This window comes from Halomonas fontilapidosi (genome assembly GCF_014192285.1).
GTDB lineage: Bacteria > Pseudomonadota > Gammaproteobacteria > Pseudomonadales > Halomonadaceae > Halomonas > Halomonas fontilapidosi.
Map to the genome: position 1 here is coordinate 1 of NZ_JACHXQ010000014.1, position 54773 is coordinate 54773.

Consider the following 54773-nt stretch of genomic DNA (forward strand, 5'->3'; position numbering starts at 1 on the left):
GAAGGCTTAGCCGTTCTTCGTGAACCGCCGTGGTACGGAACCGTATGCCTGGTGGTGTGGGAGGGCGCCGGGGGCAACCCCGGCCCCTACCCGATTTCTGCCCTTCCAGCGGGCAGTGCGGTACGTTTCCTCCAACGCTTGTAGCTTGCAGGCTACAATGAAGCTCCAGCAGGCCAAGGCATTTCTGGCTGAGCACAGGAGGAGGGCTCGGAGATGAAGCGCCACGATGACGCCGTAATCGAGATGCTGCGTGATGACCCTGACATGGCGCTCGACTACCTGCGCACCGCCTTGGACGAGCTGGACGAGGAGGGCGGCGAGTCTGCCTTCCTGATGGCGCTGCGCCATGTGGTGGAAGCCCAGGGCGGCATGGCTGCGGTGGCCGAGCGTGCCAAGGTGTCACGCGAGAGCCTGTACCGGGCACTGTCGCCTAAGGGGAACCCGACCTTGCGCACCATGACCGCTGTCATCAAGGCGACCGGCATCCACTTCCATGATCTGACGCATCACGCTTCGTGAAGTGACCGACAAGCGTGGTAGGAAGTGGCATCCCATATCGCCCAAGCGCATTCTGAGTATTGGGACAGGAATTGGGACTTTCCTTTCTGGTTGCTGCAACATGCTGATTCCCTTGGTCACGCAGCGTATTACCCATCCCCTTCCAGCATGTCGGTCTCGGCCACGAATTGAAATCCACGCTTGGGATAGGTACGCAGGAATCGTTGATGAACATGATCGTCGCGCAGGGCCCAGCGAACCGCACGGATTCGCGTGTTAATAGCAGCGTCAGAGACGACACGCCCCTGCCAGATCTCGTCGATCAGTTCATCTTCGGAGACGATACGGTCTCGGTTATTAAGAAGATAGCTCAACAGGCTCAAGACCTGCGGCTCAAGCGGGCAGGGTGGCCGGAATCGAGCAGTCTGGACGCGCCCGGGTCGAACACAAAACTCTCGAATCGGTAGATCATGCGTCACACCTGAATTCACCGGAAAATTCACGAAAAAAACATAAAAATTCATACGGTCTTCAAGCGGCATGTCCTCCTCCGGCATACCCTTAGATTGTAGTCCGAAGTGAGGACGCCTGAAGAGTTTTCCGCTCCTTGAGTTCAGGCTACATGCAATTAACATAATGAATGATAAGGAGATGTAGTTATGAAAATAAAGATATCTCTTGTCGGAATACCTGCTGTCGTCATCCTAGCAAGCACTTCGTTCAGCGCGGCAGCAGAAACCGAGATGGAAGAAGCGCTTGACAAGGGCGCCCGGCAACTCACATCAGACGAAATCGCGGAGCGTTTTGTCGGCAAGACGGGGACCTGGGTATCTGCATCCGGGGACAGGAAGATCGCGATTCACTACAGCGAGGATAACGTCCTCACAGGCAAGTTGCTCGGAGGAGACTGGTCCGGCACGGGTTACTATGGTGTAACCAACGATGACAGTATCTGTGTTTCCTGGGATCCGACGGACGAGGGACGACTGCGGTGCCTGGATGTTCTTGTGGTTGATGGTGTCGTCACGAAGTTCAATGCGGGCGACGGTAGCCTGAACGGCTCCTACCAGAAATTCGAGGATGGCAATACGCTCTGAGCAGTCGCCTGCGTCGGCTTCTCTTCAGCAGGCTGTCCCAAGATGGCCTGCTGTTCGTCATCCAGTCATCCGATCGCTGCGGTCACGTGCTCAACGGCTTAGTGACGGATAAGGCACTCGGCCATTAGGGCTCGCACAAAATAGCCACGATCCTGGGCCGATGCCTGTCACGCTTGTTGGTGACGGTCGACTGGTTCCACATCGTGCAGACCTTCACCAAGGCGCTGGACGAGGTTCGCAAGAAGAGCGCCGTGAGAAGGGACATCCCCAAAGCCCTCCGGTGGGCGGTCTTGAAGAACCTGGATAACGGCACCCTGACGGCCAACTAGATCGCCGCGCTCCCGGACCACCTGTCAGGTCATCTAAGCTCGGCTCGGATCATCATCGGCGTCAGGCCGCCTGGACCAATGGGTGTGGGAAGTACACTGCATCCTGGTCGGGATGCCGCATAGAGTGCCAGGCGCCCAGCATGGGCGCCTACTGGTTAGTGATCACGCCTGCAGTCGTGCGACGGTTTCTTGGGTGCTCCACAGGGCATTGGCCATGTAGCGGAAATTGGTCAGGGCGGCGAGGTAGCCGTCACCTTCCGGGAGCTTGGCGGCGGCCGTGGCATCGCGCACTACCACTACCTCGAAGCCCTGTTCCAGAAGCTCGCGCATATGGGCCTCGACACACAGGTTGGCCGACATGCCGGCCAGGATCACTTGGTCGACACGCTGTTTCCTCAGTTGCAGCACCAGGTCGTTCTGCTCGGGACCGTAGATCTTGTGGGGGGAGGTGATGATGGTCTTGCCATCCTCGATGAACTCGCGGTACTCGGGCATGAAGTCCGCTCCGCTGCCGCGCTCGAGTGCTGCCAGGGGATCCGGGCGATCGAACATGCCGATATTGTGCATCAGCCTTTCCAGTGGGCCATTGAACTGCCAGCGATGGTCATGCGGATAGTAGTAGTGGGGCGAGACGGCCACGGTGATGCCTTGTTGCTTGGCGGCAGCGAAGAGACGTCGAATGTTCTCGACGGTCCCGTGTTCCTGGACGCTCTCGCCGACCACTTCCCAGGTAACGCCGTCAGGGCTCAGGAAGTCTATCTGGGGGTCGGTCACTACCAGTGCGGCTCGTGCGAGATCGAGCTCAAAGTCGCCAGCCGGCAGGGCAGCTTTCTCGGGCGGGGCGTAGGGATCGCCGGCATGGTTATCAGCGGCGGCACCGTTGGGCAGGCCACCCAGAGTGGCGGCGGTGATACCCGCCAGTCCCCCGGCGAGCAGGCGGCGGCGGTCCTTGTCGACGGCATGGAAGGTCGGCTCGGTGGCCGTGGAATGAGCCTTGTGATCGCACATGGTGTGTTCCTCTCAAGTGTGGACGGTACGATGTCAGGTTAGCGCCATGCCTGTGCGATATTGTTCGCAAAGGGTGCCATTTCATCCGTTTCCGTCCGGGGCTTGCATGCTCGACCAGCTGCTCAAGCGCATGACCATCGAGGTGAGATCCTTCGCCGTCTGCGAGGTGCGTCGCGGCTGGCCTCTGGAGACGCCCCCGCTGGGAAGCGTCTCACTGCATTACGTGCTGCGTGGAGAAGGCCGCCTGCTCGATGGCTCACATCGGCCGTTGTCGCTGGCTCCGGGCAGCCTGGTGATCTGTCCACCGCACCAGCGATTGACTGTCAGCGAGACGGCCGGTGATCCGTTCCAGCTGCCACACTGCGAGCCTGCCAGTGGCACCCTCGAGTGGCTGCGCAGCCAGTGTGACGACCGGCTGCCCGGGGTGTTGATCCTTTGCGGGATGCTCGATGTCGGGACGCCCGAGCTGGCTGGCTCACCGTTCGACCGGCTGCAGGCGCCGGTACGAATCGCCTCGGGCGACGCGGCCATCTCGCCGCTGTTCGAGTCGCTGTTCGTGGAACTATCCACCCAGGCGCTGGGCAGCCAGGCGATGATCGACGCGCTGATGAAGCAGTGCCTGGTGCTGCTGCTTCGGGAGCTCGAGACCGGCACGACACATCCCGCCTGGCTGCTGGCGCTGCAGGACCCGGCACTGGGAGCGGCCGTCTCAGCCATGACAGAGGACCTCGGGCGGCGCATCGGCATCGAGGAACTGGCAGCACTCAGCCACATGAGTCGCACGACCTTCATCGCCCGCTTCAAGCGGGCCTACGGGGATACGCCCCTGCGCTTCCTCGCCGAGCGGCGCCTGAGGCTGGCGCGTGACCTGCTGGCGACGTCATCGCTGCCGGTCAAGCAGGTGGCCCTGCGCTGTGCCTACCGGAGCCGGAGCCAGTTCAGCGCTGCCTTCAAGTCGCGCTTCGGGAAAGACCCCGAGCACTACCGGCAGGAGCAGCGTGACGATACCCACTGAGCTGCCGCTTGCCGGCTACTTCCCAGGTGGCTCGTCATCTAGGTGCAGCCAGCGGGCCAGCCGGGAGTGGCGGCGTCGGCTCAGGTACCAGGGCAGCAGGGTCATCGCGGTGAGGATAGCGACAGCGGCCGTGATCGAGAGCAGCGGGTGCAGCTCGAAGGCGCGTCCGAGGCTGACGAACACCAGGGTCATGGGCAGCATGCCGACCACCGTACCCAGCGCGAAGCGCCCCGCGGTGATGGCGGTGACCCCGGCGGCGTAGCTGACCAGCGCAAACGAGAAGATGGGCACCAGGCGCGTGACCAGCACGGTCAGGAACAGCAAGCGCTGCGAGCCCTGGATACCGAACAGCGGGTTGCTCGGCAGCCGGGCGCGCAGGGCATCCCGCCCCAGCAGCCGGGCCAGGGTGAAGGCGATCATGGCCCCGGTCATGGCGCCGATGATCGACAGCAGCACCCCCGGGACCAGGCCGAAGGCCAACCCGGCCGCGGCGGTCACCGGCAGGGTGGGAATCGGGCCCACCACCACCGCCAACATCATTAACAGCAGGAGCAGCAGGGGCCCCAGATTGCCTTGGCTGTTGAACCATACGGCGATGCCGGAGGGGGAGAAGCTCATGGGCAGACCCAGCCCCTGAAGCAGCCACCAGATGCCGGCCATGATGGCCGTCACGGTGGCGAGGAGCCCGGCCCTGAAGGCCCAGACAGCGGGGGTGGTCACGGTGTCGGTATCCTTGGTCGTAGCGTCTGCTTATTTGCCCATGGGGAAAGCTCGGGCAGCGCTGAAGCGGGACGGCTACTCAGGGGGCTATGGGTGAAACAAGCAGGCTGCAGCTAGTATCGTGGATCAGCGCCAGTAAAAGGCGAGATAGACAGCCCACCATGAGGGATACCTTCGTTTCTGGCGAACGTCTACCTCCCTTATATGCTGGATGAGTGGTTTGAGAATGAAGTCAAGCCATGCCTTCGAGGGCGTGCATTCGAGGTGACGTTCGCCGGTGATGCTGTGCTGGCATTCAGCAACGAACCGATGCCCGAAAGTGCTGAAGGTACTGTCTAAGCGCTTCGCGTCTTTCGATCTCGACCTGTGTCAGACCAAGACCCGGCTGATACGGTTGATCTCTCCCGGTGTGAAGGGTTGACACCGCATTCGGTTGCCAACTTGACTGGCTACTGCACCACTAGCTTACCTGTCATGCCCGCCTCTGCATGACCCGGCACTTCGCAGCGGAAGGCATAGGTGCCGGCTTCATCGAATGTGAATTCCACAGTCTCCGTTTTGCCCGGAGTGATGGTATCCGTCATCACCTCCAGTTCAGGAATATGCAGGTTATGTCCCATGATGCCCGCATTCTCGAAGACAAGGATGACCTCAGCACCTACCGGTATCTCGAGTTCAGTGGGCTCGAACTGGAACCCCTGCTGGGCAGTGATCGAGATCTCGACGGTCTCCGACTGGCTGGCCATGCCAGTAGAACCTGCCACCATCGTAACCAAGGCAAGCACTATGCTGGCCATACGTCCTTTCGCGGTATCGATCAGCAGACGTGGCATCTCGGCTTTCCTCCTGGTTGTGTAACTCGTCGTACGTTTCGCACCCCATCACATCAATATCAGGTAACCGGCTGGCCATCTTTGGCTGTTGCCCATTGCAGCCGGTGGAACCCGGGAGCAGGATCGCAAGAACGCTCAAGCCCGGCGGTTGCCGTCGAACCGCCGGGTCAGGTCATCAATCGACTAGCTGCTGCCGAGTTCCCATTCCACGATGCGATCTTCCTCGAACATCATATGGATGAAGGGCTGCTTCTCGCCATTAGGGAGCTCGAAGGAGGTGTTCACCGGCTCGAAGACCGGCCCCTCGGGCGTCGGCTTTATCGGCATGACAATCAGATGGGTGTGATGCTCCTGCTCGGGGATGTGGCGCTCGCTGGGTTCGAGAGGGATCTCTTCATCTAGGGCCAGCGAGTAATCACGCTTGCGCACGACTTCGGTGGTCATCAGGTGAGCCACCTTGGTGTCAACCTTTTCGTCGTTGACATAGAGGTCAACGACGCCCCACCAGGCCCCACGAGTATACTCCTTGGGCATCAGCGGCGAACCGGTGCCCGTGGTGCCATGCAGGTAGCCATCGATGAACACGCCACCCTGGGTTTCGTAGCCGGGAAAGGGGGGCTGGACCACATGATCAAATTCCAGCCGGTACTGGTTGCCGGCCGGATCGTGGAATTCGCTTTCCAGTTTCACCTCATCGGGTGTATTCCCCGGCTTGCCGGGCTGGTCCTCGCCCACGCGATCGAGAAGGGTAGTCCTGAAATGGCCGCTCTTCTCCGGGGGCAGCGGCCTGGCCTTGTCACTGAAAGGAGTGGGTTGCGAGAACACCGTATACTCGGTTCCCGCTTGGTTGGTCTTGCGCGCCGCTTCAGGCGCCGCGACCAAGATCGGCAACTCTTGCAGAAGCTCACGAATCGGTGGCTTGTCCACCTCGGCCAGGATCGGCTCCAAGGTACGTTTGGGATCGTCCGGGGTGCCGAACACCTCTTCGCTCAGTTCTCTGGGTCCAGGCAGAATCCAGTAGACGGTCTTGCCGGCTTCCTGCTCGATCACCGCTTTGTTGATCAAGGGGCCACTCTTCTCCACCTCCGCGGCCGAGGCGCCCATGGTGGAGAGCAATGCCGCGAGACACACCGTTGACTTCATACCTGTGCTACGCATTCTCGCCTTCTCCCGGTCGCTTCAGCGACCTTCGATCGGGTGAGTGAATCGCTTGCTCGCCGGCACCTGAAGGGTACACTCCCTACCGCATGCCTGACGAACCGTTCTCAGTGTAGTCGCGGCCAGAACACTTTCCTTACAGAAGCGTTCTTCTTCTGGCGACAATTACGGGCATGGCGGTGTACTGACGCGGCTCATGGCTTTCTGACACCTTCTTTCCGGGAATTTCTTCCCCTCACCTGCTAGCTTGCGGGGAGTGCACCAGCATCCTTTGGAGCCAAGGGATCCACTCGATGGGCCATCGGCATCAACACGATCACGCCTCGCTGTCCCCCTGGCGAATCAGTCCACCCTTCCTGCTGTCGGCGGGATTTTTGGTCTTGATCATCGCTGGAACGCTGCTTCTCAAGTTGCCAATTGCCGCGAAGTCTCCCCTTCCATGGAGCGATGCCCTCTTCGCGGCGACCTCCGCGGTCACCGTCACCGGTCTGGTCGTCACCCCAACCGGGCTCACCTTCAGTGTTTTGGGCGAAGTGGTGATTCTCGTTTTAATGCAGGTCGGTGGCCTGGGGCTAATGACATTCGCGGTGCTGGCCTTTCTCTCCCTCGGCGGCCGCATAAATGGGCGACCCTCCCTGGTAGCGAATCGCGCCGGCAATGAAACCCATCCGCAGGACGTTCTGCGCACCGCCAAAGCGGTGGTCAAATTGGCACTCACTCTGGAAGGCATTGCCCTGGTTCCCCTGGCGCTGGTCTGGGTCCCGGAACATGGTTGGGTACAGGGGCTCTGGTGGGCGCTGTTCCATAGTGTCTCCGCCTTCAACAATGCCGGCTTCACCCTTTCACCCGACAGCCTGATGGCCTATGCCGGAAATCCCGTCATCAATACGGTGATCCCCGCGCTCTATATCAGTGGAGGCGTAGGCTTTATCGTCATCTCTGGGTTACTTGGCTATCGACCTGGCCGCCGACTCGATATCAACGTCAAGGTCGTGCTCGCCGGCACCCTTGTCTTAAGCCTTGCGGGCACCGTCATGATCTACCTGCTGGAGTCGGAAAACCCTGCCACGCTGGCCAGACTGCCCGATCTGGTCGATCGGCTCTGGGCCTCATGGCTGCAGGCCACGACACCGCGCACCGCAGGTTTCAACAGCCTCGACATCGCTGCACTGACCCAGGAAACCAGCCTCGTGCTGATATTGCTGATGTTCGTCGGTGCAGGGGCTAATGGCACCGGCAGCGGCATCAAGGTGGCGACGCTGTTCGTCCTCCTCGCCGCCACCTGGACCTATATCCGGCGTCGTCGGGTGCCCACACTGTTTTCCCACGTCATCGATACCACCACCTTGCTCAAGGCGCTGTCGGTCACGGTGATGGCCGTCATCGGCATCTTCATGGGAACCCTGGCCCTGTCCATCAGCGAAGACGCCGATCTACTGACGGTAGCATTCGAAGCTACCTCCGCCTTGGGTACCGTCGGTCTGTCGCGAGGCCTGACGCCGGAGCTTTCCGGCTGGGGTCAGGCGATCATCATGACGATGATGTTCGTGGGGCGCGTGTGTCCGCTCATGGTGGCCCATATGGTCGGCTCCGCTTTTGATGCCTCGCAGAAGGATGAGTTGCAGATCGGCTAGAGTCGCCCCCACCTTGTTACTTGCCATCGCCATCCATCTAAGTGGAATCTCTGGGTAGGGTGTCCATCCGCGAAACCCTACAATTCCGCATATGACGCAGCCAGCATCTGGAGCCAGTAAACACAGCGGTGTGCTGATCGCTAACGTCAGAAACGCAGAATCATGACCTTGAGTTCATGGCGCTGGTTTAGGCTGCCACAGGCTCCGCTAGGTAGTGCGGGGCATGAGGGCTACGTCATCCTGTTCGTAATCGATTAGCGCCGGCTGCGCGATGTGGAGCAGCTCTTCTAGGCCGGGCCGACCTTTTTGGGTATCCGGATTAAGTGGTGTATCTGGTGTTTTCTAACACCGGCACACGCTTCGTTCTCTGCGTATTTCTGGTTGGTAGGAACGATGGAATTGCCTCAAAGCCGCTGTCGCTTCAGGTCACGAGGAGGATTCACGAAGGGCTGAAGCAACATGCGGTCCAGCCGTAGGTCATGCGCGTCTCTGAAGTCCTCGATGCCGATCGTCATGCCGAGGTGTCCGGCGGCCGGCTGATCTCAGTAAGTACCGAACAGTCGATTCCACCAAGGCAGGTTGAAGCCGAAGTTGCTATCGGTTTCCTGGCGGACAATGGAGTGGTGGACACGATGCATGTCGGGTGTCACCACGACCAGGCGAAGCCAGCGGTCAAGTCTGGCGGGTAGTCGGACATTGCCGTGGTTGAACATCGAGGTGGCGTTGAGCAGGATCTCGAAGAGCAGTACCGCCAATGCCGGTGCCCCAGCAGAGTCACCAAGGCGAGCTTGATGCCCTTCGAGATCAGGATCTCAAAGGGATGGAAGCGTAACCCCGTGGTGACATCGAACTCCAGATCCGCATGGTGCATGCGAGGCAATCGCCACAGCCAGGGTACGCCATGAAAGAGGCGATGCTGGAAGTAGATCGCCACGTCCAGTATTACCACGCAGACGACCACGGCCAGCCATATCGGGACCGATACCAGATTGAAGAGGCCCCAGTCCTACTCGGCGGCAACCAGGGCAGCCCCCACGGCGGCGAGCGGAAAGAACAGACGTACCGCCAAGGTATCGAGGACCACGATGGCTAGGTTGCTTGGCCAGCGCTGACGACGATGAACAGCGGGCGGCAGATGCGCAGCGGATAGCCCTCGAACTCCTCGAACCCCACCACTCGCACCCCCTCCGCCAAATCTGCGTCGACAAAACCGCCGCCCCGGGGCGAGGTTGCAGCCCCGGGACAGCTGCTAACGCCGACATAGAGGGCGGCATGGGACCAAGTGGACTGCGTCAGGTACTTGATCACCGTGCTGATCCTCGAAGAGCCCTCAACCAGCAGGACATCACCGGGCTCGAGGCATGACCGGACGCCCTCGTCGAGTGGTAACTGAGGGCAGAGCCAGGGTCTGGGGCAGGTGAGCCAGCATCCCAGCCCATAACCGCAGCGTTCAAGCAGGTTTGACATCGAGGGATCCCTCCAGCAACTCAGGAGGCGGATGAGGCCAGGGCCATGGCCAGGTAGGCGAGGCTCGCCAGCAGCAGCAGTGTTGCCAGCGGGATGAGCCAGGGGGTTATTGATGCCAAGGCCCCGGCCAGCGGCAAACCCAGCCAGATCAGTACCAGCGGCGCGCAGCAGGCGCCTCCCGCCAACAGGGCCGGTAGGCCCGACAGAAAGGTGCTGCCCGAAGCTTGCCACCCACAGGCACGAGACACACGGCGTAGCCTCCATGCCAGTACCAGGTTGGTACCCAGCAACAGGCCCAGCCCCAATGCAAACAAGGTATTGACCGGGCTGAAGGTCCATACCAGGGGACCGGCCTCGATCAGCCCGACCGGTTCGAAATAGAAGGGGCTACGTGTCTCCCAGACACGCTCCCAAGCTGGGAAGGTCGCCTGCAGGACGCCGCTACCCCCGCCTCCCAGATCTCCGGTCAACCAGAGATAGAGCCCGCCATAGCCCAGTGCCATGGCCCCGACTAGGCCCTGGCCCAGCGGCCAATGACACAGACTCTGCCACAGGGCGCGAAGGGGGGTCACGGCCTCTGCTCCTCACCCTGGTAAAGCAGGGTATCAGGATAGAAGGCCTTCCAGGCAAACCACATGGCCTCGAAGGCATTGACGGCAGAAAGACCTTCAGTGCCGCCGCCACTAACGCCTTGCAGACCGAACTGCAGATCCTCGACACGGATCTCGCTTCGCTGGGGGTTATGAAAGACCCAGCCGGTATCCAGGACGGCATCGTGGATCACTGAATAATGCGTGCCCCCCAAGGCCAGATCGATCACTGCCTCGTCACGCAAGGCAGGTATGGTCACGGCAGCCGCGCCTGCCGCGGTACGAAACCCGAGCACGGTGGCCTTGGGCGGTAGGCGTTGGCTTTCCGCCATCACCGGGAACAGACGGGAACTCTCCGGCAGGTAGTAGCCGCTGATCGGGTTATAGCTTCCGTAAGGATCGCGTCGATAGTTGCGCACATACCCCGTCTCGGGGGAGAGGGCGCGGGTTTCGGGGTAGCGTGCCTTCCAGGCCCCCCAGGTGGTCCAGATGACCCGAATCTCCTCGAGACCCTGTCCCGCCAGGGGGCCATCGATGGCCACGCCGAGCATCTGAGGCCATTCGCTGTCCGTGTCGCGGTCATACATGACCAGGTTGCTGTTCACCAGCCGGCCGGACACGCCCAGTTCGGCATCCCCGCGATGAAAGCCCAGTGCGGTCCCCGTCAGGGGGCAGTAGGTGATGCTGACGGGCTTGCCCTGGAGCTCATCGTTGACGATCTCATGCCATACTAGAATTCTCTGGGGATAGGCACGCGCCTCGCCGTTCAGAAAGAGGCCGACGACCTTATCGTGATCATCGAGCATCGCATCCGCGGCGTCGGCCGAGTGAAAGCGGGGCTGGTCGATGGAGGGAATGCCATCCTTTCCCGGGCCACCCGAACGCACCGCCTGGCGAAATGCCTCAAGAGTATGGGCCACGGGGACCTCGGGAGGGTCGACGGTGGGCACCTCCGCCACGGCCGGTGACGCGGGGATCATTAACGCAGTCAGTGTCAACAGGATACTATACGCCCCTTTCATCGCTCCCCCCTCCGCCTTAAGGACTCCTCGACCAACTCCACCAACCTAACGGTGGCCCTGCGCTTCTGTCGTATCGTCGGAAGACGCCTTACAGGACCGGCAGCCACCGACATCTTGTAAGGCCGAGGCGGATGATCCGACCCAAGGCATCACTGCAGCGGTCTGCGCCTCAGAAGGATCATCGGCATGCCGGAAACGCTGAGGTTCAGCGTCATCATCCCGATCCTGGATGAAGCGGCCACCATCGATAAGCTGCTGTCCCGACTTCACGAACTCGGGGTCGAGGGCATGCAGATCAGTGGTCGTGGATGGGGGCAGCCTCGACGATAGAGTGGCCCGGGCGGGTTCGCTGACGATCACTATTGATGCCAGAGGGCGTGCCCGGGCCACATCGATGGTCTCGCACTGATGGGCGACGGCGACAATGCAGGAGCGGATGCAACGGCCTGGTTCACGCATCTGGCTTTTTCCGCGAGTGCTGAGCCGCCCGACTGTCCCTGAACGAGAACGGCAATACCCGACCGGTGGCCGGGTATCGCCACTCACCAGCTACAGCGACGACGTGCTTCCCAGCTGACCGGGCCTGGGCGTTGTCTGGCGGCATCCAGGGAGAGCCGGTCCTCTTCCCGAAAGGCCATCACTGCAAGACTCGCGGCGAAGATGATCAGGGAGGGGTAGAACAAGGCATTGGTACCCTCCAGGTACCATCCCCAGGGATCAATGACCGAGGCACTGACGGCCACCAGCGACGCACCGTTCAGTAGCAGCTGCAGCGGGTAGGTCCAGCGGCGTGCCAGGCCGATGACCACCAGCAGGCCGACCAGCATCTGGCCGAGACCCGCCATTGGCAGCAGGACCTCGGTCGAGAGAAATCCGAAATAGAAGTTGTCGGCAATGGCCTGGCTGTGGCCGGTATTGACGATTTTGTTCACCCCCCAGACCAGCAACAACCCGCCCAGCGACACCCGTAACAACAGCAGGCTTAGTGTCTTGCTCATCTCTTCTCCTCGACATTCTCGGGTGGATTCGGTGCGTCCAACATTGGTTATCAATGCAGCGCCGATTTTTGGTCTTTGAGGCAGGCATGTCCTTACAACAGGAGGCCGCACCTACCAGGCAAACAGCACGTCGCCATAGCTCCAGGTCAGGGTGCCGACCACGATGGAGAGGTAGCAGATGAAGGGAAGGGCACGCCAGAAGTACGAGACCAGCCTGGCTGGACGGCAGGAGGCGGTCAGCCATGAATGGGTACTTAACTCGAGACAGCGCAACAGATGCTTGCGGTGGTACTCGATGCCGATGGAGAACAGTACCATCAAGGCGCCGGAACGCTGGAACCATTGTCCATCACCGGTCATCAGGCTGGCATAGGCGGAAAGCAGGACCGGCACCACTGCCATCATCAACAGCAGCGCCTCTATCAGCGTCGCCTCCTGGGAGGGCAGCGACGGCGGTAAGGGCTCGCGGGACATGTCGATCTCCGAATGCACGGATTCGGAATCTCCGGGGCTACTCCGATTCCTCGGTGGCACGTTCCGCAATGGCCGCGAAGAGGGTATCGAGCTCGCGGCCCACCATTGCCAGCTCTTCTCCGGCCGCGTCCACGTAGGGGTCGAGCAGATGGGGCGGGGTCTTCCAGGAGAGCGTGGCGCCGTCGTCGTCGTTTTCGGTGGCATAGAAGCGCATGGGGGCCTCGATCATCCCCGGGACGCTGAGCCGCAGAATCCGGGTGGCATAGTCATTGCGAAACACGCCGACGACCCGGTTGCCGGGGATGGTGACCCCGGCTGGCGGCCGCCTCGATGGGTCCCGCCTCGCTGACCACGAGCATGCCCTCGGCCTCGACCGCCTCCCGCAGGGCCGACAGCATGTCGTCGTAGGCAAGCGAGGTGGGCATGACCTGCCAGCACTGGTCGGGCCAACGAGGTTCAGCGCTCACGGGCACCGCCACGAGCAGTACCAGCAGCTAGGTCGCCAGTCTCATGCGCATCATCAGGCACTCCTTCGCGAGAGGGGCGTCGGCTCCGCCTGTACCCGCTGCCAGTGGCTTGCGCAATGTGGTCGCAGTTTGGTCGCAGATGACAGCGAATCTGTGTGGTGTGTGTAAACAGTGTAAACTTTCAACCGATTGATTTATCTACAAATGCCCGTAGCAAGCGCGGCCTTGTATTAACGAAAAACGGATTCAAAATCCGCCGGGTGCAAGCCCTTGTCGGTTCGAGTCCGACCGCCGGTACCAGCCTGACGCCAGATCTGAAACAGCCGCCTTCGGGCGGCTGTTTGCGTTTCTGTCGTCTTCCTCCGCTTTATTGGCTGTCTTCCCCTCATGCCGTGCTTTCCGCCAGCGCCCTTGGCGCTTGCTCTTTCGGGGCCGGTATCCCAATAGCTGGTTTCTGCCATGCAGTGGAGTCTGTCGCCGAACTGGTTTGGGGCCACGCTGCCCGGCAGATAGGGGCGAAGGGATGGTCGACTGGGTGGTTCAGACTAGATTGACGATCACCAGTGCCAGGGTGCCGCCGGTCAAGGCATAGCCCAGCAGGGCCATCAAGCCGTCTTTGGCGAGCAACGCCAGGGCGAAGAGTGTCAGGGCCAGGCCAGCGCCATTGGCGGTAAAGGGCACGACCTCCATAGGCGGCATGGCCAAGGCGATCAGCAGGCAAGTCAGGGCCACGGGCAGATGAGCCGGTGGCTGTGTGAGTCGAACGAGCCGCTGCTTGAGCAGATAGTCGATCCAGCGGGCCGGGCGCTTCATCCACTCGGTGGCCTTTACGAAACGCGCCCGCGAGACCCGGCGCTCCAGCAGCCAGCCGGGCAGCCAGATGTAGTCCCGGCCAACCAGCAGCTGGACGGAGGAGAAGATCACCAGGGCCGCCATCAGGGTGGGCACGCCGGGAATATCGCCGATCAGCGGCGCCAGGGTGACTAGGCCGGCGATCAACAGGAAGGGCGCGAATGAACGGCGCCCCACGCTGTCGAGGATGGCTCCCAGGCTGACGCTATCCTGGCGCCGGCCGGCCTGCTGGACCCTTTCCAGCAGGCCGGTCATGTCGGTCGGGGTTTCCTGCCCGGGGGAGTCGCAGGCGTTATCGGCCATGTTGTCCGCGGGTCCACAGAAGCAGGGCGCCGAGCAGCAGCAGCGCCGGCCCCACGAAGGCGACCGGGCTCGAAGCCCACCAGCCGACGATGGGCAGGATGGCGCCGAGGATCAACAGGGCGATGGCGAGGGTGCGGACCGTCATAAGCAGTGTCTCAAGTGAGATGTGACGATAGTGTAGCGTCGCGGTCCGGGGCCCTGCAGCCCTTCGGCGCTGTTACCTCGGCACAGGATGGCGTAGGATATTTGAAACACAGTCCTTTGCCCGTCCGCGGGTAGAGGGCTGTTTTCGTTGGTTCCTCCGGAAACGTGCAATCAGCGTTGACGGTGCCCAGGAGGTCTCATGGCGACGCGCCCACCCATCATCATCAATCGACTCGATGCCGAGCGGCTGCAGCGGCTCATCGATGAGGCCGACGAGCATGACGTGGCCGTGGTCCGCTCCCTTGAAGAGGAACTGGCGCGCGGCGAGGTCGTCGACCCGCAGGAGATTCCCGAGGACGTGGTCAGCATGTGCAGCCAGGTGCAGTTCACCGACCTGGCGCGTAACCGGCAGATCATCCGCACCCTGGTCTATCCCCATGCGCTGGCCACCACCGAAGACGGTGTCTCGGTGATGGCGCCCGTCGGTGCGGCCTTGATCGGCCTGCGTATCGGCGACACTATCGATTGGCCGCTACCGGGAGGCCGCGAGGCGCGGCTGCGCATTGATGCCATCCTCTGGCAGCCCGAGAGGGAAGGCCAGTTCCACCGCTGAATCCTGGCCAACCCCGATTACTGGAGGTCTCCGCATGCCCCTCTCGCTATGGTTCTCATTGGCCGCTGTCTGTGCCATGGGAGCGATGTCACCCGGCCCCAGCCTGGCCCTGGTCCTTCGTCATACCCTGGGCGGCGGCCGCCTGCCGGGGGTCGCAGCGGCCCTCGCCCATGCCCTGGGCGTGGGCTTCTATGCGCTGCTCACGGTCTGGGGGCTCGGGGCGCTGATCGTGCGCTTCCCGCTGCTGTTCCAGGCCATTACCTGGGGCGGCGCGGCCTATCTGGCGTGGTTGGGCATCAAGGCCCTGCGCGCCGGGCGGGCTGGCGCCCTGGACGCCGAGGCCATGGTCACCAGTCGGCGCCAGGCGGCGCGCGAGGGCATGCTGGTGGCGCTGGGTAACCCCAAGCTGATCCTCTTTTTCATCGCCCTGCTCAGTCAGTTCGTGACCCCGGACATGAGCCTCGCAGCCAAGGCGCTGGTCGTCCTCACGGCGATGATCATCGACGGCGGCTGGTACGTGCTGGTGGCGGTGGGGCTATCCCACTCGCGGGTGCTGCCCTGGCTGCAGGCCCGGGCCCACTGGCTCAACCGCATCACCGGCGTGCTGCTGCTGGCCCTGGCGCTGCGGGTGGTGGCCGGGCCCATCGCCTGAGCGATTGCGTTGACGTGTGTCATGCTCCTGTTCCGGTGACTTAGGTGTATTGCTGATACGCTGAAGTACACTGCCCGGGCGGGAACCCGCAAGATGAATGATCTGACGATGCAGGCGCAACGTCTCACTGTGGTGCTCGAGGAGGATCCGGAGGCCGCCGCCACCTTGTCGCTGCAGCTGCGCACGCTCGGCATGGAGTCTCGCTACTGCCGGCATGGCCAGCACCTGATCGGCGAGGTCATGGCGCGTCGTCCCCAACTGGTGATCATGGCGCTGGAGTTTGGCCAGCAGGATGGCATCTCCATGCTGCGCCGGCTCGCCGAATGTGGCTATGGCGGTCGCGTGCTGCTGCTCAGCGGCGTCGAGCGCAAGATCGTGCGCATCGCCGAGCGGCTCGGCCAGGCGCTGGGGTTGCAGATGCTGGCGTCCCTCGACAAGCCGATGCGGCTCATCGAACTGCGCGAGCGCCTCGAAGCGCTGTCCTCGGGCCATGCGCCGCTCGACGATCCCGCTGCTCCGCCTCCCTGTCGTATCGAGGAGCTGGACCGCGCCTTTGCACGCCAGGAGATCACCCTCCATTACCAGCCCCAGTTCGAGCTGGCCAGTGGCCGGCTGAGCGGCGTGGAGGCGCTGGTGCGCTGGGCCCATCCCGAGGCGGGTCTGCTGGTGCCCGGCCGTTTCCTGCCACTGCTGACGCCCGACCAGAACCGTCACCTGACCCGCCGCGTGCTGCAGCTGGCGCTGGAGGATGCCGCCCGCTGGCGTCGCGCCGGCCTCTGCCTGTCGCTGTCGGTCAACGTGACCGCCGATGACCTGATGTGCCCCGAGCTGCTCTCGCTGATCAGCGAGGAACGCTGCTCGGCGGGCGACACCCCGGTGGTGCTGGAGATCACCGAGACCGCCGCCATGGAAGACGAGCTGCTTGGCAGTGAGGTCGCGGCCCGCCTGCACCTGGCGGGTCTGGAGGTCTCGGTAGATGACTTCGGGGTGGGCTTCTCATCCCTGGCCCGCCTGCAGCTGCTGCCGATCAGTGAATTGAAGGTCGATCGCAGCTTCGTCAGCCAGCTGCTCGAGGATGCCCAGGACGCCGCGATCGTCGAGGCGGTGGCGCTGCTGGGACGCCGGCTGGGCATCCGGGTGGTGGCCGAGGGCGTCGAGGACCTCGCCTGCCTGGCGCGCCTCGAGCGCTACGGTTGCACGCATGTGCAGGGCTTTGGCCTGGCGCGGCCCATGCCCGCCTCGGATATCCTGGCACTGGCCGGCGCTCAGTCGCCGATGCGTGCCAGCAGCGTTGCCAGCGGCGCATCGCCGGGCAGCACCCCGTAGGCGGGGCCGGCCTCGTCACCCAGCCGCGAGCGGCAGAAGGTCTCGGCCACCTCCGGCGGGGCATGGCGCAGCAGCAGGGCAGCCTGGAGGCACTGGGCCAGCCGCTGGGTGAGCCAGCGCGCGCGTGGCTCCAGCGCCTCGGGTGGCGCGGCCAGTTCCGCGTCCAACTGGGCGAGGGCGCTGTCGAGCTCGGCCTGCTGGCCACGCAGCGCAGTGAATTCGGCCTGCAGCGCCGCCAGTGATTCGGGGTGGCGGTCAAGCACCCGCAGCAGGTCCAGGCAGATCACGTTGCCCGAGCCCTCCCAGATCGAATTGACCGGCGCTTCGCGATAGAGCCGCGCCAACGGCGCCTCCTCCACATAGCCGATCCCGCCCAGGCACTCCATCGCTTCTGCCATGAAGGCCGGCGTGCGCTTGTTGTGCCAGTACTTGGCCAGCGTTGGCAGCAGCCGCGACAGGGCTCGCTCCTGGTCATCGCCACGGGCACCGCCATCGAAGGCCCGAGCGGTGCGCATCACCAGTGCCAGGCCGGCCTCCACCTCCAGCGCCATGTCGGCCAGCAGCACCCGCATCAGCGGCTGCTCGGCCAGCGCCCGGCCGAAGGCGTGACGCTCCCGGACATGCTGCCAGGCCTCCGTCAGGGCCTGACGCATCATGCCCACCGGCGCCGTGGCGGCATCCAGTCGCGTCTGCTGGACCATCTCCAGGATGCTTGCGATACCCCGGCCCGGCTCGCCCACCGGCTCGGCCAGGGCGCCGTGGTACTCGATCTCCGCCGAGGCATTGGCGCGATTGCCGCACTTCTCCTTGAGGCGCTGCAGTTCAATGGCGTTGCGCTCGCCCTCCGCGGTGACGCGCGGCACCAGGAAACAGGTGAGGCCCTCAGCGGTGCGCGCCAGGGTCAGGAAGGCGTCGGACATGGGCGCGCTGCAGAACCATTTATGGCCGGTCAGCCGCCAGCCATCCGCCGTGCACTCGGCACGGGTGGTATTGGCGCGCACGTCGCTGCCGCCCTGCTTCTCGGTCATTGCCATACCGAAGGTCAGCCCGGTTTTCTCCTGGGCGGGCAGCACGCGCGGGTCATAGTCCCAGGACAGCAGTCCCGGCGCCCACTGGGCTTCGACGGCACGCGTCTGGCGCAGCACCGGCAGGGCGGCATGGGTCATGGTGACTGGGCAGCAGAAGCCGGGCTCGGCCTGGGTCAGCAGGTACAGGGCGGCGACATGCGCCTGGTGGCCGCCGCCTCCCTCCTCCTGCCAGGCCACCGCGTGCCAGCCATCGTCGAAGGCCAGGTGCATCAGCTCATGATAGGCGGGGTGGTAGGTCACCTCATCAAGCCGCCGACCGTGACGGTCGAAGAGGCGCAGTTCGGGCGGGTGACGGTTGGCCGCCTCGCCGAGCTCTTGGACACGGACGCTGCCGACCTCGCGTCCCAGCGGGGCGAGACGCCTGGCGACCCAGTCCGGCGCCTCGCGGGCCAGGGCTTCCAGCAGCGGGATATCCTCGCCGAGCCGGTCGTGGTCCTCGGGCGGCGAGGGCTGGTTGGTCACTTCGTGGGTGGCCAATTGAGGGCGGGGAGCGGGGTCGGTCATGGTCGAGCTCCACGGATGACATCTGTCATGAGCATGGATGTCACCCCGTGAGCGGTCAACGCGCGGCGTGACGCTGCCGCCGTGACTGGGTAGGCTGAAGGCATTCTCCCGGGAGCCTCTCATGACCGCCGATGCGACCTTGCCCGACTCGTTGCCCGAGCCGCACATCGCCGATGAACAGATCCAGCTGGTGGATGCCCGTAATCGCCCCTGCGGCAGCGCTCGCCGGGCTGCCATGCGCCGCTTCCGGTTCTGGCATCGGGCGACCTATGTGGTGGTGCGCAACCGTCGTGACGAGATCTGCGTGCAGCGTCGCACCCTGACCAAGGAGGTCTTTCCGGGCGGGTTGGACCTCGCCGCCGGCGGCGTGGTGGGGGCCGGCGAGGCGGTGCATGTGGCGGCCCGTCGCGAGCTGGCCGAGGAGCTCGGCATCCGGGGCGTGCCGCTGCGCCAGGTGGGCGAGTTCGTCCATGACGCGGGCGGCAACCATATCTTCGGCAGCCTCTTCCTGGTCGACCACGATGGCCCGCTGACGCTGCAGGCCGAGGAAGTGGCCGAGGCCTTCTGGCTGCCCCCCGCCGAGGCGCTGGCGCTCGACGGCGTGACCCCGGATACCCGCCAGGCGCTTCAGGTCCTGCTGGCCGGTGGCGCGCTGGAGACCGGACGATGAACCGGCCGGAGCGGCTTTCCGAGCTGGACGCGGTGCTTGCCGCCCTGGAAGGGGTCGTGCTCGGCAAGAGCCGGGAGGTGCGCCTGGCGCTCTGCTGTCTGCTGGCCCGCGGCCACCTGCTGATCGAGGATCTTCCGGGGCTCGGCAAGACCACCCTGGCCCAGGCACTGGCGCGGGTTACCGGACTGGACATGCAGCGCCTGCAGTTCACCAGTGATCTGCTGCCTGCCGACGTGCTCGGGGTCTCGGTGTTCGACCCGCATGAGGCGCGCTTCCGCTTCCATCCCGGGCCGGTCTTTCATGGCCTGGTGCTGGCCGACGAGATCAACCGGGCCACGCCCAAGACCCAGAGTGCGTTACTCGAGGCGATGGAGGAGGGTCGCGTGACCGTGGAGGGCGAGACCCGGGCCTTGCCCGAGCCTTTCTTCGTGATCGCCACTCAGAATCCCCAGGAGCAGGCCGGCACCTTCCCCCTGCCGGAGTCGCAGCTCGACCGCTTCCTGATGCGTCTCTCGCTGGGCTATCCCGATCCCCGGGCCGAGCGCGAGATCCTGCGCGGCCAGGCTGGACGCGTGAAGCTCGAGGCGTTGATGTCGCTGCTCGATGCCGAGCGCCTGCGCGGCTGGCAGGCGCGGCTGGACAAGGTCCATGTGGCCGACGCCCTGCTCGACTACGTGCAGGCCCTGGCCGCGGCCAGCCGCGAGCATCCCGAGCTGGCCTGGGGGCTCTCCACCCGCGGGGTGCTGGCTTTGCTCCAGGCGGCCCGGGGCTGGGCGCTGCTCGAGGGGCGCGACCATGTGCTGCCGGAGGATGTCCAGGCGGTATGGATACCCGTGACGGGCCACCGACTGAGCAGTGGCCCCCGGGAGGAGGGTGAGGCGCTTGCCCGCCACCTGCTGACCCGCGTGGCGGTGATGGGGTGAGCGTGGCCACCGTGGCGCCAAGCGGTCCCCGCCGTCATGGACGATTGCGCCATTGGTGGCTGCGTCGCCTGGCCGCCTCAATCGAAACCCCGCTGCCTCAGCGTCGGCTGTTCCTGATCCCCACCCGCTTCGGTCTGGGCTGGGCGGTGCTGGTGGTGGTGCTGCTGCTGTTTGGCATCAACTACCAGAACAGCCTGGCCTACGGGCTGGCCTTCTGGCTTTTCAGCGTCGGTGTGGTAGCGCTGCTGCGCGGCTGGCTCAACCTGCTTGGCGTCATTCCGGGGCTGCGCCTGCCCCGCGAGGCGTTCGCCGGCGGCGAGACGCGGCTGGGGGTGGTGCTGAAGGCGCGCCGCGAGCGTACGGCCCTCGAGCTGCAATGCGACGGCGCCCGGGGACGGGTGGATATCGTCGACGGCCAAGGTGACACCGAACTGGCCTTGCCGACGCCCCGGCGGGGTGTCCAGGTGCTGCCGTGGCTGCGCCTCGAGACGCGCTGGCCGCTGGGGCTGGTCCGGGTGGTGGCCTGGGTTCGACACGATGCCGAGCTGCTGGTCTGGCCCCAGCCGCGCGAGGAGGACGAGCCCGCGGTGCACCACGGCGGGGTGGGCCTGGAAGCCAGCGACTTCGCGGGACTGCGCCGCTTTCAGCCCGGCGATAGCCCCGGGCGGGTGGCCTGGAAACAGTGGAGCCGCACTGGCGTGCTCGCCACCAAGGTGTTCAGCGTGCCACCGCGACAGCAGCTGTGGCTGGATTACGATGCCTGCCGCGGCGACCCGGAGCGGCGCCTCTCGGTGCTCTGCGCCCGGGTGTTGGCCCATCATCGTGCCGGCGACCGCTATGGCCTCAGGCTGCCTGGCGTCACCCTGGCCCAGGGCGAGGGGGAAGCCCAGCGTCGCCGGGCGCTGGATGCCCTGGCGCGCTTCCCGGCCACGGGTGACAAGGGGGACCGATGAGCGTGCGATCTGCCCGGCTGGCTGTGCCGGCGGTGCTGGCGGATGGCCGGGGGCTGAGCGGGGGCATGTTGCGCCAGCTGTTCATCGGGCAGTGCCTGGTGCTGGCCCTGCACCTGGCCTGGATGCCGGCCTGGCTGGCGGGACTGGCCCTGGTGGTGGCCGGCTATCGGTTCGTGCAGCTACGCCGCGGCCTGCCGCGTGCCGGCATTCTGCTGCGGCTGGCCGCCGTGGGCGGCCTGGTGCTGGCGCTCTGGCTGCAGTTCGGCACCCTGGGCAGCATGGATGGGCTGGTGGGCCTGCTGCTCGGCGTCTACCTGCTCAAGCTGCTCGAGACCCATGATCGGCGCGATGCCCGGGTGGTGGTGGTGATCGGTCTGGTGACGACGGCCGTGGCCTTCCTCCACGACCAGGGGATTCCCATGGCCGCGGGCGCCCTGCTGGCGGTCGCCTGGCTGCTGCAGTCGCTGGTGTGGCTCTCCGGTGCCTCCGGCCGTCGCCAGGCCTGGCGGGAGACGGCCTGGCTGCTGGTGCTCTCGGCCCCGTTGATGGCGCTGCTGTTCGTGAGTTTTCCTCGGCTGGGGCCGCTATGGAGCATGCCCCAGATGGACCGGGCCGCTACCGGCCTGACCGATACCATCTCGCCGGGCGACATCGCCGAACTCTCGCGCAGTGATGCACGGGCCTTCCGGGCCCGCTTCGAGGGCCGTGAGCCGACGCCCGACGAGCGCTACTGGCGGGTCTACACCCTCTCGCACTTCGACGGCACCCGCTGGTCGCGGGTCACCCCCGACCAGCTGGCGGCAACCCTCGGGCGTCCGGTCGATGCCTTTGTCGAGGTGGGCACTCGTTCCCCCTGGCAGTCGCATGAGGGCGAGCATTTCAACGCCGAGCTGTTGCTGGAGCCCGACAGCCGCCCCTGGCGGCCCTCGCTGGGTACGCCGCTGGAAAGCGACAGCCGCCAGCGGTACCTGGCCGATGGCACCCTGGAGGGGCTGACCCCGCTGAGCTCACGCAGCCTGCTGAAGCTTGCCAGCAGCGCAGCACCGCCGGCCAATCAGGACCCCGCCGGGGCGCGCTGGAACCGCCTGCTGCCCGACGACACCAACCCGCGCACCCGGGCACTGGCCGAGCGCCTGTGGCGGGAAAACGGTGGCGACCCGGACGCCTACCTCGCGGCGATGATGGCGCGTTTCGGCGAGGCCCCGTATCGCTATACGCTCTCGCCGCCGCGGCTTTTCGGCGACCATCGTGTCGATGATTTCCTGTTCGACAGCCAGGCCGGCTACTGCACCTATTACGCCTCGGCGGCCGCCGTGATGGCGCGGATGGCCGGTATTCCGGCGCGGGTGGTCGCGGGGTTCCTGGGTGGCGAGCGGCACCCGGACGGCCACTTCACGGTCAGAGACTATGACGCCCATGCCTGGGTCGAGGTGTGGCGCAACGGTGCCTGGCGGCGCCTGGATCCTACCGCGGTCATTGCGCCGGAGCGCATTGAACAGGGCCCTCAAGCGGTCGATGACGGCGCGGAAGCGTTCCTGGCGGACGCTCGCTTCTCTCCGCTGCACATGCGCGAGGTGGGCTGGGCGAACCGCCTGCGTCTGGAGTGGGAACGCCTGGAGTACCGCTGGCAGCGTGGCGTGATCGGTTACCAGCGTGAATCGCGTCGTTCGCTGATGGCGCAGCTGGTCAGCGGATGGCGCGCGACCTGGGCCTGGCTGGAAGCTCGGCTGCCTGGCAGTGGCGTGATGGCGACCGCACTGGGCCTGATGGTCGTGCTGGTGGCGACGGCGGGCCTCGCCTGGCTGGCCCGACATGGCTGCCAATACCGCCGGCGACGGCGCGACGTGCGATGGCTGGTAGGCCGTCTTCAGGCCCGGCTGGCGCGCCGGGGTCTTGGGGCCCGTCCGGGCGAGTCGCCTGCTGCCCACCTGCGGCGCGTTGCCCCCTGGGCCGGACCGGCGGGGCGGGCCCTCAACGACTGCGCACAGGACCTCGAGCGGCTGGCCTATGCCCCCCTCGAGGAACGGGAACGCCACCAGCGTCGACGGCGGCTGGCGGAGCGAGTCGCCGAGGTGCGCCGGCGCCTGCCTCGGCAACGGCATGGGTCAGGCGGGGCTGGTGCGTGAAAGGCCGGCGTGTCATCGTAACGGGCAAGAGAGCGAGACTGATCCATGTCCATCCATGATTACGATTGCCGCACTCATAGCGGCGAGCCCTTCAACCTCCGCGCCCTGCGTGGCCAGGTGCTGCTGATCGTCAATGTGGCCAGCCAGTGCGGCTTCACCGCCCAACTGCGCGACCTCGAGCACCTCTACTGCGGCTATCGCGACCGAGGCTTCACGGTGCTGGGTTTTCCCTGCAACCAGTTCGCCCGCCAGACGCCGGAGTCGGCACTGGATTTCTGCCGTTTCGCCGAGCAAACGTACGGTGTCTCCTTCCCGCTCATGGAGAAGGTCAAGGTCAACGGCAGTGGGGCGCATCCGCTGTTCGTCGAGCTCAAGCGCCAGGCGCCGGGTGTGCTGGGGACCAGCATGATCAAGTGGAACTTCACCAAGTTCCTGATCGGCCGGGATGGCCGGGTCATTCGCCGGTTCTCGCCCCGTGATGACGAGGTGGCGCTGCGCGAGGCGCTGGAGAAGGCCCTGGACGAGTCCTGACGGTCAGGGCACTTCGCCGCGTTCGACCAGTACCCGTCCCATCAGCTCGTTCCAGCGATGGCGAGTCATCATGGTGGTCAATCCCGAGAACAGTGCCCAGCTCTTGCGCCGCCAGCCGTTGAGCCGCAGGTTGTGGGCCACCAACTGCTTCATCAGCTTGTAGTCGTCGAACGAGCGCCATTCGCCGGCCACCGACATCTGGTGGCGGGAGAGCACCGGGGCTAGCTCCAGGCGGAAGACCCACTCCAGCTCACGCACGCTCAGGTCATGGCGCTGAATGACGTTGACCATGTGTGCGTAGTCGGTTTCACGAGGCTCGCGTTCCAGCCACAGCGGGGCCAGGGCCAGCCACAGCTCGCCGCGCTCGTCGACCAGCGTCTGTGCATCCATCGTTACGCTCCTGCCACACTCGTTGCCCGGGAGGAGCATCCTGCACCAGCCATGCGGTGGCCTCAAGGGCGGACAGCCGCCGACGGGGCCGCTATCATGTTGCCCACTGGCTGAATTTTTTGCATTTTCCGGCTCATTCATTCCCACGCGGACGGGCACCGTTGCCCTATCCGCCGGACAACAACGAGGTCTGACGTGATCATCAAGCCCAAGGTACGCGGTTTCATCTGCACCACCACTCATCCCGTTGGCTGCGAGAAGAACGTGCTCGAGCAGATCGAGGCGACCCGCGCCCGCGGCCTCGACAAGGCCAACGGGCCCAAGAAGGTGCTGGTGATCGGTGCTTCCAGCGGCTATGGCCTGGCGGCGCGTATCACCGCGGCGTTTGGCTACGGCGCGGACACCCTGGGCGTGTTCTTCGAGAAACCGGGTACCGAGAAGAAGCCCGGCACCGCCGGCTGGTACAATAGCGCCGCCTTCGACCGTTTCGCCAAGTCCGAGGGGCTCTACAGCAAGTCGATCAACGGTGACGCCTTCTCCCACGAGGCCCGTGAAAAGGCCATCGAGCTCATCCAGCAGGACCTGGGTCAGGTCGACCTGGTGATCTACTCGCTGGCCTCACCGGTTCGCAAGATGCCCGACAGCGGCGAACTCAAGCGCTCCAGCCTCAAGCCGATCGGCGAGACCTATCGCGCCACTGCCATTGACACCAACAAGGACGCCATCTTCGAAGCCGAGGTCGAGCCCGCGACCGAACAGGAGATCGAGGACACCAAGGCGGTGATGGGTGGTGAGGACTGGGAGCTGTGGATCGATGCCCTGGACCGCGCCGGCGTGCTGGCCCAGGGCGCGCGCAGCGTGGCCTTCAGCTATATCGGCACCGAGATCACCTGGCCGATCTACTGGCACGGCGCCCTGGGCAAGGCCAAGGAGGATCTCGACCGCGCCGCCGGCGAGATCGACAAGCGCCTTTCCAGCAGCGGCGGCGGTGCCAATGTGGCGGTGCTAAAGTCGGTAGTGACCCAGGCCAGCGCGGCCATCCCGGTGATGCCGCTGTATATCGCCATGGTCTACAAGGTAATGAAGGAGAAGGGCCTGCACGAGGGCACCATCGACCAGCTCAACCGCCTGTTCAGCGAATGCCTGTATGCTCGTCAAGAACAGGACAACGACTGCCGCATCGACGACGCCGGCCGTCTGCGTCTGGATGACCGCGAACTACGCGATGACGTCCAGCAGGCCTGCAAGGAGCTCTGGCCCCGGGTGACCACCGAGAATCTCTTCGAGATCACCGACTATGCCGGGTACAAGCACGATTTTCTCAAGCTTTTCGGCTTCGAGCGCGATGACGTCGATTACGATGCCGATGTGAACCCGGTAGCGGACTTCGATGTCGTGAACTTGTAGGACCCGCATTTCGGTCGTTGCTCGAGCATGCGGAATGCTAATCTCAGCCAGTGGAGTGTTGCCATGGATACCCGAGAAAACAAGACGCCGGAAGAGGAACTCCAGCATTTCAAGGAAGTCAGCCAGCCCGAGGATTTCGAGCATCCCGAGCCGGATGCGGAGCAGCCAGAGGCGAAAGAGTCTTCCCACGGGCTTCACCGCGTGTTGCCTATCGTTATCGTCGTGATCGGGGTCCTGGCAGTGGCCATGCTGCTGCTGAGTGGCAACGCCGACTAGCCCGCCGTTGCCCTGCCCGTGCGGCGGGGCTGTGGTTCCATCCGGCCTTGGGTAAGATGGTGGCTTCGCCCAGCATCTCCGGCACCAACCCCAAGGCCAGCCCTGCATGTCCGAATCTCCTGTCCCCCTTCGTCCGGCGTCAGCGACGCGGCATGTCGGCATGGTGGTCCTGCCCGGTTTCTCGCTGCTGGCTCAGGCCTGTGCCACCGAGCCCCTGGCGGTGGCCAATCGTCTCGAGGGTCGGACTCTCTACCGGCTCACCACCTTCGCCAGCACCGCCGGGCCGGTGGCGAGCGCCTCCCAGCAGGCACTGATGCCCCAGGCCGGGATCAGCGAGGTGGATGAGCCGCTTGATCTGTTGCTGGTGTGCGCCCCGGGTCCGCTGTCCGGCTGCGTTCCCGAACGGCTGATCGAGTGGCTTCGGCGGCTGGCCGGGGCAGGCGTGGTGCTGGGCGGTATCGGCGGGGGCACGGAGGTACTGGCCCGTGCCGGGGTGCTGGACGGCTACCGGGCGACGCTGCCTTGGCAGCGCTTCAGTGCCTTCTCCGAGGCGTTTCCTCGCGTGAGGCTTTCCCGTCAGCTCTTCGAGATCGATCGTGACCGGCTGACCTGTGGCGGCGGCACTGCCGCCATGGACATGATGATGACCCTGGTCAGCAGTCAGCAAGGTCCCCGGCTGGCTGAGCGGATCTCAGAGCACTTTGTGCTGGAGCGTATCCGCATGGGTGACGAGCCTCAGCAGGTGCCGCTGCGCTCCCGCCTCGGCCATGCCCCGGAGAGCCTGGCCGAGGCGGTGGCCTTGATGGAGGCCAATATCGAGGAGCCGCTGACCACCCACGAACTGGCCGAGCATCTGGGCATCTCGCGTCGTCAGCTCGAACGGCTGTTCAAGAAGTACCTGCAGACAGTGCCCAGCCGCTACTACCTGGACCTGCGCCTGCAGCGCTCGCGTCAGCTGCTGCGCGACAGCGACCGTCCCGCCGGCGAGATCGCCCTGCAGACCGGCTTCTCCTCGGCGGCGCACTTCTCCACCGCCTATCGCAATCACTTCGGCATTACCCCTCGTGAGGAGCGGCTGAGGTAGCGGATACCGTGTTGCCCTTGCGCGCCAGCAGGGCGCGAAAAAGCGAGCCCATCATCACCGGCGTGTCCTGCTCGATGACGAAACCGGCCGATGACAGCAATGGTCGGGCCTGGCGGGTGATGTCGGTGGCGATGGCCGAGGTCAGGGCATTCAGCCCGCGGCGGACCAGGCCGGCCGGATGCTCGTCGGTCTGGAACTTGTCCATCACGCACAGCTGCCCCTCCGGCTTCAGCACTCGCCGCGCCTCGGCAAGCCCCTTTTCGGGGTCGGGCATCACCGCGAGGATCAGGTGCATGACCACCACGTCGAAATGCGCGTCGGGGTAGTCGAGGCACTCGGCATCCATGACCTCGGCCTGGACGTCCCGGCCCTGCGCCTCGGCGCGCTGCGCGAGGCGCCTGACCATGCCCGGGGAGAGGTCGGTAGCATGCAGCTCGATGTCGCGCGGTAGCCACGGCAGGTCGAGCCCGGTGCCGGCGCCGACCAGCAGCACCCGCATGCCGGGGTGCCAGGTCACCTGGCCCAGGGCCAGGCGACGGGCGCGGCGAAAGGCGCGGTCGGCCACCAGGTCATAGACGGGCGCGTAGAGCCCATAGCGAATCCGGTTCCAGGCCGTGGTGTTGAACATCTCGGGCTCCTTGTCGGCGGTGGCTTTTCAGCCTCCTCCTCCCAGCCTATCCCATTCCGCGTCTGCCATCCCGCCGCCCGCGGGCAGCACGGCCACTGCCTTATACACAACTCACCGTCCCATTGCTGAAAGCTTCCTTCGGCCGTGCTCCCTATACTCGAGTGTTAGTTGACCTGAAGATAGTTGATCCGTCATTCCAAGAAGGGAGAGCGACATGAGCCAGGCCCCGACCCGCGCCGACTTCGACCAGTATATGGTGCCCAACTACGCCCCTCAGAGGGCGATCCCGGTGCGCGGCGAGGGGAGCCGCCTGTGGGACCAGGAGGGTCGCGAGTACATCGACTTCGCCGGTGGTATCGCCGTGAACGGCCTGGGGCACTGCCATCCGGTGCTGGTCGAGGCCCTCACCACCCAGGCAAACAAGCTCTGGCACCTTGCCAATGTCTACACCAACGAGCCGGCGCTGGCCCTGGCGCGCAGCCTGGTCGAGCGTACCTTTGCCGACAAGGTCTATCTCTGCTCCTCCGGTGGCGAGGCCAACGAGGCGGCCCTCAAGTTGGCGCGGCGCTGGGCCCATGACCACCATGGCGAGCACAAGCACCGTATCGTCTCCTTCTCGCAGTCGTTCCATGGCCGCACCTTCTTCACCGTCAGCGTCGGTGGACAGCCCAAGTACTCGCAGGGCTTTGGCCCGGTCCCCGGCGGCATCGTTCATGGCCAGTTCAACGACCTGGACAGCGTGCGCAACCTGATCGACGACGACACCTGTGCGGTGATGGTCGAGCCGATGCAGGGGGAGGGCGGCGTCATCCCCGCGGATCCCGCCTTCCTTCAGGGACTACGCGACCTGTGTGACGCCTTCGACGCCCTGCTGATCTTTGATGAGGTGCAGACCGGTGCCGGACGCACCGGCTCGCTCTACGCCTACCAGCAGTACGGCGTGACCCCGGATATCCTGACCAGCGCCAAGGCGCTGGGTGGCGGCTTCCCGGTGGGTGCCATGCTGACCACCGACCGCGTGGCCCCGGCCATGGCTATCGGCACACACGGCTCGACCTATGGCGGCAATCCCTTGGCGTCGGCCGTGGCCCTGGCCGCCGTGGGGTTCATCGATACCCCGGAGGTGCTTGAGGGCGTCAAGCGGCGTCACGATCTTTTCCGTGAGCATCTCGAGACGATCAACCGCCAGCATGGCGTGTTCAAGGAGATCCGCGGCATGGGGCTGCTGATCGGGGCCGAGATGGCGCCAGAATACGAGGGGCGGGCCAAGGATATCCTGCCGCTGGCCCTCGAGGAGGGACTGATGGCGCTCATCGCCGGGCCCAACGTGTTGCGCATGGCGCCCTCGCTGGTGATCCCCGAGGCCGATATCGCCGAGGGCATGGCGCGTCTCGAGCGGGCGGTGGCACGGCTGGTGGCGGGCCAGTGAGCCCCGGTGCTGCAATGCGTAAGGATTCATCCTCCTGCGGAGACCCTGCCATGCTGGTCGTACGCCCCGTCCGCTCGGCGGACCTGCCGGCCCTGGAGCGGTTGGCTGGCAGCGCGACGCCGCGGCTGACCAACCTGCCGGCCCATCGCGATCGCCTGGAAGAGCGAATCGCCCGCTCCCAGCATGCCTTCGCCGCCGAGGTCGAGGCGCCCGGCGACGAGCACTATACCTTCGTGCTCGAGGACCTGGCGCGCGGCGAGGTGGTGGGTACCGCCACCATCCGTGCCCAGGCCGGCGCCCGCGAGGCCTACTATACCTATCGCCAGGAGACGCTGATCCACGCCTCCCAGCAGCTTGACGTGCGTCGCGAGGTGCCGACCCTATCGCTCTCTCACGAGGTCTCCGAGGCGACCCTGCTCTGCGCCCTGTCGCTGGATGCCCGCTACAAGGGCACCAGTGCCGAGAGCCTGCTGCGCCGGGCGCGGCTGATGTTCATTGCCCAGTACCCGGAGCGCTTCGCCGCGATCCTGGCCATGGCCTTTCCCGGCTACCTGGACGAGCAGGGCGAGTCGCCGTTCTGGAACAGCGTTGGACGCCACTTCTTCGTGCGCGACTACCAGGAGATCAACTACCTGGCCGGGGTGCGCTCCAAGAGCTTCATCGCCGAGGTGATGCCGCAGTTCCCTCTTTACCTGGCGCTGCTCACGCCCCAGGCCCGAGCCGCGATCGGCCGCGAGTATCCCGATCACGAGGCGGCCTTGAGCGAGATGCTGGCCGAGGGCTTCCTGCGCTCGCGCCACGTCGACATCTTCGATGCCGGTCCGGTGATCAAGGGCGAGCGGGAGCGCTTGCAAAGCTTTCGCCACGCTGCCTGGCACCCGGTGCGCATCCGTCCTGCCCACGCGCTGCCCGATGCCGAGCCGGCCATGGTCGCCAATCAGCGTCTCGACGATTTCCGCTGTGTGGTGGCGCGCTATGCCTTGTCGCCCACCGGCCAATTGATGCTCTGTCCGGCGCATGCCGAACGACTGGGCGTTGAGGAGGGGAGGGCCGTGCTGGCCGCGCCGCTGACGCTACCCGGCGGGGAAGAACTCGATCCGGGCTACGACGAGGGAGAGTTGTGATGCGTATTCGACCGATCGCCGAGGGCGACCTGGACGAGCTGCAGGCCCTGGCCCGGGAGACCGGCGTGGGCTTCACGTCGCTGCCCGACAACCGCGACTTCCTGGCGTCCAAGATCGCCTCGACGGTGGCGGCCTTCGAGGAGCGCACGCCCCATGACCAGCGGCTCTACTTCTTCGTGCTGGAGGATGAGGCGAACGGGCGGCTGGCCGGCTGTTGCGCCATCGAGGGGCAAGTGGGGCGCGAGATCCCCTTCTATCACTATCGGCTGGGCACCCTGGCACACTCCTCGGTGCAGCTCGACCTGCACCGCACCATCGATACGCTCTTCCTGAGCTCCGACCACACCGGCGACGCCGAGGTGGCCTCGCTGTTCCTGCGTCCCGAGTACCGCGGCGCGGACCGCCGCCATCAGCGTAACGGCGCGCTGCTGTCGATGATGCGCTGGCTGTTCCTGGCCGAGTTTCGCGACCGCTTCCCCGACAAGGTGCTCGCCGAGATGCGCGGCGTCTTCGACGAGCAAGGCAGGAGCCCTTTCTGGGAATGCCTGGGCAGCCACTTCTTCCCGCTCGACTTCGATGAGGCCGACAAGCTGACCGGGCTCGGCCAGAAGAGCTTCATCGGTGAGCTGATGCCCAAGTTCCCGATCTACACCCCCTTCCTCAGCGAGGCGGCGCGAGCCTGCATCGGCCAGGTGCACGAGCACACCCGCCCGGCGCTGGCCATGCTCAAGAAGGAGGGCCTGCGCTGGGAAGGTTACATCGACATCTTCGACGGCGGCCCCACCGTGGAGGCCTACATCGACGACGTGCGCGGCGTGCGGCTGTCTCGGCGCTGCCGGGTGGCGGTCAAGGCCGGCACGCTCGACGGCTCGCCGCGGCCGCGCTGGCTGGCCGCCACCACCGGGATGGCCGGCTTCCGTGCCGCCTGGCTGGGACGCGGGCCCGATGCCGAGGGCGTGGTGACGCTCGACGAAGCCGAGGCGCGGCGGCTGGAGGTCGCCTCCGGCGACACCCTGCGCATACTGGACACCGAGGAGGAGGCGTGATGAACGCAAGACAACAGCTGCTGATCGATGGTGCCTGGCAGGCGGGCGAGGGTGAGACCTTCGCCAAGATCGATCCGGTGGCAGGCGAGCGTCTCTGGGCGGGCGCAGCCGCCACCGAGGCCCAAGTAGACGCCGCGATAGCGGCCGCCCGGCGCGCCTTCCCGGGCTGGGCGCGCACCGCCTTCGACGAGCGCCAGGCGCTGGTCGAGCGCTTCCGAGAAGTGCTGGAGCGGCACCGCGAGGCCCTGGCCACCGCCATCGCCCAGGAGACCGGCAAGCCGCTCTGGGAGGCCCGCACCGAGGTCGGTGCGATGATCGGCAAGGTGGCGATCTCGGTCCGCGCCTATCAGGAGCGCACCGGCGAGCGCAGCCGTGACCTGGGAGACGCCACCGCCGTGCTGCGCCATCGCCCGCACGGGGTGATGGCGGTCTATGGCCCCTACAACTTCCCCGGCCACCTGCCCAACGGGCATATCGTGCCGGCGCTGCTGGCCGGCAATACCGTGGTGTTCAAGCCCAGCGAGCAGACACCGCTGACCGCGGATATCACCCTGCAGTGCTGGCAGGAGGCGGGGCTGCCCGATGGCGTGATCAACCTGGTGCAGGGGGCCGCCGCCACCGGCCAGGCGCTATCAGCAAACCCCGGCATCGATGGCCTGCTGTTCACCGGCAGCGCCCGGGTCGGGGGCATCCTGCATCGTCAGTTCGCCGACCAGCTGGACAAGATCCTGGCCCTGGAGCTCGGCGGCAACAACCCGCTGGTGGTGAAGGACGTCCCCGATCAGGAGGCGGCCGTGCTGACCATCCTGCAGTCGGCTTTCCTCTCCGGTGGCCAGCGCTGCACCTGCGCCCGGCGGCTGATCGTGCCCGAGGGCCAGGTAGGGGATCACCTGCTGGATGCCCTCAGTGACGCCATCTCGCGGCTGCGGGTGGCCGGCCAGTTCAGCGAGCCCGCGCCCTTCTATGCCGGCCTGGTGAGCGTGGCGGCCGCCGATGGCCTGCTCAAGGCCCAGGACGACCTGGAGGCGCTGGGGGGCACGGTGCTCGCCCGCATGGCCCGCGTCGAGCCCGGCACCAGCCTGCTCAGCCCGGCGCTGATCGATGTCAGCGGGCTGGCGGTGCCCGACGAGGAGCACTTCGGCCCGCTGCTCAAGGTGCATCGCTACCGCGACTGGGACGAGGCACTGCGCCTGGCCAACGATACACGCTATGGCCTCTCCGCCGGGCTGATCGGCGGCGAGCGAGGCGACTGGGACGACTTCCTGCTGCGCATCCGCGCCGGCATCGTCAACTGGAACCGCCAGACCACCGGCGCCTCGGGCGACGCGCCCTTCGGCGGCATCGGCGAGAGCGGCAATCATCGCCCCAGTGCCTACTACGCCGCCGACTACTGTGCCTACCCGGTCGCTTCTATGGAGAGCGAGGCGCTGGTCTTGCCAGAGAACCTGCCGCCGGGGGTGACCCTATGAGCTTCAACATGATGCCAATCTCGCTCGAGGCGCTCCGAGCGCGCTCTTACAAGACCGCCGCCGACGACTGCGCCTATCCGGTCGCCTCCATGGAGAGCGAGGCACTGGTGCTGCCCGAGACGCTGCCGCCGGGGGTGACGCTATGAACCAGCCGACCCCGGACGTGCGCGAGGTCAACTTTTGTGAGGTCAACTTCGACGGCCTGGTCGGCCCGACCCACAACTATGCCGGCCTGGCGCTGGGCAACGTCGCCTCCATGACCCACGGTGGCCTGGAGGCCAATCCCCGGGAGGCCGCGCTGCAGGGCCTGGGCAAGATGAAGGCGCTGATGGAGGCCGGCTACGCCCAGGGCGTGCTGCCGCCTCAGCAGCGCCCTGACCTGGGGGCGCTTCGCCAGCTCGGCTTCTCCGGCAGTGATGAACGGGTGCTGGCCCGGGCGGCGGGCGAGGCCCCGCAGATCCTGCGCGCGGTCTGCTCGGCCTCGAGCATGTGGACCGCCAATGCCGCCACGGTGACGCCCTCAGCGGATGCGCCGGACGGCCGGGTGCACTTTACGCCGGCCAACCTGCAGTCGAGCTTCCACCGCTATCTGGAGCCGGACACCACCGCCCGGGTGCTGGCGGCGATCTTTCGTGACGAGGCGCGCTTCGCCCATCACCCGGTGCTGCCGGCGACCCCCGCCTTCTCCGACGAGGGCGCGGCCAACCATACCCGCCTTGCCGCCGACCACGGCGAGCCCGGGGTGCACCTCTTCGTCTATGGCCGCGCGGCCTTCGGCTGGGGGGCCGAGGAGGGCGTCGCGCCGCGGCGCTACCCGGCGCGCCAGACCCTGGAGGCGAGCCAGGCGATTGCCCGCCAGCATGGGCTCACGGAGACCCGGGTGGTGTTCGCCCAGCAGCACCCCGCGGCCATCGACGCCGGCGTCTTCCACAACGACGTGATCAGTGTGGGTAACGGCCCGGTGCTGCTCTACCACGAGCGGGCCTTCCTCGACGAGCAGGCCACCCTGGACGAGCTGAGGGCCAAGATGGCCGCGCCACTGGTCCCGATACGGGTCCCCGAGGAGGCGGTCAGCCTCGAGGACGCGGTGGCCTCCTACCTCTTCAATTCCCAGCTGCTCTCCAATCCGGACGGCACCATGACGCTGGTGGTGCCCGGGGAGTGCCAGGAACGCGAGAGCGTCTGGCGCACCATCCAGGATCTCCTGCTGGGCGGCCACAATCCCATCAGCGACGTCGTGGTCAAGGACGTCAAGCAGAGCATGCGCAACGGCGGAGGCCCCGCCTGCCTGCGGCTGCGGGTGGTGCTCTCGGCCGCCGAGCGCGCGGCGCTCTCCGGACGTGTCCTGCTCACCGAGGCCCTGCATGACAAGCTCACCGCCTGGGTCGAGCGTCACTACCGCGACCGTCTGGCCCCGGCCGATCTGGCCGACCCACAGCTGGCCGAGGAGACCCTGGCGGCGCTTGACGAGCTGACGGGGATCCTGGCCATCGGCGCTGTCTATCCCTTCCAGCGGGGGTAAGGCGTCCGGATATTCTGCGACTGAGGGCCGCTCGGCGAAGAGGTACGTCTATGCGCTATGCCCCCGTCCAGCCGACAATGGAGAGACGATGTGACGGACGTGGTGTATTGGCTGGATCTGGCGGGGGTGATCGTCTTCGCCCTTTCGGGCGTGATATTGGCCTGCCGCTCGCGGATGGACCCCTTCGGCATGCTGGTGCTGGCGGCGGTGACCGGGATCGGCGGTGGCACCCTGCGAGACCTGGTGCTGGGCGTTCGCCCGGTGTTCTGGGTGACGGATCCTAGCTATCTCTGGGTGATACTGGCCACCGTGGGCCTGTCGATCCTCGGCTTCCACTATATCCACCGCCTTTCGCGTGGGTTCCTGCCGGTGGCGGACGCCTTCGGCCTGGCCCTGTTCACGGTGATCGGCGCCCACAAGGCCCTGATGCTGGAGGCGCCCGGCGTAGTGGCGGTACTCATGGGGCTCCTGACCGGCGTGGCCGGCGGCATGATTCGCGATGTGCTGGCGCGCCGGGTGCCCATGGTGCTCAGGCAGGAGGTCTATGCCACCGCCTCGATTGCCGGTGGCGTGGTTTTCGTGGGCCTGGAGGCCCTCGCCGCGCCGTTGGCCGCCTCCATCGCCATGGGGCTGGTGGTTACCCTCGGGTTGCGGCTCTCGGCCATCCACTGGCACCTGTCCCTGCCGGTGTTCGCCTGGGTTGTCGTTCAGCCGCCATCAGCGCCCGTGGACACCAAGGACAACAAAACGGAGAAGGCGATACCCTCGGCGCGCGCCAAGGCCCGGGTCAAATTGATCCCGCCCGGACGCGCCAGACGACGGGGTAAGGGGAATTGAGCATGGCCCTGATGGACAGGAACCGCACGCCTGCCGTGCTCGTGACCTGGCTGATAGTGGTGCTTCTGTCGCTGGCCGGCTGTGCGGTCCAACAGCGGGACTTCGAGCAACGGGCGCAGGAACTGGACCATGCGGCAGTGGCCGAGGCGATCCGAGAGCGCTACGAGACGGCGCTGCCCGACCTGCCCCGAGGCAAGCAGCGCCACTATGCCCAGCGGCTCTACCGGATCACAGGAGACGCCCGTTACCTGCCCCTCAATCGTGACTACGGACAGCGCCTGGTGGCCCGGATTCGCGAGGAGATCGATGCGCTGGGCACGCCGGGCCATGCCGAACGACGAGCCCGAGAGAAGGTGGCGGCCTACCCGGCGCGAACCGAGAAGCAGCGTCGGCGCAAGCGGATGCTCGCCGAGTGGGGAGAGATCGCCTATGCGAAGCGCCTGGCCTTCGACCTGACCCAGGCCAAATACCACGGCCTGTTGAACGCGGCCGACCTTCCCGGGTACCACCAGGCGCTGGACTACCTGGCAAGCGTCGACTTTCGCACCTTCCTGCTCGATCCCGACGTGATGGCGATCTATGCCGCCCAGGTGGCGAACCTGGCGTATTACCTCGAGGACCTGGACGTCACCGACCTGCGCGAGGAGGTCATCACGGCCTTCCGCCACCAGTACCCGCCGTGGCGAGATGCAAGGCTCTCCACGGCCGAGTATCGCAACAAGATCTACGGCATGACCCACTTCGTGATTGCCGCCAGCGACTACTACCAGCGGCCGGTGTCGGCCGAGGAGTTCCGCTGGGTGCTGGACGCGTTCGCCGCGGGCCTGGAGCGTATTCTTGCGGATACCAAGGAGGATATCTATACGGAGGTGGGCATCAGTTTCCTGCTGGCCGGGGAGGAGGACCACCCGGCGGTGACGCGCCTGCAGGATGCGCTGGTCGAGGCCTATGACCGTGAGGCGAGGATGGTGCCCTCGGAGCAGGGGGGCACTGACCTGGCCCAGGGGGAGCACCGCAACGTGCTGGCCATCATGCTGCTGGACTGGCCGGAGAGGCTTTATCCGGGGCCGAAGATTTCTCCGCTTCAGGAATATGAGGCCATCTTATCTTGGTAAGCCGGAAGGGATTCCAGCTGAGGGGCCAACTTCTGACGGATATGCAGGTAAAGTGGCATCAGGTCTTCATGTATTTCTTTTTCGGCTTTCCGGTGGTCAATGTAAAAAGCGTTTCGGCTGCCATGCATCTCAATGCGCTCCCCGACCTTGGTGAAATGGAAGCCTGACATCGAGAGAAGTCTCGGAAGCCTTGGTTCCATCATTGCAAAAACATGACGTTTTTTCATGAGGCCCACCAGCGAGTAGGTTGCAAGAAACAATGCAACGATAATCAAGGGGAATGTCTTTTTTTCCTCGGATGTGAATTCATGGAGGTCAGTTTCCATGCCAAGGGTTTCATGCTTTATGGGCTTGTGTCGAAACGCTCTGGCGATTGCGAAGCGCGAGATTTCACAAATACTCTCATAAGGAAGCGTGGCAGGGTGGAAGATTTCATGGGTGAGGCTGCGCTCACCATATTCCTGAAGGGGGAGCCTATGGTGCTTCCCTTCTGCCACCGGGGCTGGCAATACTAGCCTGAGGCAGCCAGCTGCGAGCCCCGATCTCCGGTGCTCAATCAGGCAGTGGATGGAGTGCGAGTCGTGAGCATCGATCTCGATGTTTTGCGAAGTTTCTCCTGGAGGGTGGTAGCCGATTTCCTGGCAATACACCTCGTGCCGTAGTCGGTATATCCTTTTTTTTTCAGATTCACTTATGGCAACATTAAAGGTGAAATCTTTAACGAAAGATTCGAACAGGTCGGCCGTCGAGCTGCGGATGTGCGTCATTTTTTGGGATGATGTCATCTTGAGCCTTCCTTCTTAAGCCGTAACCTGGAAGTTAAGTTGAGTGCTGAAAGAGCTATGCGTGTGTTTTTCACGTATCACCGCCAAAAGCCATTTGAGCTGGAACTGGGCGTCCCAGGTAAAAACCCTGGCCAAATGTGATGCCATAGGACCTCAGCATCGGCAGCAACGCCTCCTGGTCTACGAACTCGGCGATTGCCTGCTTGCCGAAGCCGGCGGCAATATCGGCGATAGCCTGGACGATGACGCGGCTATCGGCGCTTATCGGTAGGCTGCGGATGAAGGAGCCATCGATCTTGATGTAATCCACCGGCAGCTGTCCCAGGTAATGGAAACTGCTGAAACCCACGCCGAAGTCGTCCAGGGCGGTGCGGCACCCCAGGTCACGGATGGCCTGCAGCACGCCACGCGCAGTGGAGAAGTCGGTCACCGCGGCGGTCTCGGTAACCTCCAGGATAAGGTGATGCGGATCGGCACCGCTGGCAGCCAGTTCGTCGGCCAGGTACTGCTTCAGGCCTTCATCATGCAGGGACTGGCCGGAAAGGTTGACCGCCAGGCTGATGCCGCGCTCCTGCAACTGGCTGAGTAGTCGCAAGCTGTGGCGCAGTACCCAGCGGTCGACCTGCACGATCAGCCCGCTGCGCTCAGCGACCGGGATAAAACTGGAGGGAGAGATCAGGCTGCCATCGACATCGCGTATCCGCAGCAGCACCTCGTAGTGTTTCACGTCACGATCCTCCAGCCGCACGATCGGCTGAACCATCAGCGCGAAGCTGTCCTCGGCCAAGGCACTGCGCACGCGCTCGACCCAGTAGACCCGTTCCTGCAACTCGTCCTTGGCATTCTCTGTACCCGAGAGCAGATGCCAGTGCTGGATGCTGCTCTCCTTGGCCTTGTACATGGCCACGTCGGCACTGGCCATCAGGTCGGCGGGCGTGGCCCCATGGGGAGGGAAGAGAGCAATGCCGATGCTTGCCGTGACCCGGTGGCGTTGTCCGGCGGCCTTGAACCCCAGGTTATCGAGCAGCTGGTCGATATGCTGAGCGACCTGTACGGCCTGATCCTGGTTGGCCTGCTCCAGCAGCAATGCGAATTCATCCCCCCCCAGGCGGGCGATGACGCCGCGATGGCCCAGGTTCAGCAGCAGGGTCTCGGCTACTTCACGCAGCAGGCGATCACCGACGTGGTGACCGCTGAGCTCGTTGACTTCCTTGAACTGGTCCAGGTCCAGCAGCAGCACGGCGCCCTGTGATTCTCGCCAGAGGGCCTTCTGCAGCGCGTCCTGGAAATAGCGTCGATTATAGAGCTCGGTCAGGGGGTCTCGTTCGGCCAGCCAGGTCAGACGGGCCTCCGCCGTCTTGCGCTCGGTAATGTCCAGCCCCACCGAGATGCGTGACATGCTGCCGTCTGTGCCGGACGGTAGCGGGGCATGGTACCAGGCGATGGTGTGGATGCGCTGGTCCGGGGTCTGCAGGGTTCGCTCTTCCTGCTGAGGGGTGTCGAAGGCGCCTACCGGAGAGGGCCTGCCCGCCTCGAACACGTCAACGAAATGACGCCCCAGCAGGGAAGGCTCGTCCAGGTCCAGCATCGCCCTGGTATAGTCGTTGACCAGGCTGATCCGCCCTCTGCTGTCCTGGGCGATGATGAAGACCCGAGCGGTATCCAGCAGGCTATTCACGAAGTCCCGCTCCTGGGCCAGTTCCTCGACGCGTTCCGCTAGCTGGTCGCCGCGCTCCTGAACTTCTTCCTCCAGCATCTCGAGCTGTCGCGAGAGTTCCAGCGTGGTGCCTTCCAGCACGTCGATCTCGTCCGGTAGGCGGTGGCGGACGGATGGAATCGCGGTTCGCACATCGTCGAATCCCCCGCTGGCCAGCGTCGGCAGCAAGCCAGCGATCCGGCGCAGGCGTGCCATGGGGCGCAGCAGGATCAGCAGCAGCACCAGCTCAGCGGCGATCCAGCCTGCCAGGCCAACCCACAGCAATATGCGAGTGTCCTCGTTGATGGCCCTGATCTGGGCCGAGTTATCGGAGATCAGCAGGAAGTAACCCGTGCTGCGACGGTCAGCGTCCTCGTCCATGCGGACCGCACTGAGCTCCAGGTACTGGCCCTGATGCTGCAGTTGCATGGGGGACTGCAGCAGACGACGGATTGGACTGAGTCCCGCTGCCCGTTTCAGGACGGGGAGGCTCTCTGCCTGGCGCGTCAGCGCCAGGAGGTAGCCATTCCAGGGGTCGAGATGGCGTTCCTCGGGTAGGTCGCGGCTCTCCAGGTGGCCGGTCACCAGCAAGGCCACCTCGGCGTTGGAGACCTCCCTGGCCTGGCGGGTCACATCGGCCAAAGAGCGTGAGAGCACGACCAGCCCGACGCTATCGCCGTCTACCAGCACTGGAACAGCAGCATACTGCTGGCAATCCGTCGTACAGCGCAGTGCTGTGATGGGCATCTCGGTGTCCATGATGCGCTGCACCCAGGCCTGGATCGGTAACCCGCTCTCGGCCTTGTCGGCGCCCCAGCGGCCCATGGTCTGTCCCCGGGTGTCCACCACCCGTATCTCGTCGATGCCCGCCTCAAGCTGAAGGGTTGGCCACTGGGACGCCAGTGCCTCCTCGACGTCTTCGGCGTTGCCCTTCGCAAGGGGGGGGCCGAGGCGTGGTGAAGCCGCCGCCAGACCGGCCAGCTGGCGAAGGTTCTCTGCCGAGCGCTGGAGGGCCAGGCGGATTTCTCGCTGCTGGCGCTCATGATGCTGGTGACGGCTTTCCTGGAACTGCCGTGTCAGGTTGTCGTGGCCCAACCAGGTGAACAGCACCACCAGGCCGACCAGCAACAGGCTGCTCAGGGCGATGACACGCCATGTCAGGCTGAGTCGGTGACGAGTCCGGAGCGACGCGGGAAGGGTCATCTCGGCGGGTTCCTGGCCAGGAGCATGGAGACGTCAGAAACGCAACGAGAGCTGGAACAGCAGCATGTTCCAGCGACGACTGGTCTCGGATGGGTCCGGGTTGTCCTGAACAGGTAGCCAACCGGTTCCGTCTACATGGTGATATTCGCCGGCCAGCATGATGCGGGGATGTGGGGTCCACTGAAGCCCCACGGTGATGTCATCGGCAAACTGCGAATGAGCAGGTACTGCGCCACCGGTAAATTCTTCAAGGTTCTGTCCTGAGCGATCGTCCCTGTTGCTGGTCAGGCTGTCGTAACGAATCAGCCACTGCCAGTCATCAAGAAATCGTCGGGTATATTGGACATACCAACTTTCGCCAGTCACGTCGTTGAGCCAGGGATTGTCGAGTCCTCCCAGCTCAGTCGGTCGAAGCGCAAACTCAGCGGTCAGGCTCCAGAGCTCCTCGTTGTACTGTAATGACAGGATCACGGGGCGAAAGCGAAAGGTCAGATCGGATTGCAGAGGCGTATTAGAGTCGAACTTCGCCTTTGCCTGCGCGGCACTCAGAGCCGCAACGATACGACCTCCATCATGCTCGTAGCGAATCTGACCGATGGCCGATTGCTTTGGATCAAGGGAGCCAGGAACATTCTCCAGGCGCAGTGTGCGTCGAAGGTCATCACCTGCCTGTGCTTGCCCAAAACCAACCTGCGTTCTTATCACTCCGTTTGACAGCCGTTCCTCGTGATAGAGGCTGACACCGTCACCGGAAAGCCCTAGGGATCGGGTACGGTCGAAGTAGATTGACTGGGGCAGCAGGATACTGGGGCGCGTAAAGGCCACATCGCGAGTCTGGTTGTAGAAACCGAAGGGGTTCTTGAAGCGCCCGACCTGCACCCCGAAGGTGCGTTGCTGGTCGGAAAGCATCTGATAGTCGACGACGCCGTAGTCGAGGACCGGACGGGCATCGCTGCCATCTCCGCCGGCTCGTCGGCTCAGCACCTGGGCGGCTACCAGCACGTCCTCGTGGGGTCGCAGCGAGGCATTGGCACCTATCTCGGTAAACTTGAAACTGCCTTCATCGCTGCTACTGGGACCGAAGAAGTTGTTATCGTCTGTGACGACCAATGCCTGGCTGAGAAAGCCATGCACCTGAAGGGTATCCAGCACGCCCTCATCGCCCTGCGCATGGGCAGATAGGCCCAGGCCCAGGGCGAGGGCTATGGCGGTTATGGAACGGGCATCACTCCATTGAAATGACTTGGACGCGATCATCCAGGTACTCCCTTTCAAGATATCCTACCGCGCCAGGCGTGGTGGTGATTCGCAAGCGCATCTCGGCCTGGTCGCGAACACGCTCGGGGGCTTGTCCGGTGCCCGAAAACACCATGCGATCCCAGGCCAGCTGCAGCTGGTGCGGGTAAACGGCCAGCTGCTCTTTGGCAAAGCGGGCATGCACGGGGTGGTTATTGTCGAGCACGAAGACACGGACCGCCTGACCGTCGGGCCAGGTGCGCTGTCTCATGGCGAAGATGGCGCGAGTGGTATCGCGCTTCAGCCTGTGGGTATCCACACCGGGGTGTGCCACCAGCAGGATCGGCTCCTCTCGGGCATTGGCCGACGCGCCGGCCAGCGACAGGCCGGCCAGCAGCATCACGGCGGCTAGAGCCAGAAGGTTCAGGCGCCGCATGAAAAGCCCCTCCCCGGCCGGCCGGCATCAGCAAATGTGCCCACCGCCACCAGTGAGGGGGTCAGGTCGAGTGATAGCATCGGAGCTTGCGTTCCGGTTGTCTGTTAAACGCCAGGTTCATGCACCATGCAAGCACGGCCTGCACTTCACGAGTGTATGAGTCGATGACGCCTTCTCCCTGCAGCCCCTGAGGGCATTATCTTTTTTTGCTGATGCACACCACAGGTGCTCTGTGACAGGCATCAGGTGACCTGCGTGGCTTGGCGACACGGGTCATGCTTATACGCTACATCACTTTAAAGAAATTTACAGGTCGAGCAATCAACGCGAAACAGGATCCCGGCAGCGTCTTGCTGCCGGGGGAGAGGGTGGCTCAATTGAAGACGTGGAAGCTCTCGGCATTGAGCCACAGATGGGCCATTACGCTGGCGACGTAGCCCAGGGCGATCACCGGGGTCCAGCGCAGGTGACCCATGAAGGTATAGTTGCCACGGGCCTGGCCCATCAGGGCGACACCGGCCGCCGAGCCGATCGACAGCAAGCTGCCACCCACGCCGGCGGTCAGGGTGATCAGCAACCAGTGGCCATGGGACATGTCCGGTTCCATGGTCAGCACGGCGAACATTACCGGGATGTTGTCGACCACTGCCGAGATCACGCCCAGGGCAATATTGGCGCCGGTGGCGTTCCAGCCGGTGTAAAGGGCTTCTGACAGCATACCCAGGTAGCCCATGAAGCCGAGGCCACCCACGCACATCACCACGCCGTAGAAGAACAGCAGCGTGTCCCACTCGGCTCGTGCCACACGGTTGAAGACGTCAAAGGGCACGACGCTACCCAGGCTCTCGAGCTTCTTCCAGTCGCCACGCTGGCTGTAACGGGTGCGCTTGCGCTCCAGGGAGCGTGGCAGGGTGCGACGCAGGTAGTAGCCGAAGAACTGCAGGTAGCCAAGGCCCGTCATCATGCCCAGTACCGGCGGCAGATGCAGCAGGGTGTGGCAGGCCACGGCGGTGGCCACGGTGAGCAGGAAGAGGGCGATGATGCGTCGGGCGCCGCGCTTGAGCCAGACATCCTCCTCCATGCTGGCCGGCTTGCGATTCTTGATGAAGGCGCTCATCACCACGGCCGGGATGATGAAGTTGATCAGCGACGGGATCAGCAGTTCGAAGAACTCATAGAACTGGACGATGCCGGCCTGCCAGACCATCAGGGTGGTGATATCGCCGAAGGGGCTGAAGGCGCCGCCGGCATTGGCCGCCACCACGATATTGACGCAGCAGAGGTTGATGAAGCGCTTGTCGCCTTCGGCAACCTTGGTCACCACGGCACACATCAGCAGCGCCGTGGTCAGGTTGTCGGCGATTGGCGAGATCACGAACGCCAGCACGCCGGTGATCCAGAAAAGCGAGCGATAGCTGAAGCCCTTGCGGACCATCCAGGAGCGCAGCGCATCGAATACCCGTCGCTCGTCCAGGGCGTTGATGTAGGTCATCGCTACCAGCAGGAACAGCATCAGCTCGGTGAACTCGAGCAGGGTCACGCGGAAGGCGTGCTCCGACTCGGCGGGCATGCCCGCCTTGACGTAGACCCAGCCGATCAGCGCCCAGATGATGCCGGCTGCGACCAGCACCGGCTTCGACTTGCGCATGTGGATCTTCTCTTCGACCATGACCAAGGCATAGGCCAGCACGAAGACGGCGACGGCGAGCAGCCCCACGAAGGAGCCTGTGAGGTCGAGCTCGCCGGTAGCGGCAAGCACGGGGCCGCTGGCGAGCAGTGAGAGCATGGCGAGCACGAACATGCCCGGCCAACGGGCGGGTTGCCGTGGCCTGAGAGGTGTACGACAGGTTGTCAGCATGGCTGCGATCATCCTGAGGCAGGAGGTGGGGGAAGGGTTAGAAAACGGGCGCATATTATCACAGCGTGCTGCGATGCAGTATGCCACTTATTTATTACCCCCGATTCTTTGGTAGGAGGCGCGCTCAGTCCCGGTTCAAATCAGGCACGCCCAAGGTGTCGAGGGCTTCCTGCCACTGGTTCACCGTGACGTCCTCCAACGCATCGCTCTGCTCTTCGGACGAGGCGCGTTGACGCTCATACCATTGGCGCGGACGCAGCAGACGCACCTCAGGCTGGCCCTCTTCGAGCGACACGGCTGCGGCGAGGAGGCCCAGGCGCGCATAGAGCGAACCAGTTGGCGCCTCATCGCGAAAGGTCAGGTCGGCGCGCATCTTCAGGGGGCCGCCGGTCAGACGAGCGTCGCTCAGCTGCAGGCTGTTGGCGTCGATGTGCAGCCGGGCACTGCCATGGATATCTCTGACCGTCAGGCGCCGGCCCAGCCATTCCCATTCCCGGGCGCGCGACAGGAAGAGGCGAGCCAGCAGGCCGCTGTCGCGCATCGCCAGGTCCAGTCGGGCATCCATCTGCAGCGGGCGCTCCCAGGCCAGGTGCCCTTCCTTGATATCCAGGCGTGCCCACCAGCCGGCTTCACCGCGCGTCTGCTCATCCCGGCGCTGGATGTTGTCCAGCCTCAACTGGGACCCGGAGGCATCGAAGCGGCGACTGAGCAGGTCGCCATCGCGCAGGCGGATATCCAGCCGCAGGTCGCCATCCAGGTGCTGCTCTCCAAACCGGATGGCCGTATCGAAGGCCTGGAGGGTGAGATCGCCGCGAGCCTGGAGCCCCTCCAGTTGCAGGTCCACTTCCAGGCCGGCACGGCCGCCCAGCAGTGCCAGGCCCGCATCCTCGGGAAGATAGGCGTTGTAGCGAGAGAGGTCGTCCACCTCGGCGATGGGCAAGCGGATGTGGGTGGTGACGTTTTGCAGCGAATGGGCGTCGGTGTCGAGTTCGAGGTGCGCTGTTCGAGTCTCGAGGCTGAAGTGACGGCCCGTGACGTACGCCTGCTCCTCGCCGACCCGATTAAGGCTGAAACGGGGTAGCGTCAGGGTCAGGCGGGCGCCGGGAGTCTGCTGCTCGCCGTCGATCTCGGCTTCCAGGCGGCCCTGACCGTGGGCCATGAAGTCGAGGAAGCCCACTGCCACGTCATCCGTCTCGACCTGGAACTGGCTCCCCGGGCTCAGTTGATCATCTGCCAGGTAAAGGGCGGCCCGGAAAAGGCCGCTGCCGTCCAGGGTCAGGCCGTGAGCCGATGGCAGGAAACTGTCGAGGATGCCCAGGTTGGCGACCTGACCCTCCATCACCAGTGCACCATCTAGTGCCGCTGCTGGCCCTTGCTCACCCGGCATCGGCAGCGGTCCGAGCCGCGCCTCATGTGCCACGATCCGGGTTTGCAGGGGGCGTGCGGATGCCGTGGTCGTGGCCTGCATCGACAGTCGTGACCCGGAAAGGTCCAGTTGCCGGCTGGCCAGGTTGGCTTCCTGTACCTGAAGGTCCAGCGCCAGCTCGCCTTCCACGTCCCTGTCGAGCAGGCGGCCGGTGATGCGTTGTCCGGATATCTCGAGCTGGCCGCGGGCCACCCCGCCCACTACCTCCATTCTGCCCTGGGTGGCGGCCTGTCCCGAGTGCAGCGTCGCCGGTAAGGTGGCGGGCAAATAGGCCTGCAGCACCGCGACATCGGGCATGTTGGCACCTTGCCAGGAAACCGACAGGCGTGGGTTAGCCAGCGAGGCGCCAAGCTCGTGAGTGTCACTGTCGGCTGTCAGGGCCAGGCGCGCATCCTGCATCAGCAGCCCGCCGTCAGCGGTTCTTGCCACGCGCGTCTCCTCCAGATTGGCCTCCAGCCGGGCCGAGGATCCCTCCTGACCTTGCTGCCAACTGGCGATGACGCTCCCACGTCCCCACGCCTCAAGGCCTAACAGGCGAGCCTCCAGCGACTCCGTGGTCACGGCCAGGCGGCTGCCCGAGGCGATCTGTCCTTGCGCCAGTTGCAGGCTGGCTGACAGGTCGCCGCCGCCTTCCAGCGTCAGGCCGCCTTCGACGACGTCGATCAGGAAGTCATCCAGCACATCGAGCCGGGCCACCCGCCCGCGCATGACCACCCGGCCATCCAGCGGTGGGTGGCCCTTCGCCCCGAACAGCTCTGCCAGGGGAGCCCTCGAGGTCAGGTCGGCCTTCTCCAGGGTGATCTCGGTGGTCAGCGGCAAGGCGTCCTCCGTGGCACGTGCGGTGACCTCGAGGCGAGTGCCCGTCAGGTCAATCCTTGGCTGCTGTGGGTCCAGCGCGGGCAATGCCAGGTCCAGTGTCATGCTGCCTTCCAGCGGTCTGCCCGCCAGCGTTATTGCCACCCTGTCGCCGGCAAGGTGGAAGTTGCCCTCGACAAGCCCATCCCGATACGCCAGATAGCCTTCCAGCCGCGCGCTGCCGCGTTGCAGGGTCAGCGGGCCATCACTGGGTAGGTAAGCCGACAGGGCGCCCACATCGGGCAGGCGTGCCGCTTTCCACTCGAACCGGGCGGCGGCCAGCCGCCACGACGGGTCAGCGAGGTCGGCACCGGGCAGCCGTGCAGAAAGCCGGAAGCGCTGGCTGTTCATGAACGGGTCGGCGCTTCCCGCACGCTGCATCGTCATCTCATCGAGGGAGACCACCAGTTCCATGGTCGGCCCCTCGTCGGCTTCCATGACGCGGCCCGTAACGTGGCCGCGGCCTCTGAGTCGATGACGGTCGGGCGTGCTCGAGGCCGGCTCTCGCGGTGGACTGGCGTCAGTGGCGGATGGCTCGGAAGGCGACAGCAGCCGCTGCTCGTCCAGTTCCACCAGCAGTGAGGAAGAGTCCAGCTGAAGTTCGCTACCGGGCGCGAGCACGCCGCGCTCGAGCGACAGTTCGCCGCTCAGCCGGCCTTGGCCGGCCAGGCCGAGCCAATCCAGCTGGCGGAGATAGGGCGAAAACACGTCCCAGGCGCCGGCCGTGGCGTCCAGGGAGAGCTGTCCCGACACGAATCGCGCCGCTGCCAGGCCCTGATGCTGTGATAACCGGAACGGTGCCACCTGCAGGTCGGTTACCACGCGGATGTCGTTGGCGAGTACGGCACTGCCGCGACGAATGCTGGCCTGCTCGAGCCCCAGCTCAAGACGCTGGATCGACACCAGGCCTTCTTGCAGCCTCAGGTCGGACAGGCTGATCTCGCCATCGCCCTCCAGGCGATGGCCGTCGAAACTGACGTGGCGCAGCCCCTGTGACGAGAAACGCGAGACTTCCAGGTCGCGCCCGAGCAGCGCCATCAGCGAGATCCACAGGTGAGCTCGCGCCACCGCCAGCCGAACGGGCGGCTTGTCGTAAGCCACATCCAGGGTGTCGAGGACGAGATGCCCGGGGAAGGCGCTCCATCCCCACGCCCAACTCACCGACACGTCGCTGTTCTCGGTCAGCCACGTCTGGGTGTATCGGGCATTGATCAGCGCGTTGGCCACGATCAGGTAGAGGGCCAGGAGCAGCACGGGCGTGACCATCAGCCCGATCAGGCGTCGGCGTCCGGCGGTGTCGGCATCCTGATATCGCATGGGGCTTCCTCGACCCGGGGTGTCCCCGGTCATGTTACACGCTCGCGTTGGCCTGCGTTGTCGGGGCGTTTTGTGGCATCATCGCCCTTCCCGGCAACTGCCGGCAGGGCCCAGACCGCCAACGACGCAGGCATACAGTGCATGTTTCTTGATGATTTCTATACGCTTACGGACGGGCGTATCCGTATTTCCGCTCACCAGGCGAGCCAGTTCGCCAAGCGCATTGCCGGCGATTACAACCCCATCCACAATCCGGATGCGCGCCGTTTCTGTGTGCCCGGTGACCTGCTCTTTGCCCTGGTGCTGGAACGTTTCGGTCTCTCCCAGCAGATGTCGTTTCGTTTCCTGAGCATGGTCGGGGATGGTACGCCGCTTTGTTTCAGCGAACAGCCGGATGGTCGGATTCGCGTCTGCGACGAGAGCGGCAAGTGCTACCTGGACGTCGAGCGCAGCGGCGAGACGACGCGCGACGAAGCGGTGGTGGAGGCCTTCACCCGCAGCTATGTGGCCTTCTCGGGCAAGAACTTTCCCCACTACCTCAAGCCGCTGATGGAGGAGAAGGGAGTGATGTTCAACCCGCGTCGTCCGTTGGTCATCTACGACAGCATGGGCTTTTGCCTGGAGCGCCTGGAGGTACCCGCGCCGGGCCTGGAGTTTGTCGACTCCTCGCTCGAGGTGGCCGGAAAGCGCGGCGATGTGCTGCTCGAGTTCCGCATTCTGGCAGACGATGAGCCAGTCGGCACGGGGTCCAAGAAGCTGGTGGTCAGTGGGCTCTGTGACTACGACCCCGAGGCCATGGACGAGGTGGTCGCCGAGTTCTACCGCCTAAAGGCGGCTTACGACGCCGAGGCCTGAAGCGCTTCCATCGACCCTGGCCCGCGTGCTTCAGGTTCAGGACACGACGGTGACCGGACAGGGTGCCAGGTCGATGACGCGGTGGCTGACACTGCCCAGCAGCGAAGATTGCCACTTGCCCAGGCCGCGGCGGCCCATGACGATCACCGGCATGGCGCCGGCGTGATACTTGGCGCGAGCGACGATGGCCTCGGGAACGCGCTTGCCTCGACTCACGACCTCTTCGGTGCCTCGCGGCACTTCGCCGAGGGCCTTTCTGGCCTGCTCGAATGCCTTGTAGGCCATGCTGTCCTCTTCGTTCGCGGCATCCGTCGGCCGGCTCTCCGGATGACAGAACACCAGTTCCACCGACACGTCGGCACACCGCGCCAGCTCACCTGCCAGGGCGGTCGCCTTGAGGCAATGTGAGGAGCCATCTACCGGCACCAGTACCTGTCCCAGACTGGCGGCGTCGGAGAGTCCGGCTTCGGCATGCACGATGGTTACCGGGCAGCGGGCGCGGTGAACGACTTCGTTGCTGACGCTGCCTTGCATGAACTTGCCGACATCGCTCAGTTGGCGAGCCCCCAGCACCAGCAGGCTTCCGGCATGCCGGTCCGCATGCTCGAGGATGGCGCGGTCGGGATGGCGGATGAAGGAGCTCCTCTCGATGAGCTCTTCGCTGGGTGCCCGTTTCAGCTCTGGGTCCAGCGCCTGGCGTGCCTGGGCAAAGGCCTCGGCAGCCTGGTGCTGGCGTTGCGCTCTGTCATGGTCGGCCTCCGCCTGGCGATTGGCGGGGATATCACTGAGCTCGGCCGGGTGAAGCGGCATCACGTGCAGCAGCTGCAGCGGTATATCCAATAGCCTGGCCAGCAGGCTGGCGTGTCGGGCCGCCGCCTGCGCCGACGGTGACCCGTCGACGGGCACGATCACCTGCGAGATCTGCTCACTCATCGAGACGTCCTCCCCGTGTAATGAACCGCTGACCTTCAGGCACTGTAATCGACGCTCGCTATCCAGCGGTAGACCCCTGGTGTCAATGTGGTATCCCCTTGAGCCTGATCTCGCTGGGCAAGGGTGTCGCCGGTGCCGTAAGGTGCGGGCACTGTCTCGAGAGGATGCTGATTCGATGATGCGTACGCTGCTGCTGGAGGCCGATGGCCGAGTAACGAGGGGCGGTGAGGAACTGGTCGCGCGCTGGCGCGACGACGTCGGGAGCCGTATCTGGATCGACCTGCAGGGAGAAGACCAGGTGCGCGAGCGAGAGCTGCTTCAGGCCTTTGGCTGCCATCCTCTGGCCATTGACGATGCTCAGCGCGAGCGCCACCCACCCAAGATCGAGGAGTTCGACGATCACACCCTGATCCTCTATCGCGGCATCTCCTCCTTCGATGCCGAGCTCAACTTTGTCCCCCAGCAGGTCGCCTTTCTCCTCGGCCAGCGTTTCCTGATCAGCCTGCATCCCGGCACAGCGCTGAGCATCGACCGCTTGCTGGCCCATCATGAGGGAGAGACGCTCCTGCGCCTCTCCCCCGAGCACGTGGCGCTCAAGGTCATGTACATCTCCGCCGGCTACTACCTGGACAGCCTGCTCGAGTTCGAGAATGCGCTCAGCGACCTGGAGGACGCGCTGCTCGAGGATGGTAGCGATACCCTGATGCGTCGGGTCATTGCCTACCGCTCGCGACTGGTCAAGATGCGCCGGGTGTTCCGCTATCATGTCGGCATTACCCAGGAGCTCACGGCCTTTGATTATCAACACCTGCCGCGTGACAACGAGGACACCCTGCACGCCATCAACGACGTCCATGAGCGCTTCGAGCGCCTGCACAGCCTGACCCAGATGTACTACGACATCTGCGGCGACCTGATCGATGGCTACATCTCGCTCTCCTCGCACCAGCTCAACATCACCATGCGGGTGCTCACGGTGATTACCGCCATCTTCGTGCCGCTGACCTTCATTGCCGGCATCTACGGCATGAACTTCGCGAACATGCCCGAGCTCGCCTATCGCTGGGGGTACTTCGTCGTGCTCGGGCTGATGCTCGCCATCGGCCTGGGCCTGCTGTGGCTGTTTCGGCGCAGGAAGTGGCTGTGAGATTCACTCCACCGATTGCCTGACTTGCCGGCACAGCACGGCCCCACCCGGGACGCAGGCACGAGCGCCTGCTAGGCTGACGTCTGATACCCATGCCAGCCACGCCGCCATGCCCAGGGATGCGATGATCGACGCTCAGCGCCTTTACGACGACCTGGTCGGACACTGCAAGCCGCCGGAGCAGTGCCTGATCGGGGTCGAGCATGAAGCCTTCCTGTTTTCGCGGCACGACCATCGACGCCTGCCCTATGCCGGGCCCGCCGGCATTGAAGGCGTGTTGACGGCGCTGGAGCGCTTCGGCTGGCAACCCCAACATGAGCAAGGCCGCCTGGTCGGCCTCAGCGGCGATGCCGCCTCTATCACCCTGGAGCCCGCCGGTCAGCTGGAGTTGTCGGGAACCCCCTGGCCCGACCTTCACGGCGTTGCCGCGGAGATGATCGAGCATCGTCGCCAGCTGGCCGAACTCGCTGACGACCTGGGCTTGGGCGTTCTGGCACTGGGTTTTGCCCCGGCATGGGCGCGCGAGGCGGCCGACTGGGTGCCCAAGAGCCGCTACCGCATCATGCGCGACTACATGCCTCGAGTCGGCGTTCATGGCCTCGACATGATGGCGCGCAGCTGTTCGCTACAGCTCAATTTCGACTACTGCAGCGAGGCGGACATGCGCGAAAAGTACCGTCTGGCCATGGCATTGCAGCCCCTGGTGATGGTGGCGCTGGCCAACGCCCCTTTCGCCGATGGCGAGGACAGCACTCTCACCTCCTATCGCCACTACGTCTGGCTGCACACCGACTCTGCCCGCTGCGGCGTGCTGCCGGAGGTGCTGCGTGACGACTTCGGCTTCGCTGACTACGTGCAGCGTGCAATGGACGTGCCGATGTACTCTGTCGCCAGGGACGGTGCGCACCTCGACCTGGCCGGCCGCAGCTTTCGCGACATGATGCGCGGGGAACTGCATGAACTGCCCGGCGAGACGCCCACGCAGCAGGACTGGGCGGACCACCTCAACACCCTGATGCACGACGTGCGCCTCAAGGGGCACCTGGAACTGCGCGGCAATGATTCCCTGCCGCTGGAACTGAGCCTGTCCCTGGCAGCGTTCTGGACCGGGCTGCTGTATGACGAGCGCGCGCGTCGGCAGGCGCTGGCGCTGGTGGAGGGCTGCGACGCCGCCCATCTCAACCTGCTGCGCCACCGCCTTCCCGGGCTGGGCCTTGCCGACAGCCATCGTATCTCGGTCAGCGGGGTATACCGGGCAGCTTCGCTGCTCGAGGCGCTGGAAGCGGCGTTCGACCTGGCCCACCAGGGACTCGAGCGTCGCGCTCGCCGCGATGCCTCGGGCAAGAACGAGACGGCCTACCTCGAGCCCCTGCGCCGCATCATCGGCAGGCGGTTTAGCCCGGCGGAGCGTTGGCGCGGCCAACTTCAGCGAGAATGGCGAGGCCATCTCGGCGCGCTCTATCGTCATGCCGGTTTCTAGGCGAAAGACCGGAAGCGTAGTGCCCGACGTCACCAATGCGGCGCGCTAGTGTCGACATTCGCATGGTAATGCCGCATCAGCGTTGATGTGCTCTTCTGGCGGGCTTCGCCACTGGACCTTAGTCTAGATGGCCGACTTGATCCCACTCACGGACTGACCATGCATCCCCAACGCGCGCGACTGCACAACGAGCTTCACGCCCGCCCTTCGATCTACTTCGAGGAGCCGGCGCACCTTCACCACTACGCCTTCCTCGACGATGACGACATCGCCGCGGATATCCTTGGCCGGGTTGCCGAAGTGGTCGGCAAAACCCCCGATGTCGAGGCGGCCCAGGAGATTCTCGAGCTCGGTGACCAGACCCTCAAGTGGGAGCGACACACCGAGTTCTTTACCCTGACCCTGCTGGTGCCCAAGCCAGCCCGGGGCGAGCTCTGGCCATCGCCCCCGCCGCTGCTGGCGGAGGTCGCCGCCGAACACAGCCGGTCGCTGATCAATGCCAGCCTGATTCTGGTGGAGGCCGAGACTGCCTGGGACGGCGATGCCGAGGCCTACGGTTTTCGCGACCCCGCCGGTTCCAGCCTCGGTGACGGCGACGCCACCGTCTGGAGTGACTTTCGGCTTACCGCGGCAGGCGTCAACCGCCTGCTGCTGGTCAACCACGGCCTCAACGCCTTTCGCCTGGGGCGCATGACCCGGCGACTGCTGGAGATCGAGACCTACCGCATGATGGCCTCGCTGGCGCTGCCGGTAGCCAAGCAGATGAGTCTCGAGCTACGCGACCACGAGCTCGAGCTCGGCGAGCTCTCGGATCGCAATACCGAAGACGAGGAAGCGAGCTCTCGGCCGTTGCTGGCGGCCATTTCCGCGCTCTCGGCGCGGCTCGAACGCTCGGGTGCCCGCTCGCGTCAGCGCTTCAGCGCCACCGAGGCTTACGCGCGGATCGTCTTCAATCGTATTGATGAGCTTCGCGAGGCGCGCCTCGGCGACCGCCCACGGCTGGGGACCTTTATCCTGCGCCGCTTCCGGCCGACGGTGCATTACTGCGCCGCGATCAACCAGCGCCAGACCAGCCTGGCGGAGAGCGTGGCGCGGCTCAACGACCTGCTGCGGACCCGTGCCCAGGTGGAGATCGAGGAGCAGAACTCCGAGATCCTGCATAGCCTCAACGAGCGCACCAGCAGCCAGCTGAAGATCCAGAAGGCCGTCGAGGGGCTGTCGATCATCGTCATCAGCTACTACCTCTTCAGCCTGGTCAAGCTCGCCCTGGAGAGTCTCGGGGCGCTTGGCATGCCCATCGAGCCGCGCATCGCCGCCATGGTATTCGGCCCCCTGACGCTGCTGGTCATCGGGCTGCTGGCCTGGCGGATCCAGCGCGTCAAGAATCACTGACTCTCAGCGCCCGGTATGTCTGACCCGGGCCCGCAGCGTGAACAGTGACAGCGCCAGCAGGCCCATCAGCGCCATGAGCAGCAGCGGGAAGCTGCGCGTTCCGGCCTGCTCGAGTAGCGGGCCGGTCAGCGTCGGCACCGCCATGGCGCCGCTGCCGGCGGCCAGGAAGATCATCCCCGTGGTGCGCCCGTTCATGGCCATCAGCTGGTTGCTCAGCCCGAACAGGGTAGGAAAGATCGCCGAGGCGGCCAGACCGAAGAGCAGCGAGACGACCGCCAGCGGCATTGTGTCCCACTGCAGTGCCAGGCTGCTGGCCAATCCCAGGGTCAGGCAGCCGCGCAGCACCCACCAGGGCGAAAAGCGGCGCAACAGCGGGATCGCCAGCAGGCGTCCCACCGAGAGTGCCAGCCAGAAGAGGGTGGCCAGCACCGCGGCGTCCTCGCCCGGCATGCCGCGCAGGGTGGCGTAGGCGGTCACCCATCCGGCGAAGGTAATCTCGGTACCCACGTAGAGGCCGAACATGAACAGGAACAGCCCCAGCCGCCAGTTGTCGGGCAAGGGCATGGTGGCGGTGTCATCGCTACTGGCCGGCAGCCGTGGGCTCTCCAGCTGGGCCAGTGGCCACAGCAGCAACAGCGCGTAGAGGGCCACCGCCCAGAAGGCCCAGGCGACGTGGTCGGTCAGCGCCAGCACCAACACCAGCACCAGCGGCACCAGGGTGTTGCCCAACCCGAAGCAGAAGTGCAGGGCGCTGATCCAGGGCGGCGAGTCCTTGCCGTGGGCCCACAGCAGCAGGGTATTGGTGCCGGCATTGGCCGAGACCTCGGCCAGGCCCAGCAGGAAGATGACCCCGGTGAGCATCGCCAGCCCCTGACTGATCGGCACCACCGCGAGCCCCGCCGCCATCAGCAGCAGCATGGCGACCAGCACCCGGTGACCCGAGAAGCGGTCCACCAGCCGTCCCACGAGCAGCGAGCCGAGCATGTTGCCCAGCGCGCGGGCGGTAAACAGCACCGAGATCTGGCCCATCGTCGAATCCGTCATTGCGGCCAGGTGGGGCAGCGCCGGGCCAAGCAGGCCGCCGCTCATGCCGACGGCCAGCATGACCAGGAAGTAGCGGTAAGTGACCCGACGGGCGTGGGGCGTCGTGGCCGGCATGTCCTCTCCTTGGCAGGCGGCAAAGGGCGCGATTGTGCCATCTTTATCGGCTCAGCGACGCCTTGCTTCCTGTGCCCCCGGCACGGACCGGTCTTGCCCCAGGCTGCCGTCAGCCGGCTTCCTGCTGAGCGCTAGGTCAGGCCACGTTCTGGTCCGTCACGCGGTTGCCACCCGCGTTCTTGCTGCGGTACATGGCGCTGTCGGCGTGGTCGACAAGTCCCTCGAAGGATTCGCCATGTTCGGGAAAGGCGGCCACGCCGATGCTGATCGACTGCTGTTGGTGCCACCTGGTATCGAGAAGACGCTGCATCATCTTCTTGCCCCCGGCGGCATCGGTCTCGGGCAGCAGCATCACGAATTCGTCACCGCCGTAGCGGGCCAGGATGTCGCTGCTGCGCTTGCACGCCTGAAGCCGCTTCGCCAGGTCCAGGATAGCCCGGTCACCGGCGCAGTGACCCTGGCTGTCGTTGATGACCTTGAGGCCATCCATGTCGACGACGACGACACAGTAGGGGTGCTGCGAACGTCTGGCCATTTCGTGGATGGGCCCGGCCAGGTCGTCGAACGCACGGCGGTTGAACAGGCCGGTCAACACATCCCGGCTGGCCATCTTCAGCAGGGTGCGATTGGAGAGATGGATGGTATGCACCAGTGCCGCGGTAAGGTAGCCGACG

General features: G+C 65.0%; 55 protein-coding genes and 2 pseudogenes (1 of these 57 running past the window's edge). 29 read left to right on the forward strand and 28 right to left on the reverse strand.

Features of this window, described 5'->3' with window-relative positions; genetic code table 11:
* The first annotated feature begins 213 nt into the window (after positions 1–213).
* The gene (locus FHR95_RS15550) at positions 214–519 is read left to right on the forward strand and encodes an addiction module antidote protein (protein WP_183315079.1); all 306 of its coding nucleotides are present in this window, start codon (positions 214–216) and stop codon (positions 517–519) included.
* A gap of 128 nt (positions 520–647) precedes the next feature.
* On the opposite strand, the gene FHR95_RS15555 is transcribed toward FHR95_RS15550, so the two are convergent.
* Positions 648–1040: a winged helix-turn-helix domain-containing protein gene (locus FHR95_RS15555; protein WP_183315080.1), complete on the reverse strand. Its 393-nt coding sequence runs from the start codon at positions 1038–1040 to the stop codon at positions 648–650.
* Positions 1041–1157: 117 nt separating this feature from the next.
* Here FHR95_RS15555 and FHR95_RS15560 point away from each other — a divergent pair, with 117 nt between their 5' ends.
* On the forward strand, positions 1158–1595 hold the full coding sequence (locus FHR95_RS15560; protein ID WP_183315081.1) for a hypothetical protein: 438 nt from the start codon (positions 1158–1160) through the stop codon (positions 1593–1595).
* Between the two features lie 140 nt (positions 1596–1735).
* A pseudogene (locus tag FHR95_RS15565) lies at positions 1736–1900 on the forward strand (transposase); the annotation flags it as partial.
* Between the two features lie 186 nt (positions 1901–2086).
* Here the strand turns inward: FHR95_RS15565 and FHR95_RS15570 are convergent.
* Complete coding sequence (locus tag FHR95_RS15570) at positions 2087–2932, reverse strand: cysteine hydrolase family protein (protein WP_183315083.1); 846 nt, start codon at positions 2930–2932, stop codon at positions 2087–2089.
* A gap of 106 nt (positions 2933–3038) precedes the next feature.
* Here FHR95_RS15570 and FHR95_RS15575 point away from each other — a divergent pair, with 106 nt between their 5' ends.
* Entirely contained in the window at positions 3039–3947 is a 909-nt protein-coding gene (locus tag FHR95_RS15575; RefSeq protein ID WP_183315084.1) for an AraC family transcriptional regulator, read from the forward strand.
* Positions 3948–3962: 15 nt separating this feature from the next.
* Here FHR95_RS15575 and FHR95_RS15580 read toward each other — a convergent pair whose 3' ends face one another.
* The 3 genes from FHR95_RS15580 to FHR95_RS15590 form a co-directional block, all read right to left on the reverse strand.
* A complete protein-coding gene (locus FHR95_RS15580; RefSeq protein WP_221199361.1) occupies positions 3963–4667 on the reverse strand; it encodes a VTT domain-containing protein in 705 nt (234 codons plus the stop codon).
* A gap of 449 nt (positions 4668–5116) precedes the next feature.
* A complete protein-coding gene (locus tag FHR95_RS15585; protein WP_183315085.1) occupies positions 5117–5500 on the reverse strand; it encodes a cupredoxin domain-containing protein in 384 nt (127 codons plus the stop codon).
* A gap of 183 nt (positions 5501–5683) precedes the next feature.
* Positions 5684–6658: a hypothetical protein gene (locus tag FHR95_RS15590; RefSeq protein WP_183315086.1), complete on the reverse strand. Its 975-nt coding sequence runs from the start codon at positions 6656–6658 to the stop codon at positions 5684–5686.
* 293 nt (positions 6659–6951) lie between these two features.
* Between FHR95_RS15590 and FHR95_RS15595 the strand changes: the two genes are divergently transcribed.
* Positions 6952–8292 (forward strand): TrkH family potassium uptake protein, encoded by a 1341-nt coding sequence (locus tag FHR95_RS15595; RefSeq protein ID WP_183315087.1) that lies wholly within the window; start codon positions 6952–6954, stop codon positions 8290–8292.
* Positions 8293–8834: 542 nt separating this feature from the next.
* Here FHR95_RS15595 and FHR95_RS17190 read toward each other — a convergent pair.
* The 5 genes and pseudogenes from FHR95_RS17190 to FHR95_RS15615 all read right to left on the reverse strand — a co-directional run bounded on the left by FHR95_RS17190 (position 8835) and on the right by FHR95_RS15615 (position 11269).
* A complete protein-coding gene (locus FHR95_RS17190; RefSeq protein WP_246378643.1) occupies positions 8835–9047 on the reverse strand; it encodes a sterol desaturase family protein in 213 nt (70 codons plus the stop codon).
* Between the two features lie 59 nt (positions 9048–9106).
* Positions 9107–9253, reverse strand: a pseudogene (locus tag FHR95_RS17195) (sterol desaturase family protein); the annotation flags it as partial.
* A 128-nt stretch (positions 9254–9381) separates the two neighbouring features.
* Complete coding sequence (locus FHR95_RS17200; RefSeq protein ID WP_246378645.1) at positions 9382–9600, reverse strand: hypothetical protein; 219 nt, start codon at positions 9598–9600, stop codon at positions 9382–9384.
* A 179-nt stretch (positions 9601–9779) separates the two neighbouring features.
* Positions 9780–10331: a hypothetical protein gene (locus tag FHR95_RS15610; protein WP_183315088.1), complete on the reverse strand. Its 552-nt coding sequence runs from the start codon at positions 10329–10331 to the stop codon at positions 9780–9782.
* Positions 10328–11269 carry a DUF3179 domain-containing (seleno)protein gene (locus FHR95_RS15615; protein ID WP_183315089.1) on the reverse strand — a complete coding sequence of 314 codons (942 nt, stop codon included), beginning with the start codon at positions 11267–11269 and terminating at the stop codon, positions 10328–10330. The genes FHR95_RS15610 and FHR95_RS15615 overlap by 4 nt, the downstream gene beginning before the upstream one ends.
* A gap of 288 nt (positions 11270–11557) precedes the next feature.
* Here FHR95_RS15615 and FHR95_RS15620 point away from each other — a divergent pair, with 288 nt between their 5' ends.
* On the forward strand, positions 11558–11701 hold the full coding sequence (locus FHR95_RS15620; RefSeq protein ID WP_183315090.1) for a hypothetical protein: 144 nt from the start codon (positions 11558–11560) through the stop codon (positions 11699–11701).
* A gap of 212 nt (positions 11702–11913) precedes the next feature.
* On the opposite strand, the gene FHR95_RS15625 is transcribed toward FHR95_RS15620, so the two are convergent.
* The 6 genes from FHR95_RS15625 to FHR95_RS15645 form a co-directional block, all read right to left on the reverse strand.
* A complete protein-coding gene (locus FHR95_RS15625; protein WP_183315091.1) occupies positions 11914–12369 on the reverse strand; it encodes a DoxX family membrane protein in 456 nt (151 codons plus the stop codon).
* Positions 12370–12480: 111 nt separating this feature from the next.
* Positions 12481–12843: a hypothetical protein gene (locus FHR95_RS15630; protein WP_183315092.1), complete on the reverse strand. Its 363-nt coding sequence runs from the start codon at positions 12841–12843 to the stop codon at positions 12481–12483.
* A 37-nt stretch (positions 12844–12880) separates the two neighbouring features.
* Entirely contained in the window at positions 12881–13123 is a 243-nt protein-coding gene (locus FHR95_RS17050; protein WP_221199362.1) for a DUF302 domain-containing protein, read from the reverse strand.
* Positions 13110–13310: a hypothetical protein gene (locus FHR95_RS17055; protein ID WP_221199363.1), complete on the reverse strand. Its 201-nt coding sequence runs from the start codon at positions 13308–13310 to the stop codon at positions 13110–13112. Before FHR95_RS17055 ends, FHR95_RS17050 begins: the two co-directional genes overlap by 14 nt.
* A gap of 540 nt (positions 13311–13850) precedes the next feature.
* Entirely contained in the window at positions 13851–14465 is a 615-nt protein-coding gene (locus FHR95_RS15640; RefSeq protein ID WP_183315093.1) for an exopolysaccharide biosynthesis protein, read from the reverse strand.
* Positions 14455–14610 carry a hypothetical protein gene (locus tag FHR95_RS15645; protein WP_179862004.1) on the reverse strand — a complete coding sequence of 52 codons (156 nt, stop codon included), beginning with the start codon at positions 14608–14610 and terminating at the stop codon, positions 14455–14457. The genes FHR95_RS15640 and FHR95_RS15645 overlap by 11 nt, the downstream gene beginning before the upstream one ends.
* Positions 14611–14808: 198 nt before the next feature.
* Between FHR95_RS15645 and rnk the strand changes: the two genes are divergently transcribed.
* From rnk to FHR95_RS15660, 3 genes are all read left to right on the forward strand, one after another.
* Positions 14809–15222: a nucleoside diphosphate kinase regulator gene (gene rnk / locus FHR95_RS15650; RefSeq protein WP_183315094.1), complete on the forward strand. Its 414-nt coding sequence runs from the start codon at positions 14809–14811 to the stop codon at positions 15220–15222.
* Between the two features lie 34 nt (positions 15223–15256).
* Positions 15257–15874: a LysE family translocator gene (locus tag FHR95_RS15655; RefSeq protein ID WP_183315095.1), complete on the forward strand. Its 618-nt coding sequence runs from the start codon at positions 15257–15259 to the stop codon at positions 15872–15874.
* Positions 15875–15967: 93 nt separating this feature from the next.
* Positions 15968–17200 (forward strand): EAL domain-containing response regulator, encoded by a 1233-nt coding sequence (locus FHR95_RS15660; RefSeq protein WP_183315096.1) that lies wholly within the window; start codon positions 15968–15970, stop codon positions 17198–17200.
* Here FHR95_RS15660 and FHR95_RS15665 read toward each other — a convergent pair.
* Entirely contained in the window at positions 17140–18792 is a 1653-nt protein-coding gene (locus FHR95_RS15665; protein WP_183315097.1) for an acyl-CoA dehydrogenase family protein, read from the reverse strand. The two genes, FHR95_RS15660 and FHR95_RS15665, sit on opposite strands and share 61 nt — an antisense overlap.
* Positions 18793–18913: 121 nt before the next feature.
* On the opposite strand from FHR95_RS15665, the gene FHR95_RS15670 reads away from it, so the two are divergent.
* The 5 genes from FHR95_RS15670 to FHR95_RS15690 are packed head-to-tail and all read left to right on the forward strand — an operon-like array spanning position 18914 to position 23995.
* The gene (locus tag FHR95_RS15670; RefSeq protein ID WP_183315098.1) at positions 18914–19462 is read left to right on the forward strand and encodes an NUDIX hydrolase; all 549 of its coding nucleotides are present in this window, start codon (positions 18914–18916) and stop codon (positions 19460–19462) included.
* The gene (locus FHR95_RS15675; RefSeq protein ID WP_040184195.1) at positions 19459–20385 is read left to right on the forward strand and encodes an AAA family ATPase; all 927 of its coding nucleotides are present in this window, start codon (positions 19459–19461) and stop codon (positions 20383–20385) included. Before FHR95_RS15670 ends, FHR95_RS15675 begins: the two co-directional genes overlap by 4 nt.
* On the forward strand, positions 20382–21338 hold the full coding sequence (locus FHR95_RS17360; protein ID WP_183315099.1) for a DUF58 domain-containing protein: 957 nt from the start codon (positions 20382–20384) through the stop codon (positions 21336–21338). The genes FHR95_RS15675 and FHR95_RS17360 overlap by 4 nt, the downstream gene beginning before the upstream one ends.
* Entirely contained in the window at positions 21335–23464 is a 2130-nt protein-coding gene (locus tag FHR95_RS15685) for a transglutaminase TgpA family protein (protein ID WP_183315100.1), read from the forward strand. Before FHR95_RS17360 ends, FHR95_RS15685 begins: the two co-directional genes overlap by 4 nt.
* 45 nt (positions 23465–23509) lie before the next feature.
* Entirely contained in the window at positions 23510–23995 is a 486-nt protein-coding gene (locus FHR95_RS15690; RefSeq protein WP_040184198.1) for a glutathione peroxidase, read from the forward strand.
* Between the two features lie 3 nt (positions 23996–23998).
* Here FHR95_RS15690 and FHR95_RS15695 read toward each other — a convergent pair whose 3' ends face one another.
* Positions 23999–24385 (reverse strand): DUF7079 family protein, encoded by a 387-nt coding sequence (locus FHR95_RS15695; RefSeq protein WP_040184200.1) that lies wholly within the window; start codon positions 24383–24385, stop codon positions 23999–24001.
* A gap of 195 nt (positions 24386–24580) precedes the next feature.
* On the opposite strand from FHR95_RS15695, the gene fabV reads away from it, so the two are divergent.
* The 3 genes from fabV to FHR95_RS15710 all read left to right on the forward strand — a co-directional run bounded on the left by fabV (position 24581) and on the right by FHR95_RS15710 (position 27152).
* A complete protein-coding gene (gene fabV, locus FHR95_RS15700; protein ID WP_040184203.1) occupies positions 24581–25792 on the forward strand; it encodes an enoyl-ACP reductase FabV in 1212 nt (403 codons plus the stop codon).
* Positions 25793–25855: 63 nt separating this feature from the next.
* Positions 25856–26068, forward strand: a complete 213-nt coding sequence (locus FHR95_RS15705) for a hypothetical protein (RefSeq protein WP_040184204.1) — start codon at positions 25856–25858, stop codon at positions 26066–26068.
* A gap of 106 nt (positions 26069–26174) precedes the next feature.
* Complete coding sequence (locus FHR95_RS15710; RefSeq protein ID WP_179862006.1) at positions 26175–27152, forward strand: GlxA family transcriptional regulator; 978 nt, start codon at positions 26175–26177, stop codon at positions 27150–27152.
* On the opposite strand, the gene FHR95_RS15715 is transcribed toward FHR95_RS15710, so the two are convergent.
* Positions 27124–27780, reverse strand: coding sequence for a class I SAM-dependent methyltransferase (locus tag FHR95_RS15715; RefSeq protein WP_183315101.1), 657 nt, complete (start codon positions 27778–27780; stop codon positions 27124–27126). The genes FHR95_RS15710 and FHR95_RS15715 overlap by 29 nt on opposite strands.
* A 214-nt stretch (positions 27781–27994) precedes the next feature.
* Between FHR95_RS15715 and FHR95_RS15720 the strand changes: the two genes are divergently transcribed.
* The 8 genes from FHR95_RS15720 to FHR95_RS15755 all read left to right on the forward strand — a co-directional run bounded on the left by FHR95_RS15720 (position 27995) and on the right by FHR95_RS15755 (position 36322).
* Positions 27995–29209: an aspartate aminotransferase family protein gene (locus FHR95_RS15720; protein WP_183315102.1), complete on the forward strand. Its 1215-nt coding sequence runs from the start codon at positions 27995–27997 to the stop codon at positions 29207–29209.
* Between the two features lie 50 nt (positions 29210–29259).
* Positions 29260–30333: an arginine N-succinyltransferase gene (locus FHR95_RS15725; RefSeq protein WP_040184206.1), complete on the forward strand. Its 1074-nt coding sequence runs from the start codon at positions 29260–29262 to the stop codon at positions 30331–30333.
* A complete protein-coding gene (gene astA / locus FHR95_RS15730; protein WP_183315103.1) occupies positions 30333–31379 on the forward strand; it encodes an arginine N-succinyltransferase in 1047 nt (348 codons plus the stop codon). The genes FHR95_RS15725 and astA overlap by 1 nt, the downstream gene beginning before the upstream one ends.
* Positions 31379–32848 carry a succinylglutamate-semialdehyde dehydrogenase gene (astD, locus tag FHR95_RS15735; RefSeq protein ID WP_183315104.1) on the forward strand — a complete coding sequence of 490 codons (1470 nt, stop codon included), beginning with the start codon at positions 31379–31381 and terminating at the stop codon, positions 32846–32848. Before astA ends, astD begins: the two co-directional genes overlap by 1 nt.
* Positions 32849–32856: 8 nt before the next feature.
* The gene (locus tag FHR95_RS15740) at positions 32857–32994 is read left to right on the forward strand and encodes a hypothetical protein (RefSeq protein ID WP_183315105.1); all 138 of its coding nucleotides are present in this window, start codon (positions 32857–32859) and stop codon (positions 32992–32994) included.
* Positions 32991–34370 (forward strand): N-succinylarginine dihydrolase, encoded by a 1380-nt coding sequence (gene astB, locus FHR95_RS15745; protein ID WP_183315106.1) that lies wholly within the window; start codon positions 32991–32993, stop codon positions 34368–34370. The genes FHR95_RS15740 and astB overlap by 4 nt, the downstream gene beginning before the upstream one ends.
* 90 nt (positions 34371–34460) lie before the next feature.
* Positions 34461–35207 carry a TRIC cation channel family protein gene (locus FHR95_RS15750; protein ID WP_183315107.1) on the forward strand — a complete coding sequence of 249 codons (747 nt, stop codon included), beginning with the start codon at positions 34461–34463 and terminating at the stop codon, positions 35205–35207.
* A gap of 2 nt (positions 35208–35209) precedes the next feature.
* Positions 35210–36322: a DUF3541 domain-containing protein gene (locus FHR95_RS15755; RefSeq protein WP_246378647.1), complete on the forward strand. Its 1113-nt coding sequence runs from the start codon at positions 35210–35212 to the stop codon at positions 36320–36322.
* Here the strand turns inward: FHR95_RS15755 and FHR95_RS15760 are convergent.
* The 6 genes from FHR95_RS15760 to FHR95_RS15785 all read right to left on the reverse strand — a co-directional run bounded on the left by FHR95_RS15760 (position 36292) and on the right by FHR95_RS15785 (position 47134).
* Positions 36292–37107, reverse strand: coding sequence for a PEP-CTERM/exosortase system-associated acyltransferase (locus tag FHR95_RS15760; RefSeq protein WP_183315108.1), 816 nt, complete (start codon positions 37105–37107; stop codon positions 36292–36294). The two genes, FHR95_RS15755 and FHR95_RS15760, sit on opposite strands and share 31 nt — an antisense overlap.
* 70 nt (positions 37108–37177) lie before the next feature.
* Entirely contained in the window at positions 37178–40006 is a 2829-nt protein-coding gene (locus tag FHR95_RS15765; protein WP_183315109.1) for a bifunctional diguanylate cyclase/phosphodiesterase, read from the reverse strand.
* 33 nt (positions 40007–40039) lie between these two features.
* On the reverse strand, positions 40040–41263 hold the full coding sequence (locus tag FHR95_RS15770; RefSeq protein WP_218922899.1) for a hypothetical protein: 1224 nt from the start codon (positions 41261–41263) through the stop codon (positions 40040–40042).
* Positions 41232–41678 carry a hypothetical protein gene (locus tag FHR95_RS15775; protein ID WP_218922900.1) on the reverse strand — a complete coding sequence of 149 codons (447 nt, stop codon included), beginning with the start codon at positions 41676–41678 and terminating at the stop codon, positions 41232–41234. The genes FHR95_RS15770 and FHR95_RS15775 overlap by 32 nt, the downstream gene beginning before the upstream one ends.
* 373 nt (positions 41679–42051) lie before the next feature.
* Positions 42052–43536: a sodium:proton antiporter NhaD gene (gene nhaD / locus FHR95_RS15780; protein ID WP_183315110.1), complete on the reverse strand. Its 1485-nt coding sequence runs from the start codon at positions 43534–43536 to the stop codon at positions 42052–42054.
* A gap of 124 nt (positions 43537–43660) precedes the next feature.
* A complete protein-coding gene (locus FHR95_RS15785; protein WP_183315111.1) occupies positions 43661–47134 on the reverse strand; it encodes a hypothetical protein in 3474 nt (1157 codons plus the stop codon).
* 141 nt (positions 47135–47275) lie between these two features.
* Here FHR95_RS15785 and FHR95_RS15790 point away from each other — a divergent pair, with 141 nt between their 5' ends.
* Positions 47276–47989: a DUF3581 domain-containing protein gene (locus FHR95_RS15790; RefSeq protein WP_040184222.1), complete on the forward strand. Its 714-nt coding sequence runs from the start codon at positions 47276–47278 to the stop codon at positions 47987–47989.
* A 36-nt stretch (positions 47990–48025) separates the two neighbouring features.
* Here FHR95_RS15790 and FHR95_RS15795 read toward each other — a convergent pair whose 3' ends face one another.
* On the reverse strand, positions 48026–48922 hold the full coding sequence (locus FHR95_RS15795) for a universal stress protein (protein ID WP_183315112.1): 897 nt from the start codon (positions 48920–48922) through the stop codon (positions 48026–48028).
* Positions 48923–49097: 175 nt separating this feature from the next.
* On the opposite strand from FHR95_RS15795, the gene FHR95_RS15800 reads away from it, so the two are divergent.
* The 3 genes from FHR95_RS15800 to FHR95_RS15810 all read left to right on the forward strand — a co-directional run bounded on the left by FHR95_RS15800 (position 49098) and on the right by FHR95_RS15810 (position 52941).
* Entirely contained in the window at positions 49098–50069 is a 972-nt protein-coding gene (locus FHR95_RS15800) for a magnesium transporter CorA family protein (protein WP_183315113.1), read from the forward strand.
* Positions 50070–50193: 124 nt separating this feature from the next.
* Positions 50194–51549 carry a glutamate--cysteine ligase gene (locus FHR95_RS15805; protein WP_183315114.1) on the forward strand — a complete coding sequence of 452 codons (1356 nt, stop codon included), beginning with the start codon at positions 50194–50196 and terminating at the stop codon, positions 51547–51549.
* Positions 51550–51708: 159 nt separating this feature from the next.
* Complete coding sequence (locus tag FHR95_RS15810; protein WP_183315115.1) at positions 51709–52941, forward strand: DUF3422 domain-containing protein; 1233 nt, start codon at positions 51709–51711, stop codon at positions 52939–52941.
* A gap of 3 nt (positions 52942–52944) precedes the next feature.
* Here the strand turns inward: FHR95_RS15810 and FHR95_RS15815 are convergent, their stop codons facing one another.
* The gene (locus FHR95_RS15815) at positions 52945–54099 is read right to left on the reverse strand and encodes an MFS transporter (RefSeq protein WP_183315116.1); all 1155 of its coding nucleotides are present in this window, start codon (positions 54097–54099) and stop codon (positions 52945–52947) included.
* Between the two features lie 136 nt (positions 54100–54235).
* On the reverse strand, positions 54236–54773 hold the 3' portion of the coding sequence (locus tag FHR95_RS15820; RefSeq protein ID WP_183315117.1) for a GGDEF domain-containing protein. The gene runs 500 nt beyond the window's last position; 538 of the gene's 1038 nt are visible here — the last part of the coding sequence; the start codon falls outside the window, past its right edge; its stop codon occupies positions 54236–54238.

Excerpts from the sequence above, each read along its gene's own strand:
- FHR95_RS15550 (WP_183315079.1), top strand. The coding sequence starts at position 214 with ATGAAGCGCCACGATGACGCCGTAATCGAGATGCTGCGTGATGACCCT.
- FHR95_RS15555 (WP_183315080.1), bottom strand. The coding sequence starts at position 1,040 with ATGCCGCTTGAAGACCGTATGAATTTTTATGTTTTTTTCGTGAATTTT.
- FHR95_RS15560 (WP_183315081.1), top strand. The coding sequence starts at position 1,158 with ATGAAAATAAAGATATCTCTTGTCGGAATACCTGCTGTCGTCATCCTA.
- FHR95_RS15570 (WP_183315083.1), bottom strand. The coding sequence starts at position 2,932 with ATGTGCGATCACAAGGCTCATTCCACGGCCACCGAGCCGACCTTCCAT.
- FHR95_RS15575 (WP_183315084.1), top strand. The coding sequence starts at position 3,039 with ATGCTCGACCAGCTGCTCAAGCGCATGACCATCGAGGTGAGATCCTTC.
- FHR95_RS15585 (WP_183315085.1), bottom strand. The coding sequence starts at position 5,500 with ATGCCACGTCTGCTGATCGATACCGCGAAAGGACGTATGGCCAGCATA.
- FHR95_RS15590 (WP_183315086.1), bottom strand. The coding sequence starts at position 6,658 with ATGCGTAGCACAGGTATGAAGTCAACGGTGTGTCTCGCGGCATTGCTC.
- FHR95_RS15595 (WP_183315087.1), top strand. The coding sequence starts at position 6,952 with ATGGGCCATCGGCATCAACACGATCACGCCTCGCTGTCCCCCTGGCGA.
- FHR95_RS15620 (WP_183315090.1), top strand. The coding sequence starts at position 11,558 with ATGCCGGAAACGCTGAGGTTCAGCGTCATCATCCCGATCCTGGATGAA.
- FHR95_RS15625 (WP_183315091.1), bottom strand. The coding sequence starts at position 12,369 with ATGAGCAAGACACTAAGCCTGCTGTTGTTACGGGTGTCGCTGGGCGGG.
- FHR95_RS15630 (WP_183315092.1), bottom strand. The coding sequence starts at position 12,843 with ATGTCCCGCGAGCCCTTACCGCCGTCGCTGCCCTCCCAGGAGGCGACG.
- FHR95_RS15640 (WP_183315093.1), bottom strand. The coding sequence starts at position 14,465 with ATGGCCGATAACGCCTGCGACTCCCCCGGGCAGGAAACCCCGACCGAC.
- FHR95_RS15645 (WP_179862004.1), bottom strand. The coding sequence starts at position 14,610 with ATGACGGTCCGCACCCTCGCCATCGCCCTGTTGATCCTCGGCGCCATC.
- rnk (WP_183315094.1), top strand. The coding sequence starts at position 14,809 with ATGGCGACGCGCCCACCCATCATCATCAATCGACTCGATGCCGAGCGG.
- FHR95_RS15655 (WP_183315095.1), top strand. The coding sequence starts at position 15,257 with ATGCCCCTCTCGCTATGGTTCTCATTGGCCGCTGTCTGTGCCATGGGA.
- FHR95_RS15660 (WP_183315096.1), top strand. The coding sequence starts at position 15,968 with ATGAATGATCTGACGATGCAGGCGCAACGTCTCACTGTGGTGCTCGAG.
- FHR95_RS15665 (WP_183315097.1), bottom strand. The coding sequence starts at position 18,792 with ATGACCGACCCCGCTCCCCGCCCTCAATTGGCCACCCACGAAGTGACC.
- FHR95_RS15670 (WP_183315098.1), top strand. The coding sequence starts at position 18,914 with ATGACCGCCGATGCGACCTTGCCCGACTCGTTGCCCGAGCCGCACATC.
- FHR95_RS15675 (WP_040184195.1), top strand. The coding sequence starts at position 19,459 with ATGAACCGGCCGGAGCGGCTTTCCGAGCTGGACGCGGTGCTTGCCGCC.
- FHR95_RS15685 (WP_183315100.1), top strand. The coding sequence starts at position 21,335 with ATGAGCGTGCGATCTGCCCGGCTGGCTGTGCCGGCGGTGCTGGCGGAT.
- FHR95_RS15690 (WP_040184198.1), top strand. The coding sequence starts at position 23,510 with ATGTCCATCCATGATTACGATTGCCGCACTCATAGCGGCGAGCCCTTC.
- FHR95_RS15695 (WP_040184200.1), bottom strand. The coding sequence starts at position 24,385 with ATGGATGCACAGACGCTGGTCGACGAGCGCGGCGAGCTGTGGCTGGCC.
- FHR95_RS15705 (WP_040184204.1), top strand. The coding sequence starts at position 25,856 with ATGGATACCCGAGAAAACAAGACGCCGGAAGAGGAACTCCAGCATTTC.
- FHR95_RS15710 (WP_179862006.1), top strand. The coding sequence starts at position 26,175 with ATGTCCGAATCTCCTGTCCCCCTTCGTCCGGCGTCAGCGACGCGGCAT.
- FHR95_RS15715 (WP_183315101.1), bottom strand. The coding sequence starts at position 27,780 with ATGTTCAACACCACGGCCTGGAACCGGATTCGCTATGGGCTCTACGCG.
- FHR95_RS15720 (WP_183315102.1), top strand. The coding sequence starts at position 27,995 with ATGAGCCAGGCCCCGACCCGCGCCGACTTCGACCAGTATATGGTGCCC.
- FHR95_RS15725 (WP_040184206.1), top strand. The coding sequence starts at position 29,260 with ATGCTGGTCGTACGCCCCGTCCGCTCGGCGGACCTGCCGGCCCTGGAG.
- astA (WP_183315103.1), top strand. The coding sequence starts at position 30,333 with ATGCGTATTCGACCGATCGCCGAGGGCGACCTGGACGAGCTGCAGGCC.
- astD (WP_183315104.1), top strand. The coding sequence starts at position 31,379 with ATGAACGCAAGACAACAGCTGCTGATCGATGGTGCCTGGCAGGCGGGC.
- FHR95_RS15740 (WP_183315105.1), top strand. The coding sequence starts at position 32,857 with ATGATGCCAATCTCGCTCGAGGCGCTCCGAGCGCGCTCTTACAAGACC.
- astB (WP_183315106.1), top strand. The coding sequence starts at position 32,991 with ATGAACCAGCCGACCCCGGACGTGCGCGAGGTCAACTTTTGTGAGGTC.
- FHR95_RS15755 (WP_246378647.1), top strand. The coding sequence starts at position 35,210 with ATGGCCCTGATGGACAGGAACCGCACGCCTGCCGTGCTCGTGACCTGG.
- FHR95_RS15760 (WP_183315108.1), bottom strand. The coding sequence starts at position 37,107 with ATGACATCATCCCAAAAAATGACGCACATCCGCAGCTCGACGGCCGAC.
- FHR95_RS15765 (WP_183315109.1), bottom strand. The coding sequence starts at position 40,006 with ATGACCCTTCCCGCGTCGCTCCGGACTCGTCACCGACTCAGCCTGACA.
- FHR95_RS15770 (WP_218922899.1), bottom strand. The coding sequence starts at position 41,263 with ATGATCGCGTCCAAGTCATTTCAATGGAGTGATGCCCGTTCCATAACC.
- FHR95_RS15775 (WP_218922900.1), bottom strand. The coding sequence starts at position 41,678 with ATGCGGCGCCTGAACCTTCTGGCTCTAGCCGCCGTGATGCTGCTGGCC.
- nhaD (WP_183315110.1), bottom strand. The coding sequence starts at position 43,536 with ATGCTGACAACCTGTCGTACACCTCTCAGGCCACGGCAACCCGCCCGT.
- FHR95_RS15785 (WP_183315111.1), bottom strand. The coding sequence starts at position 47,134 with ATGCGATATCAGGATGCCGACACCGCCGGACGCCGACGCCTGATCGGG.
- FHR95_RS15790 (WP_040184222.1), top strand. The coding sequence starts at position 47,276 with ATGTTTCTTGATGATTTCTATACGCTTACGGACGGGCGTATCCGTATT.
- FHR95_RS15795 (WP_183315112.1), bottom strand. The coding sequence starts at position 48,922 with ATGAGTGAGCAGATCTCGCAGGTGATCGTGCCCGTCGACGGGTCACCG.
- FHR95_RS15800 (WP_183315113.1), top strand. The coding sequence starts at position 49,098 with ATGATGCGTACGCTGCTGCTGGAGGCCGATGGCCGAGTAACGAGGGGC.
- FHR95_RS15805 (WP_183315114.1), top strand. The coding sequence starts at position 50,194 with ATGATCGACGCTCAGCGCCTTTACGACGACCTGGTCGGACACTGCAAG.
- FHR95_RS15810 (WP_183315115.1), top strand. The coding sequence starts at position 51,709 with ATGCATCCCCAACGCGCGCGACTGCACAACGAGCTTCACGCCCGCCCT.
- FHR95_RS15815 (WP_183315116.1), bottom strand. The coding sequence starts at position 54,099 with ATGCCGGCCACGACGCCCCACGCCCGTCGGGTCACTTACCGCTACTTC.